We start from the raw sequence: 57,671 nt of genomic DNA on the forward strand, positions 1-57,671 counted from the left end.
CATCCAGGAACCGCGGCCGGCCAAACTGCGTGCGAACCCCGGGTGAGAAGAGCACAGATCCGGGCGCTCCGTCCGTCCCAGCCCAGCGTGCACGTCCGTCCCAGCCCGTCCAGCGCGCCCGGCCCATCCCGCCGCGCGGTTTGCCCGCGATTCCGCGCGCGGCTGCCCAGCGGGGGCGCCGGTCCGCCCCGCCCGAGCCGATTCACCGACCCCGTCCGGGTCCGGTGCCCATGTGCAACTAAACTGGACTGGATCCCGTCGCCGCCCACTGTAAGGACAGATTGCACATGGCCATTTTGAATATCCGCATCATCGGGGATCCTGTGCTGCGCACATTCGCTGATCCCGTGACGGAATTCGGGCCTGAGCTGGCGAAGCTTGTTGCCGACATGACCGAGACCATGGAGGACGTGGACGGTGCCGGACTGGCCGCACCCCAGGTCGGCGTCAGCCAGCGCGTCTTCACTTACCGCATCGGCGGCGTCGAGGGACACATCATCAACCCCGTGCTGGAAAACAGTGACGACTTCCAGCCCGACGAGGTCGAGGGCTGCCTTTCCATCCCCGGCCTCGGTTTCCCGGTCCGCCGTCACCGGCATACCCGCGTCACCGGCGTCGACCAGCACGGCGACCCCGTCACGGTGGAGGGCGAAGGCATGCTGGCCCGGGCCTTCCAGCACGAAACCGACCACCTCGACGGCATCCTCTTCACGGACCGGCTCGAAGGTGAAGACCGGAAGACCGCGCTGCGCGCCATCCGGAACGCCAACTACGACTCCATCACCGAACAGACGACGGCGAAGCGCGCCAGGACGGTCGGCACCAGCTTCGGGTCCGGCAGCGCAGGTCCGGGCAGCTTCGGCTCCTTCGGTACCTCCCCGTGAGGGTTCTCTTCGCCGGGACACCGGCCGTGGCCGTGCCGTCCCTGGATGCCCTCGTCGCGGCGGGGTTCGACGTCGTCGCCGTCCTTACCCGCCCGGACGCGCCGCTCGGACGCAAACGCGTGCTGACGCCGTCGCCAGTTGCTGCCCGTGCCGCGGAACTGGGCATCAGGGTCATCCACGCGGCCAAGGTCGACGCCGCGGTGACGGAGCAGATCGCGGCCGCCGATCCCGACGTCGCCGCCATCGTGGCTTACGGCGGGCTCATTCCCCGGCCGGCCCTCTACCTTCCCCGGCATGGCTGGATCAACCTGCATTTCTCCCTGCTGCCGGCCTGGCGCGGCGCGGCGCCCGTGCAGCGGTCCCTGATCGCCGGCGATGATGTGACCGGGGCCGTTACCTTCCTGCTGGAGGAAGGACTGGACACCGGCCCGGTATTCGGCACCCTGACCGAAGCCGTGCGGCCCGACGACACCGCCGGGGCGCTGCTGGAGCGGCTCTCCCACAGCGGTGCCGTGCTGCTGGCCCAGACGCTCTCAGCCGTCGACGCCGGCCAGGCCGCCGCGGTGCCGCAGCAGGGCGAGGTCAGCCTCGCCCCCAAACTCACCCTCGGGGACGGCCGGCTCGACTGGCAGCAGCCCGCCCTCGCGATCGGACGGCGGGCCCGCGGGGTCACCCCTGAACCCGGCGCGTGGACCACCCTCGGCGGCCAGCGGATCAAGCTGGAACCCGTCATTCTGCGGCCCGGTGAGCCGGCGTTGAAACCCGGACACCTGGCCCTGGAGGGCAAGAGCGTGCTGGTGGGAACCGGCTCACACCCGGTGGAGCTCACCCGGGTCCAGCCTTCGGGGAAGAAAATGATGACCGCCGCCGACTGGGCGCGCGGACAGGCAACACTTGAAAGCGTGGTATTCGAATGAGTGAGTCCGGGACGAGCGGCAGCGGCCGAGGCAACGGCCCCCAGCGCGGCGGATCCGGCGGCCAGCGCGGCGCCGGCCAGGGCGGCCAGGCGGGCCAGGGCGGCCAGGCGGGCCAGGGCGGCCAGGCGGGCCAGGGCGGCCAGGGCGGCCGGAGCCGGGACGGGAGCCAGCGGAACGCACAGGGCCGGGAACGCAACCGCGGACCGCAGCGCGGCTTCACCGAGAACGCCCCGTCCCAGCGCACCCGCCGGGCAGACCCTGCCCGGCTCGTGGCCTTCGAGGTCCTGCGCGCCGTCGCCGCCGAGGACGCCTACGCCAACCTCGTGCTGCCCGCCCGGATCCGGCACCATAACCTGGACAAGCGCGACGCCGGCTTCGCCACGGAGCTGAGCTACGGGGCACTGCGCGGCCAGGGCACCTATGACGCGATCCTGGCCCGCTGCGTGGACCGTCCGCTGGACCAGCTGGACCCGGCCATCCTCGATGCCCTCCGGATCGGCGCCCACCAGCTGCTGGCCATGCGCGTCCCCGCCCACGCCGCCCTGGACCAGACCGTCGGCCTGGCCCGCGCCGTGATCGGCGCCGGGCCGTCGGCGCTCATCAACGCCGTGCTGCGCAAGGTGTCCGCCCGCACGCTCGAGGAGTGGCTGGACCTGCTGCTCAGCGACGAGACGGACGAGACCAAAAAAGCCGCCATCCGCTACGCCCACCCGGAGTGGATTGTCCGGGCCCTCCGGCAGTCCCTGGTGGCCCACGGCCGCCCGGTCAGCGAAATCAGCGACCTCCTCGAGGCCGACAACGCCGCCCCGGTGGTCAACCTCGTGGCACTCCCGGGGCTCGGCAGCCTGGACGAGGCCCTCGACGGCGGCGCCACGCCCGGCGAACTCGTCGAAGGCTCGGCGCTCTCCAGCGGCGGAGACCTCGGCCGGCTCGCCTCCGTCCGCGAAGGCACCACCCGTGTCCAGGACGTCGGCTCCCAGCTCGTGGCCCGCGCCATGGCCGCCGTCGACCTGGGCAGCACCCTGACTGCAGGGGACCGGAGCCCCGGCACGGAACCGTCAGCCGAACGCTGGCTGGACATGTGCGCCGGCCCCGGCGGCAAGGCGGCCCTGCTCGCCGCCCTCGCCCGGGAACGGGGTGCCACCTTGCTGGCCAACGAACCCGCCCCGCACCGCGCCAAACTGGTCCGGCAGGCCCTCGCTGCCGTGCCGCACGAGGTCTGGCATGTGCGGACCGGAGACGGCCGCGACGTGGGCACGGAGATGCCGGAGAGCTTTGACCGGGTGCTCGTCGACGCGCCCTGCACCGGACTCGGCGCCCTGCGGCGCCGCCCGGAATCCCGCTGGCGCCGGACGCCCAAGGACCTGGCGGACCTCGGCCCGCTGCAGCGCGAGCTGCTCAAGTCCGCGCTGGGCGCCGTGAAGCCCGGGGGCGTGGTCGCCTACGTGACCTGCTCACCGCACCCGGCGGAGACAACCGCCGTCGTGAGTGATGTCATGCGCAAACGTGAGGACCTCGAACTGCTCGACGCCGGTGCGGTGCTGGACAGCGTCAGCCTCACGGGCCACCTCGACGCCGGACACGAGCTCACTGCCCAGCTTTGGCCGCATGTTCACCGGACGGACGCCATGTTCCTGGCGCTCATCCACAAAAAGGCCTGATTACAGGGAATACTGGGGCACTGGAGCCCGCGCCCTTGACAGGACACCTCAGCAGAACGACAAGGAATTCCACATGGCCAAGTGCTGTATCAACCCGAGCATTCTCTCCGCCGACTTCGCCAACCTCGAAGCCGAACTGCGCAAAATCAGCACCGCCGATGCAGTGCACGTGGATGTCATGGACAACCACTTTGTCCCCAATCTCTCGCTGGGGTTGCCGGTGGTGGCGCGCCTGCAGGAGATCAGCCCGGTGCCGCTGGATGCCCACCTGATGATCGAGCATGCGGACCGCTGGGCTCCGGCCTACGCCGAGGCCGGCGTCGCATCCGTGACGTTCCACGCCGAGGCCTCGATTGCGCCGATCAAGCTGGCACGGGAGCTTCGGGCCCGCGGGGCGAAGGCAGGGCTCGCGCTCCGGCCGGGCAGCGGGGTGGAACCTTTCCTGGACATGCTCGGTGAGATCGACATGCTGCTGATCATGACGGTGGAACCGGGATTCGGGGGCCAGGAATTCCTGGACCTCACGCTGCCGAAGATCCGCCGGGCCCGCGCCGCGATTGACGCGTCCGGGCTGGACGTGGCGCTGCAGGTCGACGGCGGCATCACCGAAGCCACGATCTGGCGTGCCGCGGACGCCGGCGCCAACGTCTTCGTGGCCGGTTCCGCCGTCTACGGTGCCGATGATCCTGCCAAGGCCATCGAACGGCTCCGCACCGCGGGCCAGCGCTGACTGCCAAGCCGCTTGCCGACCGCACCCCGGGTCAGTCCGCCAGCGTGGACCGCTGGCCGGCGCCCACCGCGCTGGCTGCCAAGCCGCTTGCCGACCGCACCGCTGGCCACCGCCCGCCGCGCCGCCGGCGGCCGGCACGCCGGGGCGAAAATGACGCAAGCCGTAACATCCTGCCGGCGGGAATAGCCGAAGCTACCCGGCGGTTGTGCCAGAATAGCAAGACACATACGTGCTCCGGGGTCGGTGTAAGTCCGAACCGGCGGTTATAGTCCGCGACCCGCGCGCCGGCGCTTCCCCTGGGAAGGCTGCCGGCAGACGGTTGAACCGGTGGAACTCCGGTACCGACAGTTAAAGTCTGGATGAGAGAAGCACGTACAGCTTTTACTGCGGTGCCCTCATGGCGCCGCGGAAGTTCGCTGTCGTATACCCCCGGAGCCATCGCGGCTTTTGAGGGAAGGAACGACAACTACATGAACTCTCTGCGATGGCTCTTCACCACCACTCCGGTTTTCGAAAGCCCGGTGGCAGGCTGATGAGCCTCAGACACCCCACACCCGAGACGGCCGCCGACGCGGGGGCCGTGGCCGGTTTCAGCGCAGCCGAGGTCGCCGCCATGGACGCCGCCCTCGCAGCAGCCCGGCAGGGGCCGCGGGGCGCGAACCCGCTGGTCGGCGCCGTCGTGATCAAGGCTGACGGAACCCGGATTGCCACGGGCCACCACCGCGGGGCCGGCACCGCTCACGCGGAAGCCGACGCGATCGACCAGGCACAGGCCGCCGGCCTGGACCTCAGCGGTGCCACGATGGTGGTCACGCTGGAGCCGTGCAACCACTGCGGACGCACGGGGCCCTGCGCCGAGGCGATCATCGGGGCCGGCATCACGGACGTCGTCTACGCGATCGACGATCCGCACGACCCCGCCGCCGGCGGCGCGGAAACACTGCGCGCCGCGGGGGTCCGCGTCCGCTCCGGACTCGGCGCCGAGGCCGCCCTGGAGCTGAACCGGCGCTGGCTCGACGCCGTTGCGGCCACCCGCCCCTTCGTCACCCTTCACATCGCGCAGACCCTCGACAGCCGGATCGCCGCCAGCGACGGCACCAGCCAGTGGATTTCCTGCCCGGAATCGCTCGCCGACAACCACGCCCTGCGCGGCCGGATCGACGCGATTCTGGTTGGCACCCAGACGGTGCTGGTCGACAACCCGCGCCTCACCGCCCGCGGTGCCGACGGCGAACCGGCCGCCCGCCAGCCGCTGCGCGTGGTGATGGGCTACCGGGGGATTCCCGACGGCGCCGCCATCAACGGCGACGACGGCAAGGTCCTCCACCTGCCCACCCGGAATCCGCGGGAGGCGCTGGACGGGCTGTTTGCCGCCGGGGTCCGCCACCTCATGGTCGAAGGCGGTTCCCGGATCCTCAGTGCCTTCCTCGCGGCCGGGCTCGTCGACGAACTCATCGTCTACCTGGCCCCGACGCTTCTCGGCTCCGGAACCCCGGCACTGGAGGACCTCGGCATCACCACCCTGGCCGAGGCCCAGCAGTGGGAATGGGACCCCGCCTCCGGCGGGGCGGTCCAACAGCTTGGCCGCGACCTGCGGCTGCACCTGCGCCCTGCCCTGACAGCCGGCGCCTCAACAACCAGCGCTGAGACAACCAGCGCTACAACCAGCGCTACAACCAGCCAGACGGCCAGCGCCCAGATAGCCAGCGCGGCTGCCGGCGCCCCGGCACCCGTGCCGGCCGCCACCAAAACTTCAGCCGATTCAACCCCGCTCCGCACAGGTGCGGACACCGCCGCAGGAGGCAACTGATGTTCACCGGAATTATCGCCGAGCAGGGGAAGGTGTTGTCCGTTGACCGCAACGGCGACATCAGCGCCACCGTCCGGCTCCACGCACCCGGCAGCACCGACGGACTCGCGCTCGGCGGCTCCATCTCCGTCAACGGCGTCTGCCTCACGGCCACGGAAATCGACGGCAAGGACTTCAGTGTTGACGTGATGGGCGAAACCCTGACACGCAGCACCATCGGCGAACTCGCCGCAGGCGACCCCGTCAACCTGGAACGCTGCGTCCCGGCCGGCGGCCGGCTCGACGGGCACGTCGTCCAGGGCCACGTCGACGGCGTCGGGCAGCTGCTGGAGCGCGAGGCGCTGGGCAACTGGGACCGGCTCCGCTTCGGCGTTCCCGCCGGACTGGCGCGCTACATCGCCGAGAAGGGGTCCATCGCCGTCGACGGCGTCTCCCTCACGGTGACCGCTGTGAGCCCGGCACCCGAACAGGCGCCGTGGTTCGAAGTCGGGCTGATCCCCACCACGCTGGCGGACACCGGACTGGGCGCGAAAGCCCCCGGCAGCCACGTGAACCTCGAAGTTGACGTCCTGGCGAAGTACACTGAGCGCCTGCTCGCTTTTTCAGGGCCGGCAGCCGGGGGAGCAGCAGAACACGCGAAGGGGGTAACAGCGTGAACACCGTCAAGGACATCCCTGCCCCGCAGCCCCTTCTCGCCGAGCCCGCCGAGTCTGCCCTGCCCGCGGAGCCTGCCGCCCCGGTCATCCCGCCGGCAGGCCTGGACCTCATCGAGGACGCCATCCGTGCCATGGCCGCCGGACGCCCCGTCCTGGTGGTCGACAACGAGGACCGCGAAAACGAAGGCGACATCATCTTCGCCGCCCAGCACGCCACCCCGGCCCTGATGGGCTGGACCATCCGGTACAGCTCCGGCGTGATCTGCGTACCGCTCGACGCCGGCCGGGCCGACGCCCTCGCGCTGCCGCCGATGGTCGAAATCAACGAGGATGCCAAGGGCACCGCCTACACGGTGTCCTGCGACGCCGCGGTGGGCGTCAGCACCGGAATCTCCGCCACGGACCGGGCTCTGACCGCCCGGATCCTGGCCGACCCCGGCAGCCAGCCGGCGGCGCTGACCCGCCCCGGGCACATATTTCCGCTCCGGGCCGTTAAGGGGGGAGTGCGGGAACGCCCCGGCCACACCGAAGCGGCCGTGGATCTGTGCCGGCTGGCCGGACTCGAGACCGTGGGAGTGATTGCTGAAGTGGTGCACGACAACGGGGAAATGATGAGGCTGGACGGACTACGTGGCTTCGCCCGCGAGCACGGCTGCCCGCTGGTCTCGATTGCGGATCTGGTGGCTTACCTTGAGGCCGGTCAGCCTGCCGGCCACACGACGGACACGGTTTAATGGAGGAGAAACGATGACGACGTCGGAAGCACAAGAACAGCGGGCTGCCGGACGCCAGCCGCATCCGGTTAGCGCCGGTCCGGTCGTCCAACTGCCCACAGCCTTCGGTGAATTCGTGGCGCAGGCCTGGACCGACCTGGCCACCGGCGCCGAGCATCTGGCGGTCAGCTCCCCGCTGCCGCCGGTTGACGGGACGGCCCCGCTGGTCCGGCTGCATTCGGAGTGCCTCACCGGCGACGTCTTCGGCTCCTACCGCTGTGACTGCGGGGAGCAGCTGGCCTATGCCCTCGAGATGATCAACGAATTCGGCGGGACCCTGCTCTACCTGCGCGGCCAGGAGGGGCGGGGGATCGGCCTGGCCAACAAAATGAAGGCCTACGCCCTGCAGGAAGCCGGCTTCGACACCGTGGAGGCCAACGAACAGCTGGGCCTGCCGGTGGATGCCCGCTGCTACAAGGCCGCGGCCCAGATCCTCGCGGACATGGGCCTGCATGAGGTGCGGCTGCTGAGCAACAACCCGGACAAGCAGGACCGGCTGGCCCGGGCCGGCGTCCGCGTCGTGGAGATGGTGCCCACCGAAGTCCCCTCCCGGGAGCAGAACATCCGGTACCTGCAGACCAAAAAGGACCGGATGGACCACCGGCTGGTCCTGGACATGGAGCCGGCTGCGCCGGTTGCCGTCCCCCGCAGCTTCGACCAGGACTGACCCCGAACGGATTTCAGCCGGCCCGCCCGGGCCGGCCCGAGGTTTCGGCACGCACACTTTTCGGCATGCACACCACAACTGAGCAGAACAAGGATTCCCAGATGAGCGGACACGGCGCACCACAGATTGACCTCAGCACCTTCAATCCGGAGGAAACCTCCCAGCTGAAACTGGCCATCGTGGCCGCGAGCTGGCACACCCAGATCATGGACGGGCTGCTGGACGGCGCCCTGCGCGCGGCGAAGGACGCCGGCATCAGCGAACCGACCGTGCTTCGGGTCCCCGGCACCTTCGAGCTCCCCGTCGCCGCCGCCCGGCTGGCACCGCACTTCGACGCCGTCGTGGCGCTCGGCGTCGTGATCCGCGGCGGAACCCCGCACTTCGAGTACGTCTGCGAAGCGGCCACGCTGGGCCTGACCGAGGTCTCGGTCCGCACCGGCGTCCCTGTTGGCTTCGGCGTGCTCACCTGCGACACCGAACAGCAGGGCATCGACCGGGCCGGGCTCCCGGGCTCCACCGAAGACAAGGGCCACGAGGCCGTAACCGCCGCCCTCGCTACAGCGGTGACACTCCAGCAGTTCAGCTGAGGCTGCGCACCAGATCCTGCCGGGCCCCGCGCGGGGCCCGGCCGGACCCTGCGTTCTGTGTAATCGCTCACATCCCCGCCGTCATGCAAGGGCCCGGCAGGTGCCCTCCGGCCGCGAGCAAGTAGGCTGGAGGGCGTGAAGAATTTCGAATCGCTGTTCGCAGAACTGAGTGAGAAGGCAGCCGTCCGTCCGGAGGGCTCCCGCACCGTCGCCGAACTGGATTCCGGAGTCCACGGCATCGGCAAGAAAGTCGTGGAGGAAGCAGCCGAGGTCTGGATGGCTGCCGAGTACGAATCCGACGAAGCCGCCGCCGAGGAAATCTCGCAGCTGCTCTATCACCTGCAGGTTCTGATGCTCGCCAAAGGACTCAGCCTGGAAGACGTCTACAAGCATCTCTAGCCACGTCCGTGCCGGAACCGGCCAGGCTCTGACCTGCGGTTCCGTTGTATCGCGTGGCCCGCTGTGCCTGAACCTGACTGACCCCGGACCGGCTGTTCCTGAACGGATGTTCGTGAACAGACTGTTTCTGAATGGACTGTTTTTGAATGGACTTCGTCCCGACCAAGAAAGACTTCCCCCATGCTGAGAGTTGCCGTCCCGAACAAGGGATCCCTGTCCGAAGCCGCCTCCGCCATGCTCGCCGAGGCCGGCTACCGCCAGCGCCGCGACACCCGCGAGCTGGTCATGCTGGACCCGGACAACGACATTGAGTTCTTCTTCCTCCGCCCCCGCGACATCGCCGTCTACGTCGGCCAGGGCACGCTCGACGTCGGCATCACCGGCCGCGACCTGCTCCTGGACGCCGAGGTGGAGGCCGAGGAACTGCTCCCGCTGGGCTTCGCTGCCTCCACCTTCCGCTTCGCCGGCCCGGTCGGCGACTTCGCCACGGTGGAACAGCTCGAAGGAAAGCGCCTGGCCACCAGCTACGACGGGCTGCTCCGCGGCTACCTCGCCGAGCGCGGCATCAAGGCCAAGGTCGTCCGCCTCGACGGAGCCGTCGAATCCTCCGTGCGCCTCGGCGTCGCGGACGCGATCGCCGACGTCGTCGAAACCGGCAACACGCTCAAGGCCGCCGGCATGGAGATCTTCGGGCTGCCCATCCTGCACTCCGAAGCCGTCCTGATCGGCCGCAAGGGCGAGCGGAACCCGGCCGCCGACGTGCTGATCCGCCGGCTCCAGGGCGTCCTCGTGGCGCACCAGTACGTCATGATGGACTACGACATCCGCAAGGAACTCGTGGAAGAAGCCGCGGCCCTCACGCCCGGCCTGGAATCTCCGACGGTCTCGCCGCTGCGCGATTCGGACTGGGTTGCCGTCCGCTCGATGGTGCCGAAGAAGCAGACCAACCGGATCATGGACGAGCTCTACGACCTCGGCGCGCGCGCCATCCTGGTCAGCACGATCCACGCCTGCCGCATCTGACCGGCGCGCGTCAACCTTTTCGTAAGCGAATCCCAGGAGAAGTCATGGCTGTAGCCGTCCGCGTTATCCCGTGCCTGGACGTTGATGCCGGCCGCGTCGTCAAGGGCATCAACTTCGAGGGCCTGCGCGACGCCGGGGACCCGGTGGAACTCGCGCACCGCTACGACAACGGCGGCGCCGACGAGCTGACCTTCCTTGACGTCACGGCGTCCTCGGGCAACCGGGAGACCACCTTCGATGTCGTCCGGCGCACGGCCGAGGAAGTCTTCATCCCGCTGACCGTCGGCGGCGGCGTCCGCGGCGTGGCCGAAGTGGACAAGCTCCTGCGCTTCGGCGCGGACAAAGCGGCGATCAACACCGCAGCCGTCGCCCGGCCCGACGTGATCGACGAGATCACCCGGCACTTCGGGTCCCAGGTGCTGGTGCTGTCGCTCGACGCGCGGCGCACCCGCCCGGGGTCGGAGCCCACCGCCTCCGGCTTCGAGGTCACCACGCACGGCGGCCGCCAGGGCACCGGCATCGATGCCATCGCCTGGGCCCGTGAAGCGGCCGACCGCGGGGTGGGGGAGATCCTGCTGAACTCGATCGACGCCGACGGCACCAAGGACGGCTTCGACCTGGAACTGATCCGCCTCGCACGGGCCGCCGTCAAGGTCCCGCTCATCGCCTCCGGCGGTGCCGGCAAGCCGGAGCACTTCCCGCCGGCCGTGGCGGCCGGCGCCGACGCCGTGCTCGCCGCGTCCGTCTTCCACTTCGGCCCGCTGGACATGATCGCCCAGGTCAAGGCCGCAATCCGGAACGCCGGCTTCGAAGTCCGCTGACCCCACCACCCACCCAGCGGCTTAAAGCAACGCGGGGTCAGGTAACGCCCGTACCGGAGGGGATTTTGGGCGGTAGGTGACCCCGCGTTGCTTTGTGTGGCGGTGTTGGGGACTAGAGCCCGACTTCGGCGGACTGCAGGAGCGCGACGGCGTCCGGCTGGCCTTCGAAGGTCACGAGCGCGTGGCGGGTGCGCCCATGCGCGTGCATCAGGAGTTCGCCCGGCTCACCGACGATCGCCACCGAGACCGGGGCGCGCTTGGCGACGTGCCGGGGGCCGGAGGGGCGCACCAGCACAATACCGAGGTCCACACCGCGGTAAAGGATGGCCGCGCGCTTCACCAGTTCATCCCAAAGGGCGTCCGAGTACTCCTCGTCGAGGGCGCGGGGCGCCCAGCGGTCCACGGCGCGGCGGACGTCCTCGGTGTGGACGAAGTATTCGATCAGGTTGGCGCTTTCGTCCACGGCCTTGATCTTCATTGGCGAGAACGCGGAGGGGCCGGCGCGGAAGGAGTTGACGAGCTTGTTGTACTCCTCCGGCGTCGTGAGCTTGGCGGCCAGTGCGGCCGTGGCCTGGTCCGACGCCCTGGCCAGGCGCTTGATCAGCAGGCCGAGTCCGACGGCGGCTTTCCGCTCGCGCAGGTACAGGTGGGCGGCAAGGTCCCTGGTACGCCAGCCCTTACAGAGCGTGGGGGAGTCAGGACCGGCCGCCAGCAAGGTTTCGGCCAGAACTTCTCGGGAGGGATCGACGAAATACATCACTTGTGAAACTAGCACGAGACGACGGCGCGTGTGCACCTGAACCGCCGTCGTTGTGGCCCCGGGGAAGTGATTTACGCCGTGATGGCGCGGATGTTAAGCGGGGCGCCGGGGAACTGGGCGGCGCCCCGCGCCAAGGCACTAGACTTGAGCTGATGTCTGAGCACCCCGCCCCCGCCCTTATTAATGGAAGCCCCGTTGATGGAAGCCCCGTTGATGGCACCACCGTCACGGGAGAGCCCGTCGGCACCGCCGTTCCCGGCCCGCCCGCGCCCGCAAGCCCGCTCCCGGCGGGCCTCGCTGACGCCCTGAAACGTGACAGCGCCGGCCTGGTCGCAGCGATCGTGCAGCAGTACGACACCAACGAGGTGCTCATGCTGGGCTGGATGGACGACGAGGCCCTGCACCGCACCATGACCAGCGGACGGGTGACGTTCTACTCCCGCTCCCGCCAGGAGTACTGGCGCAAGGGGGACACCTCAGGCCACGTGCAGTGGGTCAAATCCCTCGCGATGGACTGCGACGGCGACGCGCTGCTGGTCCGCGTGGACCAGGTCGGCGCGGCCTGCCACACCGGGACCCGGACCTGCTTCGAGGGCCGCGGTCTCGACGTCGTCACCGGCCACGCCGGCTGACCGGGGACGCCGGCCGGCCCGATAAACCACCGGCCTGGTGAACCGCCGGCGCGGCAATCCACCGGCCGGCCCGGCCGCTGGCGGCGGCGCGCAGCCGCACAACACAGCCGCACGATGGGGACAGCCCCACAACGAGGACAGCCCCATACTCTCAACCTTCAGGACCACTGAAAGAACAGGCGGAAACCACAGCCATGCAGGACCTTGGAATCATCAGCCCGGGCCTGGAGGAGTTCCGTGAACTCGCAGGCCACAGCCGTGTCATCCCCGTCCGGCTGAAGGTGCTGGCTGACGCAGAAACCCCGATCGGGCTGTACCGCAAACTCGCCCAGGGCCAGCCCGGCACGTTCCTGATGGAGTCCGCGGCCGTCGGCGGCTCCTGGTCCCGCTACTCCTTCATCGGCGCCCGCTCCCGGGCCACCCTGACCACCAAGGACGGCCAGGCGCACTGGCTCGGCGAACCGCCCGTCGGCGTTCCGCTGGGCGGCAGCCCGGTGGACGCCATCCGGGACACCGTCGAGGCCCTCCGCACCGACCGTTTCGACGGCCTTCCACCGTTCACCTCCGGCCTGGTCGGCTTCCTCGGCTGGGAAACCGTCCGGCACTGGGAGAGGCTCACCAGCCCGCCCGAGGACGATCTGGAGCTGCCGGAAATGGCGCTGAACCTCGTCACCGACATGGCGGTGCACGACAACATGGACGGCACCGTGCTGCTGATCGCCAATGCGATCAACTTCGACAACAGCACCGAGCGGGTCGACGAGGCCTGGCATGACGCCGTCGCCCGGGTCAAGGCCTTGCTGGCGCAGGTCAGCACCCCCGTCCAGCAGCCCGTCTCCGTGCTGGACGCCGCCGCCCTGGACTTCGCCTCCAGCGTGCAGGAACGCTGGGATGAGACGGACTACCTCGCCGCCCTGGACCGGAGCAAGGAAGCGATCGTCGACGGCGAAGTCTTCCAGGTGGTCATCTCGCGCCGCTTCGAAATGGAATGCGGCGCGGACCCGCTGGATGTCTACCGGGTGCTGCGGAACACCAACCCGAGCCCCTACATGTACATCTTCAGCCTCGAGGACGCCGACGGCCGGCAGTACTCGATCGTGGGGTCCTCCCCGGAAGCGCTCGTGACAGTGACCGGCGAGGAAGTCATCACCCACCCCATCGCCGGTTCCCGGCCGCGCGGCAAGACCGTGGAGGCGGACAAGGCACTGGCCGAGGAGCTCCTCGCGGACGAGAAGGAACGCGCCGAGCACCTGATGCTGGTGGATCTGTCCCGCAACGACCTGTCCAAGGTCTGTGTGGCCGGCTCCGTGGACGTCACCCAGTTCATGGAGGTCGAGCGCTTCAGCCACATCATGCACCTGGTCTCCACCGTGGTCGGCAAGCTGGCGCCCACAGCCAAAGCCTACGACGTGCTGAAAGCGACCTTCCCGGCCGGAACGCTGTCCGGCGCCCCCAAACCCCGCGCGCTGCGCCTGCTCGATGAGCTGGAACCGCACCGCCGCGGGATCTACGGGGGAGTGGTGGGCTACCTGGACTTCGCCGGTGACATGGACATGGCCATCGCCATCCGCTCGGCCCTGCTGCGCGAAGGCCGCGCCTACGTACAGGCCGGCGGCGGCATCGTGGCCGACTCGGTGAACGCCACCGAGGCTCTGGAAACCGTCAACAAGGCCGCCGCCCCGATGCGCGCCGTGCACACGGCCCGGTCGCTGCGCAACATCACGCCGGAGTCCGTTTCCGACGCCGGGACGCAGGCATGAGCGGCACCACGGTCAGGAGCACCAGCCCCGTCGTTCCCAGCTGGGCCCGGAAATCCACCCTCGTGCTGGCCATCGCCGCCCTGGCGCTCGTCGTCTTCGGCACCACCACGCAGACTTGGCTCACCGTCCACCTCGACCCGGCCCAGCTCGGGGCGGCCGTCGATGCCCAGGACGGCCTGCAGGTGCAGGGCAGCAAAGCCGCGACCACGGTGACGGCGCTGGCGCTGGTGGCCCTCGCCGGCGGACTCGCCGTGTCGATTGCCGGCCGGATCGGCCGCTGGGTCATCACGGCGCTCATCCTGCTGGCCGCCGCCGGCATCGTCAGCGCCGCCGCGGTCGTTATTGCGGACCCGCTGGCCGCCGCCCAGGGCTCCATCGCCGCCGCCACCGGGATCACGGGCAGCGACGTGCAGGTGGACGTCACGGTGTTTCCGGCCCTCGCCGTCGTGGCCGGCGCCCTGCTGGGGCTCGGCGCCCTGCTGGTCATCCCGGCGGGCCGGTACTGGAAGGCGCGCACGAAATATGACATCGCAGCCACGGGTGCTGCCGCCGCCGGCGGGTCCGCGGCGCCGGCCGGTCCGGCGGACGAGATCGACAGCTGGGACCGGCTGTCGCGCGGTGACGACCCCACCTGAGCCGGTGCCGCGTGCGCGCCCAGAGCCGGTGCCGCGCGCGCGGCAAGTGGCGCGGCCAGTAACTCGGACAATTGGGCCGCCAATAAATGGCAGAATGTAAGCAGTATTCACCCTGAGGAGATTTCAATGAGCAAAGCATCTGTTTCCGCCCCCAAGCCCGCTGCCGGAACCGGCTACTCCTACGACGACATCGATCACCGCGAACCGACCGGGCACGGCAACAGCCCGGCCGCCTGGACCACGGTATTTGTTATGCTCGTCGGCGCCCTCATCATGTCCATCGCCTTTGTCATCGCCAACACCACGATCTTCATCGCGGGCGGCGTTGTGATGCTGCTTGGCCTGGTCATCGGCTTCGTCATGCGCAAGGCCGGCTACGGCGTGGGCGGCGGCAAGCTGAAGAACTCCGGCCACTAAGGGTGACTGTTCTCGATGACATCAATGCCGGTGTCAGGGAGGATATGGAGGTCCGTCAGCGCCTCGTCACGCTCGCGGAGCTGAAGGAACGCGCCGCCGAGGCCGCCCCGGCACGCGACGCCTGGACCGCCCTGGGCGGGGCCTCGCCGGCGCGCGGGCAGTTGAAGGTCATCGCCGAAATCAAGCGCCGCAGCCCCTCCAAGGGCGATCTCGCCAGCATCGCGGACCCCGCCTCGCTCGCCGTGCAGTACGCCGAGGGCGGCGCCGCCGCGATCAGCGTCCTCACCGAACAGCGCCGCTTCAACGGCTCCCTCGCGGATTTCGACGCCGTCCGGGCCGCCGTGGACACCCCGCTGCTGCGCAAGGACTTCATGATCGATGAGTACCAGATCTGGGAGGCCCGGGCACACGGCGCCGACCTGATCCTGCTGATCGTCGCGTCCCTGTCCGACGCGCAGCTGCGCGAGTTCAGCGCCCTCAGCCGCGAACTCGGCATGAACGTGCTGGTCGAGACACACACCGCCGAGGAAATCGAGCGGGCGGTTGCCGCCGAAGCCCGGATCATCGGTGTCAACGTGCGCAACCTCAAGACGCTCGACGTCGACCGTTCCGTTTTCGCCGAACTCGCCGGAGGCATCCCCGCCGGCGCGCTCATCATCGCGGAATCGGGCGTGCGCGGCGTCGACGACGTGCGGCATTTCGCCGCGAACGGCGCCAACGCGGTACTCGTCGGCGAAGCCCTGGTCAGCGACGCGACCCCGCGGGAGCGGATCGCCGAATTCATGGCCGCCGGAGCCCAAGCAATCGCCGCACGTTCCTGACCCGCGGTTCCTGCCGGGCACCTCCCGGCAGGACGCTGGCAGCACCTCCGTGCGGCACCCAGATCTAATCAACAGTGGAACAGGATGGTGAGACTGATGGTCGATGCGCCAGCAGCCGGCTCAGACGAAAGCGCCGTGGACGCGTTCCTGCAGGGTGGAGAATCCCTGCGGCACGCCCCCGGCCCCTACTTCGGCTCCTACGGCGGCCGATGGATGCCGGAGTCACTCATCGCGGCTCTGGATCAGCTTGAGGACACCTTCGAGAAAGCCAAGGCGGACCCCGAGTTCACCGCGCAGATCGCGGAGCTGAACAAGAACTACGCCGGCCGGCCCTCGCTGCTGACCGAGGCCAAGCGCTTCGCCGAGCACGCCGGGGGAGTCCGGGTCTTCCTCAAGCGCGAGGATCTCAACCACACGGGCTCGCACAAGATCAACAACGTGCTGGGCCAGGCACTGCTGGCCAAGCGGATGGGCAAGACCCGCGTCATCGCCGAAACCGGAGCCGGCCAGCACGGCGTCGCCAGCGCCACCGCCGCGGCCCTGATGGGCCTGGAATGTGTCGTCTACATGGGCGCCGAGGACTGCCGCCGGCAGGCCCTCAACGTGGCCCGGATGGAGCTCCTCGGAGCCACCGTCATCCCGGTGACCAACGGCTCCCAGACCCTGAAGGACGCCATCAACGAGGCCCTCCGCGACTGGGTCGCCAACGTGGACAACACCCACTACCTGCTGGGCACCGCCGCCGGCGCCCACCCGTTCCCGGCCATGGTCCGCTATTTCCACGAGGTTATCGGCGAGGAGGCCCGCGCCCAGATCCTGGAGCAGACCGGCCGGCTGCCCGACGCCGTGTGCGCCTGCATCGGCGGCGGCTCGAACGCGATCGGCATCTTCCACGGCTTCCTGGACGATCCCTCGGTCAAGATCTACGGCTTCGAGGCCGGCGGCGAGGGCGTCGAAACCGGCCGCCACGCCGCCACCATCTCCCTCGGCAAACCCGGCGTGCTGCACGGCGCCCGCTCGTACCTCATGCAGGACGACGACGGCCAGACCATCGAATCGCACTCCATCTCGGCGGGCCTGGACTACCCCGGTGTCGGCCCGGAGCACTCCTACCTCGCGGACATCGGACGCGTCAGCTACGAGCCCATCACCGACAGCGAGGCCATGGACGCGTTCCGGCTGCTCTGCCGCACCGAGGGCATCATCCCGGCCATCGAGTCCGCACACGCACTGGCCGGTGCCATGAAGGTCGGCCAGCGGATCGCTGCCGAAGCCGGAGAGTCAGGCGATGCGTCCGAGAAGATCGTGCTCGTGAACCTCTCCGGCCGCGGCGACAAGGACGTGGCCACCGCCGCGGAATGGTTCGACCTGCTGGACAAGGATTCACCCGAACACGAGATCGCCACGGAGGGGGAGCAGCTGTGAGCACCGTACAGGACCCGGGCGCCGCCCAAAACGCCAGCAAGTCGGCCGCGGCCATCGACCGCGCCAAGGCCCAGGGCCGTGCGGCCCTGATCGGCTACCTGCCCGCCGGCTACCCGAGCGTCGAGGAGACCATCGCGGCCGGCATCGCCCTCGCGGAAAACGGCGCGGACCTGATCGAAATCGGCATCCCGTACTCCGACCCGGTCATGGACGGCCTGGTCATCCAGGCCGCGACCACCCAAGCCCTGGCCAAGGGCTTCCACGTCAAGCAGGTCTTCGACGTCGTCCGCGGGATCACCAGCAAGACTGACGCCGCCGTGCTGGTCATGACCTACTGGAACCCCGTGGTCCGGATGGGCGTGGAGGAATTTTCCCGCCAGCTGGCCGACGCCGGCGGGGCCGGGCTCATCACCCCGGACCTGATCCCGGACGAGGCGTCGGAGTGGATGGCAGCCTCGGATAAGTACGGCCTGGACCGGGTGTTCCTGGTGGCGCCGTCGTCCTCGCCGGAGCGGATGAAGCGCACCGTGGAGGCAAGCCGCGGCTTCGTCTATGCAGTCTCGATCATGGGCGTCACCGGCGCCCGCACCTCGGTCAGCTCCGCGGCCAGGGACGTGGTGGCCGCCGCGCACGCCGCCGGCGCTGAACGCGTCTGCGTCGGGCTCGGAGTGTCCAACGCGGACCAGGTCCGGGAGATCGCCGGATACGCGGACGGCGTGATTGTGGGCACCGCGCTGGTCGTCGCCATCGGCGACGGCGGCGTGGACGCGGTAGCGTCCTTGACGAAAGACCTCAGCACCGGCCTTACCAGGGAAGAAGCCTAAGCAATGCAGTCAGTCCTCCACGCGGCGGCGATGATCCCCGCGAGTATTCCGAGCCCGGACTGGTCCGGTTTCGACATCCCGCTGCCGTGGGGGTCACTGCGCATCCACGCCTACGCCCTGTGCATCCTGCTCGGCATCATCGCCGGGCTCTGGCTCACCTCCGTGCGCTGGACCAAGCGCGGCGCCCCCGAGGGCAGCGTCTGGGACATCGCCATCTGGGCCATCCCGTTCGGCATCATCGGCGGCCGGCTCTACCACGTGGTGTCCTCCCCGGACGCGTACTTCGGCCCCGGCTTCGACGGGACAGGTGACCTGTCCCTGATCCCGCAGCTCCAGCGCGGCGGGCTGGGCATCTGGGGAGCCGTGCTGCTGGGCGCCGTGGGCGCGTGGATCGGCTGCCGCAAGGCCGGCGTCAAGCTGAGCGCTTTCATGGACGCCGCGGCTCCCGGGCTGCTGCTGGCCCAGGCGATCGGCCGCTGGGGCAACTACTTCAACCAGGAACTCTTCGGCGGGCCCACCACCCTGCCGTGGGGCCTGCAGATCGACGCCGAGAACCCGAACTTCCCTCCGGGCATGGCCGCGGACACGCTCTTCCACCCGACCTTCCTCTACGAATCCCTGTGGAACCTCGTCGGCGTCGGCATCCTGCTGCTGCTGGACCGCAAATTCCGGTTCCGCCGCGGCCGCCTGTTCTGCCTGTACGCGGTCTACTACACGCTGGGCCGGGTCTGGATCGAAGCGATGCGGATCGACGACGCCGAGCTGATCAGCCTCTTCGGCATCACCACCCGGCTGAACGTGTGGACCAGCATCTTCGTCCTGCTGGGCGCCCTGGCCGCGTTCATCATCCTGGGCCTGCGCAAGCCCACGGAACCCGACACGGTCTACCTGCCCGGACACGAGCCGTCGGAATCTGACACCCACATGGACACCGATGGCGGCACTGACACCGGCATGGCGCGCTCTGATGGCGGCACCGACGCTGGCGCTCACGGCGGCACTGAAACCGGCACGGCGCGCGCCGACGCCGGCGATGACACGGCGGACAGGGTGCCGGCCACCGTTCCGGCCGGCGCTGTTCCTGCCCGCAGTAATGTCCGCCATTCGGATTCTGCTGTCTCAGATAGTGAATCGCGTGATAATCTCCCTGATAACCAAAGCGGTCCAGGCCACGTTTCCGCCCCAGCTGAAGCGTCAAAGGAATCCTCCGGCGGCACCAAGCCCGCCAACGGAGCACCGGCGGCCGGAGCACCCGGCCACCAGGCCACCGGAACCGCGCCGGAAGCTGAGGGCACCAAGTAGCTCAGCGCCGGCAATCCGGGCCGCGGAGTCACCCCTCGCAGAGCCCGTTTCCACAGCGTCGTGGCAGCAGGGAAGGCAGCGGACTGCAGAGTCTTGCGGTTCGCGCAAACCCGGGCCGGCGGTCGCGTAACTGTTAGTGCAGGAAGCGGCCCTGACCTACAATTCGAATAAGATAATACTCTGTTGTGCCCATCACACCGGCGCACCGATGCGGGCCAATGTTGTCCCTCCCATACGCACGATCAGGAGGAAGGACGTCTTCCATGACCCAAACCCTGCCCAGCCCCGGTTGGTCCGAGCCCCCGCAGCCCGCCATGTCACCTTTTAAGCGCTTTGCGGCGCTTCCCGAGGCGGCGGGGCTCTACAATCCCGAGCAGGAGAAGGACGCCTGCGGCCTCGCCATCATTGCCACACTGCGGGGGGAGCCGGGTTACGACATCGTTGACGCCGCCCTGACTGCCCTGCGCAACCTTGAGCACCGCGGTGCTGTCGGCGCCGACGAGGGCACCGGCGACGGCGCCGGACTGCTGATGCAGATCCCGGACGAATTCTTCCGCGCCGTGACCGACTTCGAACTTCCCGCCCCCGGCCAGTTTGTCGCGGGCACCGCCTTCCTCCCCGCGGAGCAGCGCGAGTCCGACGCCGCCAAGGCCGGCATCGAGGGCCTCGCCGCCGACGAAGGGCTAAAAGTCCTCGGCTGGCGCGAAGTGCCGATCGTCGCCGACCTGGTCGGGTCGATGGCCCGGGCCTGCATGCCCTACTTCTCCCAGCCGTTCTTTGCCTCCAGCACCGGGGAAGTGCTGGAGCGCAACGAACTCGACTCGCGCGCCTGGCGCATCCGGAAGCGGGCGCAGAACAAGTTCGGCGTGTACTTCCCGTCGCTGTCCTCCCGGACCATCGTCTACAAGGGCATGCTGACCACGGCCCAGCTCGAGCCGTTCTACCCGGACCTCTCGGACAAGCGCTTCAAGACCAAGCTCGCGATCGTCCACTCCCGCTTCTCCACCAACACCTTCCCGTCCTGGCCCCTGGCCCAGCCGTTCCGGACCATCGCCCACAACGGCGAAATCAACACGGTCAAGGGAAACCGGAACTGGATGCGCGCCCGCCAGTCGCAGCTGGCCAACCCGCTGCTGGGGGACTCACCGGAAGAGCTGTACCCGATCTGCACCCCGGGGGCCTCCGACTCGGCGTCCTTCGACGAGGTCGCGGAACTGCTCTGGCTCTCCGGCCGGCCGATCACGCACTCGATCATGATGATGATCCCCGAGGCCTGGGAAAACCACGCCACGATGGATCCGGCCCGCCGGGCCTTCTACGAGTACCACTCGCTGCTGATGGAACCGTGGGACGGCCCCGCCGCCGTGTCCTTCACCGACGGCAACCTCGTCGGCGCCACCCTGGACCGCAACGGTCTGCGCCCGGGCCGGTTCTGGATCACCGAGGACGGCCTGATCATCTTCGCCTCCGAGGTCGGCGTGATCGACGTCGAACCCTCCAAGGTGGTCAAGAAGGGCCGCGTCTCACCCGGCAAGATGTTCCTCGTGGACACCGACGCCGGCCGGATCATCAGCGACGCCGAGGTCAAGGCCGAGGTCGCGGCAGCCAACCCCTGGGCCGACTGGGTCAAGGAAAACCTGATCGACCTCAAGGACCTGCCCGAGCGCGAGCATGTGGTGCACACCGCGGCGTCGGTCAACATCCGCCAGCGCACCTTCGGCTACACCACCGAGGAACTGAAGATCCTGCTCGGCCCGATGTCCCGCACCGGCGCCGAGCCGCTCGGCGCGATGGGTTCGGACACCCCCGTGGCCGTGCTCTCGAAGCGGCCCCGGCTGCTGTTCGACTACTTCGTGCAGTCCTTCGCGCAGGTCACGAACCCGCCACTGGACGCCATCCGCGAGGAACTCGTCACCTCGCTGACCTGCGCGATCGGGCCCAACGGCAACCTGCTGGACACCAAGCAGGTCCGCCAGCCGCAGGTTTCGCTGCCGTTCCCGGTGATCAACAACGACCAGCTCGCCAAGATCGCGAACATCGAAAACGCCGACGGCGACAAGGTTGCCATGAAGGTCCGCGGCCTCTACCGCCCCGAAGGCGGCGAGAACGCACTCCGCGCCCGGCTGACCGAAATCTGCGAACAGGTCTCCGGCGCCATTAACCGCGGTGTCCAGTACGTCGTGCTCTCGGACCGTGACTCGAACGCCCAGTGGGCGCCGATCCCGTCGCTGCTGCTGGTCAGCGCCGTGCACCACCACCTGCTGCGCAGCGCCAACCGCACCAAGACCGCCCTGGTGGTCGAGGCCGGCGACGTCCGCGAAACCCACCACGTGGCCGTGCTGATCGGCTACGGCGCGTCCGCCGTGAACCCGTACCTGGCCATGGAATCCGTGGAGCAGCTGATCTCCACCGGCGACGTCCTCGGGGTCACCGCGCAGGACGGCGTCTACAACCTGATCAAGGGCCTCGGCAAGGGCGTCCTGAAGATCATGTCCAAGATGGGCATCTCCACCGTGGCCTCCTACACCGGAGCCCAGACCTTCGAGGCCCTGGGCCTCGGCCAGGACCTGGTGGACGAGTACTTCTCCGGCACGCACTCCCAGCTCGGCGGCGTCGGCCTGGACGTCATCGCCGCGGAGGTCGCGGCACGCCACCGGATGGCGTACCCCGAAAACGGCATCGAGCAGCCCCACCAGGCCCTGATGGGCGGCGGCGAGTACCAGTGGCGCCGCGACGGCGAGCCGCACCTGTTCAACCCGGAGACCGTGTTCCGGCTGCAGCACGCCACCCGTGAGCGCCGGTACGACATCTTCAAGTCCTACACCCGCGGTGTGGACGACCAGTCCGAGAACCTGATGACCCTGCGCGGGCTGCTGAAGTTCAAGGCCGGGCTGCGGACCGCGGTGCCGCTCGGGGAAGTGGAGTCCGTCTCCAGCATCGTCAAGCGGTTCTCCACCGGCGCGATGAGCTACGGCTCGATCTCGCAGGAGGCCCACGAAACCCTCGCGATCGCCATGAACCGGCTGGGCGGCAAGTCCAACACCGGTGAGGGCGGCGAGGACGTGGACCGGCTGCTCGATCCGACCCGCCGCTCGGCGGTCAAGCAGATCGCCTCCGGCCGGTTCGGCGTGACGAGCCTGTACCTGACCAACGCCGATGACATCCAGATCAAGATGGCGCAGGGTGCCAAGCCCGGCGAGGGCGGCCAGCTGATGGCGCAGAAGGTCTACCCCTGGGTGGCCCGGACGCGGCACTCGACGCCCGGCGTCGGGCTCATCTCCCCGCCCCCGCACCACGACATCTACTCGATCGAGGACCTCGCCCAGCTGATCTACGACGCGAAGCGGGCCAACCCCTCGGCGCGCGTGCACGTCAAGCTGGTCTCCGAGGTCGGGATCGGCACGGTGGCCGCCGGCGTCACGAAGGCCAAAGCCGACGTCGTCCTGGTCTCCGGGCACGACGGCGGCACCGGCGCCTCGCCGCTGAACTCGCTCAAGCATGCCGGTGTCCCGTGGGAGCTGGGTCTCGCCGAGACGCAGCAGACCCTGATGCTCAACGGCCTGCGCGACCGCGTGGTGGTGCAGGTGGACGGCCAGCTCAAAACCGGCCGCGACGTGGTGATCGCGGCGCTGCTCGGCGGCGAGGAGTTCGGTTTCGCCACCGCCCCGCTGGTGGTCTCCGGCTGCATCATGATGCGCGTCTGCCACCTCGACACCTGCCCGGTGGGCGTCGCGACGCAGAACCCGGAGCTGCGCTCCCGCTTCAACGGCAAGCCGGAATTCGTGGTCAACTTCTTCGAGTTCCTCGCCGAGGAAGTCCGTGAGATCCTGGCCGAGCTGGGCTTCCGGAGCATCGAGGAAGCCATCGGCCACGCCGAAATGCTCGACACCCGGGAGGCGATCAACCACTGGAAGGCCGAGGGGCTGGACCTGGACCCGATCCTGCACGGTCTCGAGTTCGACGACGACGCCCCGCTGCGCAACCTCACCGGCCAGAACCACGAGCTGGACAAGCACTTTGACCAGCGCCTGTTGGTGATGGCCGCGGAAGCCCTGAGCGACCGCACCCCGGTTAAGATCGCCGTCAACGTCATCAACACGGACCGCTCCGTCGGCACGATGCTGGGCCATGTGGTCACCAAGACCTTCAGCACGGACGTACTGGCGACGGACACCATCGACATCACACTGACCGGTACCGCCGGCCAGTCGCTCGGCGCGTTCCTGCCGGCCGGCATCACGCTGCGGATGTTCGGTGACTCCAACGACTACGTCGGCAAGGGCCTGTCCGGCGGGCGCATCATCGTCCGCCCGGACCGCACCAACGTGTTCCCGGCCGAGCGCAATGTGATCGCGGGCAACGTGATCGGCTACGGCGCCACCAGCGGCGAGATGTTCCTGCGCGGCCAGGTCGGCGAACGCTTTATGGTCCGCAACTCCGGCGCCACCGCGGTGGTCGAGGGAATCGGCGACCATGGCTGCGAGTACATGACCGGAGGCCAGACGCTCATCATCGGGCGCACCGGCCGCAACTTCGGTGCCGGCATGTCCGGCGGCACGGCCTACGTGCTGGACCTGCGGACCGAACGGGTCAACAAGCAGGCCCTCGAAGCCGGCGAGCTGCAGCTGCGCGAACTGGACGCCGAGGACCGAGAAATTGTCCATGGGCTGCTCCTGAAGCACTCCGAGGAGACCGAATCGCTGCTCGCGGCCCGGCTGCTGGAGAACTTCGACGACACCGCAGCCCGTATCACCAAGGTGCTGCCGCGCGACTACGCGGCCGTCCTGCAAACCCGTCTCGACGCCATCGAAGAGGGCCTTGACCCCGACGGCGAAGAAGTTTGGTCTCGAATCCTGGAGGTGACCGGTGGCTGATCCACGCGGATTTCTGAAAGTACGTCAGCGCGAAACCCAGCCCCGCCGTCCCGTTCCGGTCCGCATCATGGACTGGAAGGAAGTCTATGAGGCCCAGGAAAAGGGTGTCCTGAAGGCGCAGGCCGGCCGCTGCATGGACTGCGGCGTGCCGTTCTGCCACCAGGGCTGCCCGCTGGGCAACCTCATTCCGGAGTGGAACGACCTCATCTGGCGGGGCAAGGGCGAGGAAGCGATGGAGCGGCTGCACGCCACCAACAACTTCCCCGAGTTCACCGGCCGGCTCTGCCCTGCGCCCTGCGAGGCGTCCTGCGTGCTGGGCATCAACCAGCCGGCCGTGACCATCAAGCAGGTCGAGGTCTCGATTGTGGACCAGGCCTTCGAGAACGGCTGGGTTAACCCGCTGCCGCCGGCCCGCCTCAGCGGAAAGACGGTCGCCGTCGTCGGCTCCGGCCCTGCCGGCCTCGCCGTCGCGCAGCAGCTGACCCGGGTGGGCCACACCGTCGCCGTCTACGAGCGCGACGACAAGATCGGCGGCCTCCTGCGGTACGGGATCCCTGATTTCAAGATGGAAAAAGAGCACGTGGACCGCCGCCTGGAGCAGATGAAGGCCGAGGGCACCCGCTTCCGGACCGGCGTCGCCGTCGGCACCGACGTGACCTGGGAGCAGCTGCGCCGCCGCTACGACGCGGTCGTGGTCGCCACCGGCGCCACCGTCCCGCGTGACCTGCCGATCCCGGGCCGCGAGCTCGAGGGCGTGCACTTCGCGATGGACTACCTCGTCCCGGCCAACCGTGTGGTGGCGGGGGAGACGGTCGAGAACCAGATCAACGCTGCCGGCAAGCACGTTGTCATCCTCGGCGGCGGCGACACCGGCGCGGACTGCCTCGGCACCGCGCACCGGCACCAGGCCGCGTCCGTCACCACCCTGGCGATCGGCAAGCAGCCGCCGGCAGAGCGCGCCGGCCACCAGCCGTGGCCGACGTTCCCCACCCTGTTCGAAGTTGCCAGCGCCCACGAGGAAGGCGGCGAACGCACCTACCTCGCCTCCACCGTGGAGTTCGTCGGCGAGAACGGCAAACTGACCGGCGTGAAGGTGGCCGAGACCGAATTCGTCGACGGCAGGCGGCTGCCCAAGGCCGGCACCGAGCGGATCATCCCGGCGGACCTGGTCCTCCTGTCCCTGGGCTTCACCGGTCCGGAGCCGGCGGGGATCACCGAGCAGGTCAGCGCCGAGTTCGACGGCCGCGGCAATGTGGCCCGCGACGGTTACTACATGACCAACACGGAAGGCATCTTCGCCGCCGGCGACGCCGGCCGCGGACAGTCGCTCATCGTCTGGGCCATCGCCGAGGGGCGCGCCTGCGCTGCCGCGGTGGACAAGTTCCTGATGGGCAGCACCATCCTTCCGGCTCCCGTGGCGCCGACCGACCGGGCCATGGCCGTCCTGTAGGCCGAAGCCGCCTTCCAGTGGCCGGCGACGGTCACATTCTGCCAACAACTTCATCCAGACAATCGACTACATAGGGTAGGTATATGAGACGCGCTAAAATAGTGGCCACCTTCGGACCGGCAATCGCGAGTTTTGAGAACACTCTCGCTGTGCTGGAAGCCGGCGTCGACGTGGCCCGTATGAACATGAGCCATGGCGACTACGCGGTGCACGACACCACGTACGAAAACGTCCGCAAGGCTGCCGGGCAGCTCGGCAAGCCGGTCGCCATCATGGCCGACCTGCAGGGGCCGAAGATCCGCCTGGGCCGGTTCGTGGACGGGCCGCACCTGCTGGCCGTCGGCGACACCTTCACCATCACCACCGCCGACGTCCCGGGCACCAAGGACATCTGCTCCACCACGCTCAAGAGCCTCACCGAGGACGTCAAGCCCGGCGACGCGCTCCTGATCGACGACGGCAAGGTGGCGCTCCGCGCGATCGACGTCGATGACGTCAAGGTCGTCGCCCAGGTGATCGTCGGCGGTTATGTGTCGAACAACAAGGGCATCAACCTGCCCGGTGTTGCCGTCAATGTGCCGGCGCTCAGCGTCAAGGACGAGGACGATCTCCGCTGGGCCATGCGCCGCGGCGTGGACATGGTGGCCCTCTCCTTCGTCCGGGATGCCTCGGACATCAAGCGGGTCCACGAGATTATGGACGAAGAAGGCCGCCGCGTGCCGGTGATCGCCAAGATCGAGAAGCCGCAGGCTGTGGAGCAGCTCCCCGAGATTATCGACGCCTTCGACGCCATCATGGTGGCCCGTGGCGACCTCGGCGTGGAACTTCCGCTTGAGGAAGTGCCGATCGTGCAGAAGCGCGCTGTTGAACTGGCCCGCCGCTGGGCCAAGCCGGTCATCGTGGCAACCCAGGTGCTGGAATCCATGATCGACAACCCGCGTCCGACCCGTGCCGAGGCCTCCGACTGCGCCAACGCCGTGCTCGACGGCGCCGATGCAGTCATGCTTTCGGGCGAGACCAGCGTGGGCAAGTTCCCGATCGAGACCGTCAAGACCATGGCCCGGATCATCGAATCCACTGAGGTCCACGGCCTGGAGCGTGTCCCCCCGCTGGGCACCAAGCCCAAGACCCGAGGCGGCGCCATCACCCGTGCCGCCGTCGAGATCGCCGACCAGCTGGATGCGAAGTACATCTGCGCGTTCACCCAGTCCGGTGATTCGGCCCGGCGTCTGTCGCGGTTGCGTCCGACTCGCCCGGTCTTCGCCTTCACCCCGGTGGAGCATGTTTGGAACCAGCTGGCGCTGACCTGGGGCATTCAGCCAGTGCTGGTCCCGATGGTGAACCACACCGATGCGATGACGGCCCAGGTTGACCGCAGCCTGCTGAACATGGACGTCGTCGAGGACGGCGACATGGTGGTTATCGCCGCCGGGTCGCCTCCCGGAAAGGCCGGATCCACGAACATGCTCAAGGTCCACAGGGTCGGCGACCTGGCCGACGCCGGTCTCGGCGAAGCCGAGGTAGCCAAGGACAAGCTCGGCCCCTGGCCGGAAAAGAAGAAGCGGAACTCCAAGATCTAGTTCCGCGCTTGAAACAAAAGGGAGGATCCCCGCCATTGGCGGGGACCCTCCCTTTTGGTTTATCGTTGCCGGTTTGTGTTGCCGGCTGTTGTGTTGTCTGGCGGCTAGTTGACCTGGTTGATGATGGTCTCGGCGACCTCGCGCATGCTCAGGCGGCGGTCCATGGACGTTTTCTGGATCCAGCGGAACGCCTCCGGCTCGGTGAGGCCCATCTTGGTGGTCAGGAGGCTCTTGGCGCGCTCCACGAGCTTGCGGGTGGCGAACTGCTCCTGCAGGTCGGTCACTTCACTTTCGAGGGCCTTGATTTCCTCGTGGCGGGAGAGCGCGATTTCCAGGGCGGGGATGAGGTCTGCGGGGGTGAAGGGCTTGACCACGTAGGCCATGGCGCCGGCGTCGCGGGCGCGCTCAACGAGTTCCTTCTGGCTGAACGCTGTCAGCAGGACCACGGGGGCGATCCGGGCCTTGACGATCTTCTCGGCGGCGGTGATGCCGTCCATGATGGGCATCTTGACGTCCATCAGGACCAGGTCCGGCTTCAGTTCTTCGGCGAGCTGGACAGCCTTCTCGCCGTTGTCCGCTTCGCCGACGACGTCGTAGCCCTCGCCCCGCAGGATCTCGATGATGTCGAGCCGGATGAGGGTCTCATCCTCGGCCACGACCACTCGGCGCGCCGGCTTGGACGTGGGGTTTGACTCCGTCTGTTCTGACACGGGAACTCCTTGGAAAGGTACGGCGGGAACTAGACCATCTTAGGTTGTCACCGCTGCTGTACTGGGACCGGGTTGGGTTCGATGCGGCGTCACTGGCGCGATTCTGGAATTCAGCCTATCTGCATGTAGAGTAAATTCGCGCACTGGAAGCGATCGCGTTGCTCACAGCACTGTGGTGGGGCGATTATGACACCGGTGTTCCGCGCCCGAGTGGCGGAATGGCAGACGCGCCGCACTCAAAATGCGGTATCGAAAGGTGTGTGGGTTCGAGTCCCACCTCGGGCACAGTGTTTTCCCTGTTCAGGGGCTTGTGAGCCTCTGAGTGTGCACAAATTGTGAACTTATGGGCCCCTCCGGGGGCCTTTTTTGTTGGCCGGTGCTGTGGCCGGGCGGCTTCTTCTGTGGCTGGGGCAGCGGTGTTGCTGCTCACTCATTCATGGCCAGGTACGCCTGGAACCGCATGACTTGTTGCTAATTGGGGATCAGATCCTCTTGGATATCGCTGTCGGCAGCCGGAACGGGACAATCCGTACGCGCTGGGTGCGCCGGACGATTGTGGGCATCCGGCCTGGCGGTCAGTAGCGTGCAGACTCGTTCAAGTGAGTTGCTGCTTTGCGGGCCCGCGGAACCTGTTTCCCATTTTTGAGCTCGATCCAAACGGAGCAGTCCGGGGACCGTTCGAACATCGTCCGGTGACAAGCTCGGGCTTTAGCCGAGCGTCATGTATTCGGAGTCAGGGGCGGCCATGGTGTTCTTCGGCGCCGGGGGCTGTTTCGTCACGCGCAGCCTATGCCCGGCTCGCTACAACGGCGCAGAACCCGAGCCGCCGTCGTTCTTACGCCGGGACCAGCGCAGCGCCCAGCGGACGATGAGCGTCACGACCACGACGACGATGGCGACCATCACGAGCATCGCCAGGAACACCATGACGTGCCAGCCCTCGAGCCTCACCGATTCCCCTGGATGGCCTGCAGGTCTGCGGCCAGGGCTACCATCGCGGAGGTGGGCGGCTCCGGCTCGCCCGCGGTATCCCCGAAGCTGTTACCGAACCATTTCTGCCAGACGGTAGCCACGACCTCGGGGGTGACGGTCTCGCGGGCGGCAAACAGCGCGGCGAAATCTTCCATCTCCGGGCCGTACTCGTCGGCCGGCGCTCCGAGGTCCAAGACGCCGAGCAGGTCGTGGGCGTTCAGGCGTTCGGTGATGGCGGCGCGCATGCGTGCGTATTCCGGGGTGCTGGTGTCCATGGCGCCATTCTAGGAGCAATCAGAACAGGGATGGTGAAAGACCCGTCTAGGATGACCGGCATGAGGAAGTGGATAGCCGCGCACCGCAAGATGGTTGCCCTGGTGGTTCTCGCAGTTGCGTATGCCGCAGGGGTAGTGCTCCTCGTGAGCCTGGGGCACGAGCTGGAAGAGACGCTCTTCAGCGCGGCGCTGTGGTTCGTCTTCACCGTGGTCGCCTGGTACCTCGATGCACGACGGCAACGCAAGACGGCGGCGAAGCTAGAGGACCAGGGAGGGCTTCTGGTTTACGTCCGCTACCCGGATTCACGTCCCGGATCCCTCAGCGGGATCTGGAACATGGGCGTCGCCACTTTTGACGAGGCCGCGGGAATGAAATTTCAGCCGGCAGTCTACGACAACCTTGAGCCTTCCGGGCGTCCCACTACTTTCAGCGCATTGGCGGCGGTGTCCAGCGAGCCCAGGAAGATTGACCGGAAGGAGCGCAATTACGTGCCCCAGCGAGGGTTCCAGGCCATCCGGCTCACCACCGACAAGGGCGACATTGAAGTGGCCGCCGGGCCGGAGTCACTTCGAAAGATTCTCGACACGTCTCCTGGGCCATCGTAGTGATCTCCTGCCTGTCCTTCAGGCCGCCAGAACATAGGGTGATGTCAGCGGTTCCGGGATCGGTTCGTGTATTTCATCCACATGGGCACAACAATGCTGGAGCCTATTGCCACACATAGGATCTGGGCCCACATGCCCAGTTGAGGAAACAGCCGTCCGAGGAAAATCGATGCAGCGACGGTGAGCACGAGTATGAGGCAGCTGCGGATGACAATCAGCCGAAGACGTGTCTACCTGCCACCTAACCCCTCCTCTAAACGACTCTGATGGTCATTGCTAACCCGACTCTTCCTCAGGGAACTGGTCAATGAGTTCCTGAATCCTCGGCCGGCGCCCGCCGCACAGAGATCGGAAACCAGACGGCCAGGACGAGGAATGTAACGGTGCAGAAAACACCAAACCAGGGGTGCTCCGGGCGATCGAAGATCAGGAAGATTCCTATTGCGGTGAAGAAACCGAACATCAGTGGACCGATCCATCCCATGTGCCGCTCCTGGCGGATGATCTTGCTGAGCTCCGGCACCCACTCTTCTGCGGACGCCCCCCGGAAGCTGCCCGGTCGACATGGCCCTCGTGATGTTCGCTCCGGTGGGTGACCCGGGAGGCAGCTTCCGTTCCTTCGCCTGGATGCGGCCGCTGAACCACAGGGCGAAGGCTGCGACGGCCAACCCGAGGACTCCGGTGACCGCTACTTCCGCGGCTTCGATGTCCTCGCCCTGAAGAAACTCCAGACCCAGAATCATGACAGACCAGGCTACCGCTATCACTAGTCCGACCACCCACCGAGGGGCCCGCCGCAGCATGCCCTGCCAGCCACCCGTCGAGTTCTCAGCCATCGGGTCAGTCACGACATCTGTGATGCGAATATCGTGGATCCCACGATGAACCACATCCCCACAAACGCGAACATCCCGCCAAAGAATCTGACAAACAACGGTTTCGAGAAGATCGACTGGGAGTAGTCGACACCCATCGGTTTGAAGTCCTTCATCATCGCGGCATACGCGCGTGCGGACCCCCGGACGTCGAAGGCCAGCACCAGCCCAAGCACCACAACAGATGCGCCCAGGGCACCCATCGTCCAGGGCGTCACGCGGACGGCTTGTTCCCGTCCGATAAGCGCCGAGAGTGGCACGGACACGAAGACCGCGGCGAACACGATCAGGTAGGCGACGAGACAGCCTTTGACCGGCTGCGGCAAGTTCATCATCGAACGCCAAAACTTCATTGGGCCCCAAATCCAAGAGTTGACTATTGCCGTCACACTAACCGGTCCAGACGCCAGCGCCAAGCAAGGAATAGGCTCATGCCATGCGACGACGCAACCGGAAGCCCCTCAGCAGAGCGGATCTCCGCTATGCGCGCACCTGGGCGGGGAGTGTCTGAATAACGGTGGATCCGTGGTTGGCCTGACACGCCGGGCCGTGCCTGGCGGGGAGGACCGATCATGAGCGAAACACTGGATCCCATGGCGACTGATGTGGATCAGCAAGAGTTGGCGCAGCAGCTCCTGGCGCAGGCCAGAGAACAGGGTATCGACCTTGTGGGCCCGGGCGGGCTGTTGAAACGACTCACGAAGAACGTTTTGGAGACCGCTCTGGAAGCCGAGATGGACGAGCACCTCGGTTACGGAAAACACGAGGTGTCCGGGCGCGGAAGCGGGAACTCCCGTAACGGCATCCGCACGAAGACCGTGCTGACGGAGATCGGGCCGGTGGAGATCGATGTGCCGCGGGACACCGGCTCCACGTTCGACCCGCAGACGGTCAAGAAACGTCAGCGGCGCCTGACGGGCGTGGATGAGATTGTGCTGTCGCTGAGCGCGAAGGGCCTTACGACCGGCGAGATCGCGGCCCATTTCGGGGAGGTGTACGGTGCCAAGGTATCGAAAGACACGATCTCCCGGATCACTGAAAAGGTGATCGGTGAAATGACTGAGTGGCAGAACCGGCCCCTTGACAGGGTGTTCCCGGTGGTGTTTATCGATGCAATCCACGTCAAGGTCCGCGACGGTCAGGTCACGAACCGGCCGGTCTACGTTGCGATCGGCGTCAGCGTCAACGGCGAACGGGACATCCTCGGGCTGTGGGCCGGGGATGGCGGGGAAGGCGCGAAGTTCTGGCTCTCCGTCATGACGGAAATCAAGAACCGCGGCGTGGAGGACGTGTGCATCACCGTCTGCGACGGGCTCAAAGGCCTGCCGGAGGCCATCAACACGGTCTGGGACCGCGCCGTGGTCCTGACCTGCATCGTCCACCTGATCCGGAACACCTTCCGGTTCGCGGCCCGGCAATACTGGGACGAAATGTCCCGTGACCTGCGCCCGGTCTACACCGCTCCGTCCGAGGCTGCGGCGAAGGAATGCTTCGTCGGTTTCTCGGGCAAATGGGGCCAGCGGTATCCGGCCATCACGCGGCTATGGGAGAACGCGTGGAGCGAGTTCGTGCCGTTCCTGGACTACGACGTGGAAATCCGGCGGGTCATCTGCAGTACGAACGCTATTGAATCCGTCAATGCCCGCTACCGGCGCGCGATCTGGGCCCGGGGACATTTCCCCACCGACCAAGCCGCACTGAAATGCCTCTACCTCGCCACTCGGGCACTGGACCCGACCGGCAAAGGCAGGGCACGATGGGCGACGAGGTGGAAGCCGGCCCTGAACGCGTTCGCCATCACCTTCGAAGAAAGAATCAAATAAATGCCAGCCACGGTTCCACCGTTAAACGGACACTCCCCCTGGGCGATCGTCATGGCCATCCTTTGGCTGGCCTCCGCGGCGCTGAGTATCGACGAAGCTGGAAACCGGTCCGGCAAAGCTGCATGGGTTGCGATGGCGACACCGCTTCTCTTCATCGGTGCAGCGGTTTACTACCAGAACCGGCTCGAACGCCTCGGGGAAGACGCCCCGCCGGTCCCAGACGGCGATACCGGGCAGGATTACACGGGCGGCGGTAGGGTCTGATCATGCCGGGCACCGAGGGACGCAAACGACTAGAGCCGCGGATGACTCGCGGCTCCTGGAAATTTACGGCCTGGGCCGCAGGCGCCCAGGTTGTGTCCAGCGCACTGCTCACGCTGAACAACCTCCGGCCGGACGACGGATGGGATGCGGCATCCTTCTGGGTCTTCTTGACATGGTTCGCCATCAGTGCGATCTACTTCCTGTACCTCCTCCGCGTCCGGCAGAACGACGCGCCCTTCTGGGACGAGGAAGAGGCCCGCAGGGCCGACTGGGATCACCGCGGCCGGCAGCTTTAGAGCCGGGTGGACATTCGGCAGCTAACCGAGCAGTGGCCCAGAGAACCGCGACCTTGTAGGACACCCGGACCGTGACGGTAGCCGGGGCGAAGTCGTCAGCGGGGCAACGATTTGAACTGCCGGGCCTGAAACGCCAGCAGCACGGTCCAGGCGATCGGCACCAGCGGGAAGACGAGCTCGCCCAGGAATGCAAGGATGGCAAAAACTACCCAGAGCACACCGGTGATGATGGAGAGTACGGTGAGTGCTTTGCGGGTCATCACGAAGGCGGGCATGTCGACGCCCTCGGCTCGAAGGGCGCGGGTTTCCGTGATTGCTCCCCGGACCAGGGGAACGAAGACTGCCGCCAGGACGGCCGCGAAGATCAAGGACAACCATGGTTCGGGTATGCCCACAGCGTCCAGGGCAAGCCGCAGGACGAAGTTCAGGACCATGAGCCACAGCAGCCCCCAAACGACCAGCCGGCGCCGCTTCAGCGGCATACCCTCCAGGGAGTCAGGTGGCCACGATTGCCACTCGTACTTTTGACCGCCCCCGCCGTTGTCTGAGGTCATGCCCACAGATTACGCGGACTAAACGAAATGAAAGGTGTCCTCGATTTTAGGAGCATCATTGATCGGCTCCCAAACCGGCGTCGCTGCGCGCAGGGAGGAAGCCTCAGAGTCACGCCGCGCCACACATGACTCGGTGGGCACCGCAGAGAAATCATCCGATTCAGTCCCAGCTTTTGCGTTTTCCGATGAAGTATCCGCAGAGCATGAGGCCAACGCCGCCGCAGGCCATAGCCCAAAAGACCCAGACGCTGCTGGTCGAGGAATTCTGAAGGCCGATAACGCCAACGAGGAAGTTCAGAGCCCCCATACAAAGAAGTGCCGTTCCGAGCAATTTAGGGGTCATGGGGCCACCCTAGACCTGCACCACAGACGTACGCCATGACGGGGGACTGCCCCGGGGTGTTGTTGACTCCTGGACCTAGCGAACGGGTGCTCGTTGAAGGATGCTGACCATGCCGACGGCCTATCGGGCGAAGACCCGCAATGTGAGTAGTCGTCGCTGGGCGCGGCGGACTCGACTGCGCCGTTAGTGGTGCGTACTGACTTCCTGGAGGGCCGGCCTGTCGGCAGGTCATGCAGGTTGCTGTCCGCTTCTCCATGAAATGTTCGGAAAGGAGCAACCCGCCGCCATGTTGGTCATCGTTTTCCAGCATGAGGGCAGCCCCGTCGTGCGGTACTTGGTCGGGGCCGGTCCGGTTCCGGAAGCTTTCCCTTCAGATCGGTGCGAAATCGCGAGCAAGACACAACTGCGCCGCCCGGAAGGCCGTCCAAGCAGCCCGGTTTGGGGCCGAACCGGGCAAGAAGGAAAGTGTGCACAATGTGCACACCTTGGGCTTCGGATCGGGTCGTACTGGTGCCGAACCGGGCCGGATTGCAGAGATTCTCGGGGGAGTGGCGGAGATTCAACTGTTGGAACCCGGTTCGAGTCCCACCTCGGGCACAGTGTTTCCGCAGGTCAGGGGCTTTTCTGCTGCTTTTTCGTGTGCACATTGTGCACACTCTTGCCTCTGATCTGATGTTCCGGGTGTGTGGGGTCCCGGATAGACCTATTTGGTTGTTTGGGGGAGCGGTTGACTACGGCGGACCGGGTACCGCCCTGCGGGGCCTCTTCTGGGTGTTCATCCTTCTTATTCCTTCCGTTGGGTTTTCGCGTTCACCTCTTCATGGTGGCTAGCCCCGCGTACAACATGACTTCTTATTTGTTTTGATCGGTCCAGGGTTGCGGCCGGTCCGGATTTTCTGCTGTTATACCTGTTCATGCAGGACTGCAGGACTGCGGGGCGAACGGCATGACATGGCCACTGATCCGGCGCTGATTCATGAGGTCGCTGAGCGTGGCCAGTCGGCGGGCGGGGCCCGGGGCGAGTTGCAGGAACTGGTGGGCTTTGCTGCCTACCCTTCCACCATTTAGCCCGCCGCCGCAGCCACCGTTCCTCCCGTCATCGCCGTGCCCGGCTTTCGGGTATTCGGCCTCGCTGTCCTCGCTGTTTGGCTGCGGGAGCTGGCCATGTTGCCCTGAGTCAGATCCCGACGATGTCGGCCTTCGCCGGCGTGAGCGCATGTCAACTGATCGTGGACAGTTCATGTCTCAGGACTTTGTGGACGGTTGCCTGCCCGGGCCGTTGAGGCCAATGTAGAGGGTTCCTTTGGGCGGGCGCGGGTGGCTGATGATTTCCGTTCCCCGGGCGTCGAAAAACATGATGGTTTCGCCGTCGTAGAGAACGTGGACCTGTTATCCTGCGTGGTTCGTGCCGATGTAGAAGTGCATGCCGATGACGGTGACTTCGCCCTGAAGCCCCACGTTTCGTTACACGCTCTGGCGCGGTGTGGGTTTGCGTGTTGCGGGGGTCGGGGGCTCGGGCGGGCCCTGGGCTTTGCTGCTGAATTCGGACTGGCCCTGTGGCTGCTCATCAGGGGTGTGGGGATCGTCGACGCCGGGGCGAGCTCGTTGACTTCGGGGTGAAGCGGGCGGGCCCGAGGCCGAGGAAACCATGGGCGGAGCAGCAGATTTTAGCGGTCACGAACTTCAGTGAGCCCGGTTTCAAGAAGATAGCCACCAGCCTGGCACTACTTCCGTGCAGGCATCATCCGACTAGCCAGCGTGGCGCCGGTGAACATGGTTGCTGTAACGCCGGGCAGACAGATTACGGAACCGACAACGTCCCACCGGTCGGGTCGGAATCCGTCAAATATCATGCCCATGCCCGGGACGGCGCCACGAACATCACACCCTAGGCCGCCAGAATTTGGCAAGGGTTTTCAGCAGGCAGAAGGGTCGCGATGAACACATAATATTTCCGCTGGTTGCTGTAAGAGATCGCCGGTTCGCGGAAACTTAAGGGGTGTCTGGGAATCGCAACTTCTCAATGAGCGAGGGCAGCGTGATGTTATTGCAGCGGGAAGCCGACTTCATCACCCTTCATATTGCCCAGCACGAGCGCGTCCTGCACTACGTACTCCGCCGCGTTGGCGACCTTGAGGTTGCCCGGGAGCTCACAGCGGACGTCTTCCGCATCGCTTGGCAAAAGTCGGAGGATGAGCCCACCACCGAGGTGGCATGGCTGTTCGGTGTGGCGCGGAATGTCATTGGGAACGAATATCGCGGTAGGCGACGCAGACGCGAGTTGATCCTCAAACTCGTCGAAGGTGTCCGCGCTGCAGCCGAACCCGCCGGAGGCGATGTCGAGGCCGTGGTTGCGGAAACGCTGGGCAAGCTCAAGCCAGGTCACAGGGAGATTCTCATGCTGCATTTCTGGGACAAACTTTCCACCGCTGAGATGGCGGCTTGCCTTCGATGCACCGAAAACAGCGTTGGAGTACGTCTCCATCGGGCCAAGCGCGCGTTCGCTGCGGCTATGCCCGAACAGCTCAAAGCTGGGCACACCGAAAAGGCAGGGGAGCACTTCCATGGACAGGATTGACGAACTGCTGGAATCGGCGAATCCCGTGCGTCCCTTAAACGCTCCGCGGCTGGATGCTCGTGCTGAGTTACGCACGGCACTCGATGGCGCGCCCGCCGTGGACGCTGCAGGGCAGGACTTTGTCGGCGGCAGGGGGAACGGGGTTCCTGGTGGCCGCGGGGCGCGGCGGCCTTGGGTTGTGGCTGTGGCTGTGGCCGTGTTGTCCGCGCTGGTAGTTGGAGCCGTTGTACTGACCCAACTCCTCGCAGCGTTGCAGCCCTCACCGCCCGCCGCCTCGCCGTCCCCGAGCGTCAGCAGCGGTGTCACCGGCACGGACGAGTGGCGGACGGTGCGACTGTCCCCAACGACAGGCGGAGCGGCTGGACCGCAGATCCAGCTTGAATTGGCACCCGGTTTCATTATAAGAAGCGACGTGCCCAACGAAAGCTACGACTCGTTGTCCTTCAGGATCGTGCGGGACTCGGCACCCCAGGGTGTCCTTGCGCAGATCTATTACGGGAAGGTGATGCCGCAGCGCGATCCGACGGCGTGCGTTGCTACGCCGGAGGATTATGTGGAGTTGGACAGCGTCCCGGTTGACCTACCCTTCAACGCCCAAGCCCCGGAGACAACGTCTCCACGCTTCGTCTACCGCGTTGTGACGGGACCGTCGCTGAAGGCTTCCCTTGGGATTACATCGCGGCCGCCTGGATCTTCAGTGGACGGGTGCACCGAATTCCATCACCTTGAATCCCTTCCCGGTGGAACCATGCTAATCGTGTCGGACCACTTCCAGTTCAGCGGAAGCGCCGCCGGCTGGTTGTCGACTTCGACGACTTCGCTGACCCCTACCTTCACATCGCTCGAAGAGGCCCGGGCGTTCATGGCGACGGACGAATACCTGACATACAAACGGATGCTGGCCTCGGTAAGGATCGTCCAGCCGGAGTAGGAAGCGAGCCATGTTCGATCACACCCGTGGCTCTCCAACCGAACTCCACCGACTCGCTCTGTTCTGAGCGCAGGCCCATCCCGGACAAAGCATCGCCCGACTCCTGATGTACGTCACCAAACCCTTCGAAATGGCTGTGCTTCCGGCCCCGCTGCTCCCACCCAGGGGCGAGTTCTTCCAGGTGCGCCCGCCGCTGAGTCAGCGGCAGTGCCCTCGCATCATGTTCGGCCACGGCCAGAACCTCGAAGGCGACCTAACTGGCCGGAGCCGCGCGTGCCGCCGCTCACTACGGTCGGGGACTGCCTATGGCGTCGACTTCGGTGAGATCGTCCGGGGGTAGCAACAGTGTCTTGTGGTGAGGCTGACGCCTTTCTAGCATTGGGATATGGACGCCCGATCCCGGGCCCGAGACCTTGTCGCAACCAGCGAGATGTCTTTAGACGAAATTTGGCTCTCCTATTTTAGCGTCGGCGGTAACGCCGGTCCCTTTGAACTGGAAGCCTTCATCTACGGTGTTGACGAGCTTGGTCAGACCGACCTGATGCTGCTTGAACGCGCACTGACTGCTGCGCTCCCGCCTGACGTCACTGTCTAACTCAAGGGACGTTTCCGGGGCCCTAGGTACGTGTTCAGGCCGTTGTTGAGAAGCCATGCCGGGCCCCCAACGAAGCCGAATTTCGCGGCTCTTTTTTCCTCAGGAGGTGGACGACGGCGCGGACGCGAGCCGGGGCCGTCTGAATCAGAGGTTCCTAGGAGCCGTTGTCCGGGGTACGCCTAGTGCCCGGGCTTGCCGGGTGGGACGATGCATGTATGAGCGAGAACACACATTCCGGCGCGGAACGGATTTCTCCCGGCGGCGAGGAAGACCGTGTCCAGGGTTTGGATAAAGAAAACCCGAAGAGGCCGATCACGCAGCCGATGCGCACCGTGGGCCAGCGTCGCCGAGACTCCGAGAAGAAGCTCGAAAACCACCAGCGCGAATCCCGGACAAAACCGTCACATTGATTGGCAGCTGGGCGCTTATGCGGACTGCGTCCGGCACGGGAGGTAATACCCAGCAGCTGCACCGGTCTGGAAGACGCCGCTGGGGGAACCGCCTTTCGCGAACAACAAACCGGAGGCCAAATCTGGACGGGCGGTGCCGATCATCCGCTCAGGCCGGCGCGATGAGGTCCTTCGGCCCGGTCCTGGTAGCTGTCCTCTCGCGGTGCTGTGACGGGTTCAGGGAGGGTGCTGAAACGTTCGGCTTTGGCTTTCCTGCCCTTGACGATGGTCTGGTCGTCGTCGGAGAGCACCGTCTGTGCGGTCGTGTGGCCCCAGTCGACGCCCGGACGTTTCACGGCCACGATGGCGACACTTCACTTGTCCCGGAGCTCGGGCAGGCCCGGCGGCCGGTCGCGGACGGCGGGCTGGTGGGGATCATGGCGACGTCGTCTTCGAATTCCACTTAGTCAAGAATCGAGCTCAACAGCAGGTGTGCGACGCGCTTGCCCACCCGGACACTGTTTATTAAACCCGGGACGGTCGGAACGATCCTCAACATTCACTGCGTGCTGGCATTGCGCTGGTTCATCCGTCGGCAGACCGTATCAGTGCCCGGCGACAGAAGCACAGACGTCTCTCCGCCGTGGATCAGTTTGTTGAGGTACCCGGTGTCCAGAACCCTCACCTTTTACACTCGCTGTCGATGCGAACGCGGCCTATGGTCGATGCATGACAACACCGCTAGACGCCCTCCCCAAGATCGGAGCACCAGCCATGCGCGCCTTGAAGGGTGTTGGCTATGTATCGCTAAGTGATCTGGCCGGTGTCCCGCGGTCCGAGTTGGCGATGCTGCATGGCGTCGGCCCCAGGGCACTGCAAATGCTCGAACAAGCGCTTGCAGAACACGGGCTCGAACTGGAATAGGAAGCGAGAATCTTCAGAAGATCCAGGCATACTTTGGCTGCTCGCGGGGCCGTGGCGGAGACCTCCTGCGAGGCCTCCGCCGTAGCCCTTCCTGACGACCGCCACGAAGCGGCGTGGCACGTTCGGGAAGAATCAGCCATGGCCAAAGCTTCAGTTCCTACGTCCACGCACCTCCGGAAAGTCCATCGAATCCCGCCCTCTGCAGGGGCGGAGCTCTTAGCCTTGATCCACCGATCGGTCTGGGCTGATGAGTTGAATTCGGTTTCGGCTCGTTGTGCGGGCAGAGGGCATGCTGGGGTGCCGGGCCTTGCTGCCCTTGGGTGTTCCACTGGTGGTTCTGGGTGCGGCGTGCGGCTGGGTTGACGGGGGTTCAGGCGGGTTGCTGTGGCGGGTAGAGGTGGTCGAACAGGGCCTGCCATGGTGTTTGCCGGGGCCAGGATTCGGGCAGATGAAGACGGATGCGCCGGGCGCTGGTGGCGATCCGGGCCGGGGCCGCGGTGTTCAGGGCTTGGCCATCTTCGAGGTGATCTCTTCCAGATCGCCGGGCTTCCCGTGGTCGGGCCACGGCAGCCGCCGCACACCCAGCTCCCCGCCGTCAGACCGGGGGATACAATCACGAGCCGCGTCAATTGCCGAAGCCTGAGTGTCGTGCACGCAGGGAGCCAGCTGGTCGTACTCGGCGGGTTAGGGGAGGCGCAGCTCATTGGCGCCACTATGCTGAGCAAACCATTAGGTCCTGACAGCTGGCCGCGAGTCCCCCCATTCGGCCTGCTCGCCACGGGCTGAGAATGATCAAGTTCCCTTTGAGGCCATGCTGACGCCGATTGCAGTCCAGGCCAGCCTTTCATGAACTGCGGCTGAGTCCCCGATCGCGCGAGATCCATGGGTTTTGGTTGCGGGTTTGAGCGTTTCTGGCCCGATTGATGGTGTGTTCTGTCCATTTCCAGACCTGGGGGCCGGACACCAGGCACCCGGAGTAAGTTCCGATGGAAGTGCAGGCGGGTTCCGGGCCCACCTCCCAGTTTTGGAACGTGGCCATATAGTGCACGGAATTGCCCGCACGGTATACACCCATGGTGCTTATCGTCTGGATGACACCGGTGCGACCGGCGGACTCTGCTAACCCGGCCCAGATTTCCTCGGGGCCGGGTTCCGGGTTTGAATAGCCGTCGCCGAGCCGTACCTGGACGCCTCGGGTGAGTTCTGCGAAAAGGTGTCGATCGCAGGTCGATACGGCAAACGAGATGCCCGTCAGCAGGTTCTCGATGTGGTGTCTGGCATCCGTGCGGGTATCCATTCCTTGCCGGACCGGAGCCAATACGAGCTCGGCAATTCGGTTTGTTGGGCGGGTTCGTTTTTGTTCGGTTGGCAGAGGCTGCACGTGATCACCAGACCCTTTCTATGAGGTGGGCTTGCGCCAGCTGCCCGCCAAACCGGCGCCCCGCGCCTTGGCCGGGCGAAGCGGGGCGAACCTGGCCTCCTGCTACTCCTTGACTGCTCCGGCTGTGGCGTTCATGATCCGTTTCTGGAAGATGAAGAAGACGATGGCGACGGGGATGGTCATGATCGCTGCGGCGGCGAGCTTGAGCGGGTACTGCGTTCCGGCGCTGAGTTGGCCGGAGGAGAGCTGGGCGACGCCCTTGGTCAGGGTGGTCAGTGCCGGGTCCTGGGTGGAGACGATGAAGTGGCTGAGTTCATTCCAGGATCCCTGGAAGGACAGGATGACGATCGTCATGACCGCGGGAACGGACATGGGCAGAACGATGGACCAGAACGTACGGAAGGTCCCGGCGCCGTCGACCTTGGCTTGTTCCTCCACGCTGACGGGGATTGACTCGAAGAAGTTCTTCATGATGAAAACGCCGGCGGCATCGGCCAGCAGCGGGATGATCATGCCGAAGTAGGAGTCGTAGATTCCGAGCTGGTTAATGACGAGGAACTTGGGGATCAGGAGAACGACGCCGGGGACAGCCATTACGGCGATGAGCGCCGCGAAGACCGCGGACCGTCCGCGGAAACGCAGGCGCGCCAGGGCATAGCCGGCGAGCAGGTCAAAGAACACGCGTCCGGCAGTGACGAAGACCGTGACGACGATCGAGTTCTTGAACCAGACCGGGAAGTCCGAGTTCAGGAACAGCCGCTCATAGGCCGCGGCGGTCCACGTCGCCGGCACGAGGGACAGTGGATCGGCGGCGGCATCGGGTTCGGTCTTGAACGACGTCGCGATGTTGACCAGGAAGGGAAAGATGTAGGCGATCGCCAGCATGATCAGGACTACGTAGACCACCCAGCCCCAGGTTGCCGGTTTCCGCGCCCGGGCCCCTGGGGGTGCCGGCCGCTGCGTAGAGGTCCGCGGCGGAGAGGCCGGGATTTCGGCATCCATGAGGGGCGGGCTGATGGGGGATATGGTCATTTGGTTCCTCCCTTGGGCGGCGGCGGGTTGAACCGCTTGCGGCGCGGGACAGTGGTGCGTTCGCGCAGGATCAGCCGTTGGATGATGGCGAAGAAGATGATGATGGCGAACAGCAGGAAACCGATGGCGGCTCCTTGCCCCCATTGCTGGTTGTTGAAAGCTGTGCTGAACGACAGGTAGGCGGGAGTCAGCGTGGTCTTGGCGGGACCGCCCTGTGTTCCGGTGTAGATCTGGTCGAATACTTGCCAGGTGCCGATCAGGCCCAGGGTGATGACGGTGAAGAGGGTGGGCCGCAGCATGGGCAGGGTGACGTACCAGAAGCGCTGCCAGCCGCTGGCGCCGTCGAGCATGGCTGCTTCCTCGAGTTCTCCCCGGAGGTTCTGCAGGGCTGCGATGAAGAGCAGCATGAAGGTGCCCGAGGTGGTAAAGACAGCCATCAGGATAAAGGCGGACATCGCCACCGACGGTCCGGACAGCCATTCCCACCAGCTCACGCCGAGCAGCGTGTTGCTGGCCAGGGTTGCCGGCGGCGTGGTGACGCCGAGGCTGCCGGCAATCAGGTGCAGCACGCCGTTGGGGTCCTGGAACCAGTTGGGCCCGGCGACGCCGACGAGGGCCAGGAGCTTGTTGACGACGCCGCTGGCGCTAAAGAGGAACAGCCACAGCACGGTGATGGCCACCGAACTGGTCACTGACGGGAAGTAGAACGCTGTGCGGAAGAAGCCGCGGCCCTTCAGGATGCGCCGGTTCACCAGCACTGCCAGCAGCAGAGACAGTGCTGTCTGCAGCGGGACGGTGAGGATGACGTAGTAGAAGTTGTTCCGAAGGGCGGTGCCGAAGTCCCGCTCGGCCAGGCCTCCTCCGGAGAGGATGGCGCTGTAGTTTTCAGTGCCGACGAAGTTGGTGGCTGCCGAGAAGGGGCTACCGCGGCCGGTCCAGTCGGAGACGCTGACCCAGGCGGCCATGGCTACCGGCAGCGCGAGGAACAGCCCGAGGATGATCACCACGGGGGCGATGAATAGCCACCCGGTGGCGTTTTGGCGTCCATGGATGCCTGAACGCCGCCGGATGAGCAGTTGTAAGGCGGTGGTCATTTGGCCAGGACCGCGGTCATTTCAGTCTGGACGGCGTCCAGAATGGTTTTCGGATCGGAAGTCTTGAGCGTGGCGAGCTTGGCGTTCAGGTCTTTGATGACGTCGGCTGCTCCCGGCTGTGAGGGCAGGGTCTGTGCGTATTCGGCGCCCGCCAGAGATGCGGCCTGGGCGGGGAATTCGGACTTGAACTCCGCCGCTGCGGACTGGACGGACGGCATGACGCCGAAGGCTTTGGCGAAACCGATCTGGCTCTGCGTGCTGGTCAGTTGTTCCACCAGCTTCTTCGCGGCGGGCTTGTTCTTGCTGTCCGCGGCGATGCCCCAGCAGTTGGTGAACTGCAGGGTCCCCTTGCCCTGTGGCCCGGCGGGGAGCTCCACGGTGCGGTACTTCACGTCCGGGAAGTCCTTGGACAACGCGCCGCCGATCCAGTTCCCTTCGATGGTCATCGCGGAGAGTCCCTTGCCGAAGGCCTCGCCGCCCCAGCCCGCGCCGAGGTCGGAGGAGTACTTAGCGGTTCCGTCGGTGAGCAGGGACTTCACGAAGCCCAGGGCTTCGACGTTTTCGGGGCTGTTAAGGGTGGCCGTTTTTCCGTCTTCACTGACAAAGGAGCCGCCGGCCTGCGGGAAGAAGGCTCCGATCCGGGCGATTTCCGGGCTGAAGGCGAGCCCGGTTGTCGGACCATCGGTAAGTTTCTTGGCCGCTGATGCCAGGCCGTCCCAATCGGTGGGGACGTCGGCGTCGGTGAGCCCGGCCGCCGCCCACTTGTCCGTGTTGATCACCAGGGAGAGGGTCGAGAAATCCTTGGGGGCGCAGTAGAGCTTGCCGTCGTAGTTGAATGCCTTGGCCAGCCCCGGGTAGAAGTCATCCTTGTTTGCCAGGGAGTCGCCGTAGGGCTCGAGCGACCCGTTGGCTGCGAAGCCTGAAAACTGGTCGGTGGAGACGTAGAAGACGTCGGCCGGTTTGCCGGAGGCGAAGCCCTGGCTGAGCTGCTGCACCATATCGGAGGCCACAGCCACGGAGGCCTCGGTACCGGAGGTTTTGGACCAGTCGGCGACAGCGGACTTGACCGCAGTCGTCTCGGCCTCGCCGGAGCTGCCGATCAGGACGCTGATCGGCCCGGAGCCGGCCGCGTCGGCCGATCCGCTGGTGGCCGGGCTGCTAAATCCTGAGCCGCAGGCACTGAGGGCCAGTGCGCCGACGACGGCCGCGGCGCCTGTGATCATTTTGAGTGTTCGGGTTCTTGCCATGGGTCAATCTCCGTTTCATTTAGGACGCGCCCATCGTTGGACGCGCAGCACAGCATGGATTGTCGGTACGTTGGTGTGGTTGGGCCGGGAGGGTCAGGAAGAGAGCGGGCTGGCGAGCGGTCCGCCGCCGTCGCGCAGGACCAGCCGGGGCTTGAGCAGCCGGTGCGTGACGGGGACTTGTTCGTCCGGTGCGCCGTCGAGGACGTGGCGCATGATGTCGACGATTTCTTTGGCGGCCTGCTCCACGGGCTGGGCGACGCTGCTGAGCCCCATCGCGGCGGCTACGGGTGTGTCATCGAAGCCGATGACTGCAGCCGGGTTTCCCGGTGTCGCGGCCCGGAACTGTTCGGACGCGCCAAGGGCGAGCGAGTCACTGGCGCAGACGACGGCGGTGGCCCCGCGCTCGAGGAGCAGCCGTGCCCCTTCGGCCCCTTGCCGGGTACCGTCGGGGACACCGACTGACAAAGCATCCAAGTCCGCGGGGGTCAGGGCTTCGTCGAGGGCGGATGCCCACCCTGCCCGACGGTCGTCACCCACGCCCGAGCCCGCCGGCCACCCGAGGAATCCGATCCGGCGGTGGCCCCGGCCCAGCAGGTAGTTTGTGGCCTCCGCGGTGCCGGCGCGGCCGTCGACGTCCACCCAGGAGTGGGCGCAGTCCTTGTCATCGCCGGAGACGTTCCATGGGCGGCCGAAGGTCACGAAGGGTACGCTTCTGGCCAGCAGCCAGTCACTGCGCGCATCGCCATGGTGGGTGCCCGCCAGAACGAAACCGTCCAGGTCGGACGTTTCCAGGAGCTCGTCGTAGGACCGGATTTCCGCTTCGTCGTCGCGTGCGGCAAACAAGGTCACCCGGTATCCGTGCTCCTGGAGGTTCTCGGTCAGCGAGTGCAGGAACCTGTCCAGAATTGCACCGTTGATGCCGTCCTCCACGGGCATGAGGCGGAAGCCCAGGTTCCGGGACCTGCGGGTGCGCAATTGCCGGGCCGCGGCGTTGGGCCGGTAGCCCGTGGCGGCGATCGTGTCATTGACCCGGCGCAGCGTTTCCGGCTTGACGCGCTCGGGGGCGTTAATGGCATTCGAGACTGTCTGCCGGGACAGTCCCAGCTGCTCAGCCAGACTGGCCAGGGTGGGCCTCGACGTCATTGTTCCTCCGGGTGTGTCAGCTGCGATGGTGTTTTGGATCGTTCAAATTTAGGATACAACTGTATTTGAACGATCAAAAGAGATAGCCTCATCATGGATTGTGGCCTAGGTCACTGTCAACTAGCCGCGGCAAACCCCCCCAAATTCACACTGCTTCGAGGCCTTCACCGCCTCACAGGAGGAACTTCATGACCCAACGCCAGCCGTTTCTGCACGACCTGAACGTTCTGCTCGCCGCACCTATGCAGGCGTGGAGCGGCCACGAAGGGCAAATTCGGCCCGGCGGGGCCCAAGGGATCTACTGCGCAGACACCCGTGTGATCGACGAGGCCATCCTGCTGGTGAGCGGGGAAGAGCCCGAAATGGTCGGAAGCAGTCTGGCCGAAGGCGGCACGGCATCATTCCAGGCCCTGGTCCGGACGGTCGGCGGCGAAGGAAGCGACCCGCTGGTCCGGCTCACCAGAACGCGCACCGTGACTACCGAAAATGTCTCTGAAGTCATTCAGCTCAGCTCCGACCTTTCCCGGGACACGGTTGCTGTCGTCGAGATGGTGCTCGGAACAGACTTCTCACCGATGGAGACGGTGAAGTCCGGCGCAGCAGCCCACCCGGTCCAGCCCGTGGAACGCGAAAATGTTTGGCACGCCGCCGCCGGGGGAGTCACGTCGTCGCTCACTGCGCCCGGCGCCACCATCGCCACGGATGGCCACAGGCTCCGGCTGCGCTGGGAGCTCACGGTCGCTGCCCACGGCACAGCGACGGCGGGCTGGTCTGTCTGCGCCGCGGACAGCGAAGCTCCCGTGATCGCAGCCCGGCGCGCCGCCCCCGCGGGGCTGAGCGTCCATGCCGGCGACCGGCGGCTGACGGCTCTGGTTCAGCGGGCCATGGCCGATCTCGGCGGCCTGCGCATGGCCACCGCCCAAACCCCCGACGACACTTTCCTGGCCGCCGGCGCGCCCTGGTTCTTCACCCTGTTCGGCCGTGACTCACTCATAGCGGCCCGAATGCTGCTGCCCGTTGATCCCGAACTGGCCGCGGGAACCCTGCGGACCCTCGCCGCCCGGCAGGGAACGCGGAGCGTCGCCGAGACAGCCGAGCAGCCGGGCAAAATCCTCCACGAGGTGCGCCGTGGTGAACTTCGCTTTCCCGAGGGCAGCGACCATGCAGGGCTGGCCCTGCCGCCCATCTACTTCGGCACTGTTGACGCGACCCTGCTCTGGGTTTCCCTGCTCCATGACGCCTGGAAGTGGGGCATGCCCGACGCGGAAGTCGAGGCGCTGCTGGGGAATCTGGACCGCGCCCTGGTGTGGCTGAGAGACTGGGCCGACGCTGACGGTGACGGATTCCTGGAATATATCGACGAAACCGGTCACGGCCTGGCCAACCAGGGCTGGAAGGACTCGGGCGACTCCATCCGCTGGAACGACGGCTCCCTCGCCACCGGACCCATCGCCCTGGCAGAGGTCCAGGGCTATGCCTATGAAGCTGCCGTCAATGCTGCTGACATCCTCGATGCCTTTGACCGGCCCGGCGCGGCCGCGTGGCGGGACTATGCCGAGGACCTGGCCGGAAAGTTCCGTGCGTCCTTCTGGTGCTCCGACCGGCTCGGCCCCTACCCGGCCATCGCCCTGGACGCTGACAAGTGCGCCGTCGACGGGGTGGCCAGCAACATGGGCCATCTGCTGGGCACCGGCATCCTCAACGCGGAGGAGACCGCGGTAGTGGTGCAGCGCCTGATGCACCCGAGCATGTTCTCCGGCTTCGGCATCCGCACCCTGGATACGGGAAACGCCGGCTACTGGCCGCTGCGCTACCACGCCGGGTCCGTCTGGTCCCACGACACCGCCGTGATCCTGCAGGGCATGGCCAAAGCCGGTCACACAGGCGAAGCCGCGCAGGTCGCCGCGGCGCTGCTGGACGCCGCGGAAGCCTTCAATTTCCGTCTTCCCGAGCTGTTCTCCGGCGATACCCCGGACCAGGGCGGTCCGCTGCCGTACCCGGCCTCATGCCGTCCCCAGGCCTGGGCAGCGGCATCCGTCATCCCAATGATGCTCGCCACTCTAAACCTGACCCCCCAGGGATCCGGGGTGCTGCCCACGAGCACAGCCACCAGCCCGACGCCATTCGGCGCCCTGCGCATCGATGGCCTCAGGGCCTCCGCCGCCGGATTCGGAGTGGATGTTGACCCCGGGGGCCGTGTCACCGTGGTCCCGGGAGACGCCGCGGCCTAGCCGACCGAACACCGGTCGCTAGCGACAAGCATTCAACTCTCACCCTGCGAAGTCGGAGGGCAAGGGCGGCAAGTCCCGTCCTTGCCCTCTCGCTGAAGGCTCTTCACCGCCTTTTTGGCATCTACGGGAGGGGCGACGACGTCAGTTCCACCGTTGCCAGGACCGGGAAGCCGGGCCGGCGGCCGGCGTGGGACTCAGCGAAACGACGCCAGCCGCTGGTCGGAAGCCTGGAAGGCAAGGTTAAGGGGAAGCTGTAAGCCCACGATTCCACCGTCCTCGACGCGTAAGCCTTGTCACTATCTTTCAACGCTACGGGAGCTGCTCAACCCACCTCCTGTGGCCGGTGCTAGGCTCATTTCAAAAGCGGCACCCGGCGTCATACGGGCAATGAGGAAGGCGGCAGCCATGTCCGGCACCCCCGCCCTATCCAGGTCCAGCCTTGAGAATCGCGTGCTCTACGTGGCGATCGTCGCGTCCTTCATCGCCTTCCTGGACGGCTCTGTGGTTAACCTTGCGCTTCCGGCCATCAGCAGGGAACTCGGCGGCGGCCTGGTGCTCCAGCAATGGGTGGTGGATGCCTACCTACTGGCGCTGGGCGCACTGATCCTCGTGGCCGGGTCACTTTCGGACCAGTTCGGCCGGGTGCGGGTCCTGCAGTGGGGTCTTGCCGGGTTCACCGTCACCTCGGTGCTCTGCGGGCTTGCCTGGAACGGCGAGTCGCTCATCGTGGCCCGGGGCCTGCAAGGCGTTGCAGGTGCGCTGCTGGTGCCCAGCTCGCTGGCCCTGATCGTGACTGTTTTCAGCGGCCGGGCGCAATCAGCTGCGATCGGCAAGTGGTCCGCCTGGACCTCCGGAGCCATCGTCGCGGCGCCCCTGCTCGGAGGGGTTTCCGTGGACGTATTCACATGGCGGATGATCTTCTTCCTCAACATCATCCCAGCAGTTGCGCTGTGGCCGGCTCTGCGCCGGTTGCGTGAACAAGACCTTGGGCGCCCGCCCGGCAGTGCCATTGACGTCAACGGAACCGTCCTGGCGGTCTTCGGGCTCGGCGGTGTCGTCTATGCCTTCATCGAGAGCGGCACCTCCGGCTGGAGCTCCCCGCAGGTTTGGTTGCCCCTGGGCCTTGGCATTGTCTGCCTTGCCGCGTTTCTGTTCCACGAAGGGCGCATCCCGGCGCCGATGATGCCGCTGCGGCTCTTCACCATCCGCAATTTTGGCTGGGGCAATACCGCCACAGTGCTGATCTACGGGGCGCTGAACCTCGGTTTCTTCGTCCTGGGGCTCTTCCTGCAGCAGGTCGCCGGCCTCGGTGCCACCGCGGCCGGCATAGCTCTACTGCCCCCCACCCTGATCCTGCTTGCAATCTCTGCACGAGTCGGGGCCCTCTCCGGCCGCTTCGGTCCGCGTTGGTTCATGATCGTGGGACCGCTGGTGTGCGCGGCGGGCTTCCTGATGCTGCTGGGCGTGGGCCTTCCGCTGGATTACTTCGCCCAGGTCTTCCCGGGGATCGTGGTCTTCGGGATCGGTTTGGCCGTTACCGTTGCACCGTTGACCTCGGCCATCCTCGGGGCGGTAGACCCAGGAGAGGCAGGTATCGGATCGGCCGTGAACAACGCGGTCGCTCGCATTGCAGGTCTGGTGACTATCGCGTTCGCCGGGCTCATCACGGGCCCGGCGATCACTACTGCCGGACTGCACGGCACGGCGGCCGTTACGGCGGCTCTCTTCATCGCCGGTGCAGCGGTGTCCGCCCTAGGGATAAGGAACCCGCAGCGGGCCGGTGAGCGAACCAAAGCATGATCAGAGTCACAAGCCATAGTCCACAGTTCAGTGGTGACCGACCAATTCTCCCGAGCTGGGTCTGCCAAATGGCCCGTTGGCTCGAGCGGCCTTGAGGGCTCGGCCGAACGATGCAAAGTGGCGCCAAAGACACGGCGCTGCCCGAACCTATCGTGCTTCCTTAGAGCAGCCGAAAGTGCTGTTGATCCGAAAGCAGCTGCGGCCGATTTTCGAGGCCGTTCTCCGCAGCTTCTACGCAAAAGGAAACTGACGAGCGGCTCAGATCTGATGAGATACGCAGAGCGCAAGCGGGAATAGCGTGCTCTATCAGTTAACTGCTGCCCAGCTAGTCGAGCACCACTTGGCGGGCGAAAAGTCGGATGCCGGGGTCGTCTCCGCTGCGCCGTTGGTGGTCCGTGATCACTTCATTGAGGCCGACCCGTCGGTTGGTCATGCAGGTCGCTGTCCGCGTCTCCATGAGACGGTCGGAGGAGGGAGCCGTCACCATGATGTTCGTCGATTTCAGCAGGAGGACCGTTCCCGTAGCGCGGTGCCTATTCGGCGCCGGTCCGATTCCGGAGGCCTACTGTTCATTTCGCAGCGAAATCGCCCCCGCCCGGGCAGCCGTTCAGCAGCCCAATTGGGGGCGCCGCGGTGGGCGAGAAAGAGGGTGTGCACAATGTGCACACCCTGGGCTTCGGACCGGGTCGTACTGGTGCCGGACTGGGCCGGATTGAGGAGGTTTGCGGGGGAGCGGCGGAAATTCAAGGGCTGGAGTCCGGTTCGAGTCCCACCTCGGGCACGGTGTTTCCGCAGGTCAGCAGGGCCTTTCCTGGTGTTTTTTCGTGTGGACAGTGTCCACACTCTCGCCTCTGATCTGTTGTTCCGGGTGTGGGGGGTCCCGGACAGGCCTGTTTGTTTGTGTGGGGGAGCGGCTGACTACGGCGGACCGGGTACCGCCCTGCGGGATCTCTTCTGGGTGTTCATCCTCCTTCGTCCTTCCGTTGGGTTTTCGCGTTCACTACTTCATGATGGCAAGGGCCGCGTACAACATGACGTGCTGATTATTCTTTAGATCGACCTGGGGTAGCGGCCGGTCCGGAGTTTTCGTTCTGATGCCTGTTCATGCAGGAATGCGGGGAGACGGCATGACATGGCAATTGATCCGGAGCAGATCATTTGGTCGCTGAGCCTGGGCAGGTGGTAGCCGGGGTCGGCCTCGAGGGCGATTAGCAGGAACCGGGGGGCTTTGCTGCCATCGCCTTCCCAAAGGTTGGCCCGCCGCCGCAGCCATCATTTTTCCCGCCATCGCCGCATCCGGCTTTTGGGTATCCGGCGTCGCTGTCCTCGCTGTCCTCGCTGTTTTGGGCGGTGTGAGCTGGCCACGTTACCCTTGATCAGCCCCGGACGATCTCTGCCTCCGCCGGCGTCAACGCATGCTGGACGAGCAGTGCGGCGACGACCCAGAGTCAGGCTCCAAAAACGAGGACACCGGCACTGACTGCATCGCCTCTGCGTCCCATTCGCGGGCAGCCCCGTTTAACCTGCTCGTGCCGCCCTTACCGGCAGCTTCCTGGGCTTGTCCGTGCTAAGCCCTCGACATCGCGGCGCCTGCCCGGGGGGCGATGTCTCGGTCGCGGCCCAATGCCAAGGAGTCGCGGAGCCAGGTCTCACTCCTCTTGGAGGAGCCATTTGATCGATCGACGTGTGACGACCATGAGGCGAGGAGCGTCCCGGCATATTCCCCGGCGACCTCTGCCTCCAGCGCGTTTGCACGCTATAATAACTCCACAACCCGGAGAGAGGCCATCGGTGACTAATGCGCGCGCGGACAAAGGCACGCTGGACAAAAACGTCCACCCGATCGAGAAAATTCTGCTGCTGCATCCGGTGATCGCGAGCATCAAAGACGAAGACGGGTTACGGGCGGTGTTGCGCACGCATTGCCCCGTCGTGTTCGTGCTGTTCGGTTCGGTGCTGACCATTGCCGAAATTGTAAAGACTTTGAAGGATGACGGGCGCATCGTGTTCGTCGACGTCGACCTGGTCGACGGGTTCTCGACCAAGCCTGTCGTCATCGATTTCTTGACGCAGCACACGCAGGCCGATGGCGTGCTCAGCTCGAAGTCTCTGATGGTCAAGCGCGCGAAGGCAGTGGGACTCCTCGCCATCCACCGGCTCTTCCTTGTAGACTCGTTCAGCTATAACAATGTCCCGAAGCAAGTCGCAATCTCTGGTGCCGACGCCATCGAGATACTGCCGGGCTGCATGCCGCGCGTCATCTCGTGGGTGCGCGAAGACACAGATCTGCCGCTCATCGCGGGAGGTTTGGTGTGCGACAAACAGGACGTCATCAGCGCGCTGGGCGCCGGTGCGATGGCCATCGCGTCGTCGAACCGCGACGTGTGGCAGATGTGATTCGGCGGAAGCGACAAACGTTCGCTGTCACCTGATGTGAAACCAAGGTGATGGAGGTTCCGTCATGACGGTGCATCCGAGCCCGGAGAGCTCGCCGATGAGGCCAATGGCGCGGCGCTGTCGTAGTCGCCATGCCAGCTGGCCCGCTCGACCAGCTCGCTCAGGAAACCGCGATTTCCCTGCACGAGCGGCGCTGGTGCAGGCGAGTGCTTTCTTCTTCGTCACCATTTACCGCAGGCCCATTGTTAGCTCCATGAAAGGGCCACCCGCCGGCCGGCCCGAAAACTCGCCGCTACGCGAAGATCTACTGAGGAAGCGAATGCGGATACGGGAGGTTTCCTATGATTCAACGCGGATCGCTAGACGGGTCTCGTGACGTGTGCTAGCGTTTAGCGAAACTTCATACACATTCCGTATCACTCGGAATGGTTGCTAAAACCTAGAGAACAGCAACCTCCTTTTCCTCAGGAGGTTGCTGTTCTTTTTTGTCTCTTCTCCCTACGAGGCCGGCTCCGCCGGACCTCCCTACGAAAAGGAACCCGACTCCTTGTCTGTCACCCTTACTGACCAGCTCACACGCGAAGAAATCGTCGCCGCCTACACGGAGATGCTCGGCTCTGACCGCGTCATCACTGACGAGCAGGTGCTGAAAGAGAATAGCGTCGACCGTTACTACAAGGTCGAGAACATCTTTGGCGTCTACTCGCTCCCCCTGCCTGCCGCGGTCTTGAAGCCGGCGAGCACGGAAGATGTCGCAAAGATCCTCTCGTTCGCGAATGAGCACCTCATCAACGTCGTTCCGAAGACCGGCGGTAGCGCCACCGAGGGCGGTCTTGAGACTGTCATTGAGAACTCGGTCGTGGTCGACGGCTCCACGATGAACAAAATCATCGATATCAATATTGAAGACATGCTCGCCACCGTGCAGTGCGGCGTCGGCCTGGAGCAGCTCGAGAAGGAGCTGCGGGAGATCGGATATACAACCGGGCACTCGCCGCAGTCCAAGCCGCTGGCCCAGTTTGGCGGACTCGTCGCGACCCGCTCGATCGGTCAGTTCTCGACCCTTTACGGCGGCATCGAAGACATGGTCGTGGGCCTCGAGACGGTCTTCCCAAACGGCGAGATTTGCCGCATCAAGAACGTGCCGCGCCGCGCGGCCGGGCCCGACATCCGACACATCGTTATCGGCAATGAAGGTGCACTGACTTACATCACCGAGGTGACCGTCAAGATTTTCCGGTACTACCCGGAGAACAACAAGTTTTACGGGTACCTGCTTAACGACATCAAGACCGGTCTGCAGATCCTTCGAGAGGTTGTTACGCAGGGCTACCGCCCGTCGGTCGCTCGTCTGTATGACAAAGAAGATGGTCTGTACCACTTCAAGCACTTCTCCGATGGCCGGTGCGTGCTGATTTTTGTGGCCGAAGGCCCCGAGCGCATCGCCCAGGCAACCGGCACAGCGATCGAAGAGATCGTCGCCTCGTTCGATGGAGTTGAGCGGGTGGATGGAGCGCTGATCGAGGATTGGTTCAACCACCTCAATTGGGACGTGTCCAAGCTCGAGGAAGAGCGGATCGAGATCCGCGAGACGCTCGTCAACGGGTTCACGACCGAGATCTCGGGCAACTGGAGCGTGATCGGCGATATCTACGAAAACGCGCTTACCCGCATCCGTGCGGAGATCCCTGCGCAGTTCACGATGCTGGGTGGGCACTCCAGTCACAGTTACCTCAACGGCACGAACATGTACTTTGTGTACTACTACAAGATCGACGTCGACCCCACCGATGAGCGCACGACCTATCACGACCCGATTCAGAACATCATCGTCGAAGAAACGCTCAAGCTCGGCGGATCGATGTGTCACCACCACGGCGTCGGCAAGCACCGTACTCACTTCCTCGCGGAAGAGTACGGTTCGTCGCTGTACATGCTCGAGACGTTGAAGTCGGCGTTCGACCCCAACGGAATTATGAACCGCGGGACGATTTTCCCGCTCGAGAAGTAGCGGGACTGCACGGGTACGGCGAGGCAACCCCGCCGTTCCCGACCGCTCTCCGTCACGGCCACTCCCTACTCCTCCTAATTGACAGGCACTCATGAACGACATGAATATCGCCGACTTTGGCGCGGACTTTTTCTCCCTTGAGGGGAAGAACGCGATCGTCACCGGCGGCAACACCGGGCTGGGCCAGGCGTTCAGCCTGGCGCTGGCGAAGATGGGCGCGAACGTGCTTGCGGCCAGCATCATGCCCGATGACGGGGCCACGGGCGCACTCGTGGAGGCCGCGGGGGCCCGGTACTCCTACCTGCGCTCCGACATCACGGCCGAGGGAAACCCAAAGCGCGTGGTGGACGCGTGCGTCGAAGAGTTCGGCAGCGTCGACATACTCATCAACTGCGCTGGCCGGGGCATCAACGAACCCGACGTGCTGAAGTTTACGCGCGCGCAGTGGGACCCGATGGTTGCCCTTAACCTCACCGCGGCGTTCGAGATGTCGCACGAGGTGGCGCAGCACATGGTGCCTCAGCGCAGCGGCAAGATCATCAACATCTGCTCGGTTTTCTCATTCCTCGGCGGTCAGTGGTCGCCGGCATATGCGGCAACCAAGCACGGTATTGCCGGGCTGACAAAGGCATACTGCGACGAACTGGCTCCGTTCGGCATCCAAGTTAATGGGATCGCGCCTGGCTATTACGCAACCGCCCTTACAACTGAGACGCGGGCAAACCCCGAGGCGAACCAGCGAGTCATGGATCACGTGCCAGCGGGGCGTTGGGGGCAGACTCAGGACCTTATGGGTGCGACGGCATTTTTGGCCAGCCGCGCCTCGGACTACGTCAACGGTCATATTTTGAGCGTTGACGGTGGATACCTGGTGCGCTGAGCGCCGGAAGATTGCGACTAACAGATGACAACGAAGTACATCGTGGGTATCGACGGGGGCTCGCAGAGCTCGAAGGTCGTCATTTTCGACACGGAGGGGCGGATCGTATGCGAGGCGTCTGAAGCGTTGGCGCCGATGCACACTCCCAAGCCCGGCACGGCCGAACACCCCGACGACGACCTGTATGACACGATCGTCGCTGCTGCGCGCCGGACACTCGCCGCTTTCACCGGCAACGTAGCCGACATCGTCGGGGTAGGGTTGTGCACGATTCGATGCTGCCGCGCTTTGGTGCGTGCAGACGGCACGCTCGCGGAGCCGGTGCAGAGCTGGATGGATCATCGTCTGTCACGCCCCTATGAGCACACGAACGATGAAGTCGCGTACGTGACGACCACGTCGGGCTATCTGATGGGACGGCTAACCGGCAGCCGCACTGACACCGCGGCGAACTACATCGGTCCGTGGCCGATGGATGTGAACACATGGGACTGGTTCGCCAACCAGGAGACATTCGATTCATTCAACGTGCCGCTCGACATGCTCTACAAATTGCAGATGCCGGGGGAGATCGGCGGGTACGTGACAGACGCGTTCGCCGCAGAGACCGGCATCCCGGCTGGCCTTCCTGTCGTGCACACCGCAAACGATAAGGCCACCGAGGCGCTCGGTGCGGGGCTGCGCGACGAGAGCATCGGGCTGATTTCGCTCGGCACATATATCGCTGGCATGGTCGTCGGAGAAGACTTCGTGGCGGAGCCTCGGAGCTATTTCACAAACTTCGCGTCAGAACCGAAGCGCTACATCTACGAAAGTGCCGGCATCCGGCGGGGGATGTGGACCGTGACGTGGTTGCGCAACCTCGTCGGCACCGAGATCGCGCAGGCAGCGTCGGACGCGGGGGTGACCCCTGAGCAGCATCTAAACGCGCTTGCCGCTCACGTTCCGGCCGGGTGCGACGGCCTTATGTGCGTGCTCGACTGGCTGGCCTCGCCTACGCAACCGCACAAAAAGGGCATGTTCATCGGCTTCGACGAGCGCCACGGGTACGCGCATATGTACCGCGCGATTCTGGAGGGTATTTCGTTCCGGATGAAACAGAACGTGGCGGACATGGAAACCGAGCTCGGCATCCGGCTCGAAAAGCTCGTCATCTCCGGTGGTGGATCGAACAGCGATGTGGGGATGCAAATCTTCGCCGATATGTTCGATCTGCCCGTTGTGCGCAACGAGGTGCGCAACGCGGCGGGGTTGGGGGCGGCGATTTGTGTAGCCGTAGCGTGCGGCATCTACCGCGACATCGATGAGGCCACCTCACGAATGGTGCACGAAGCTGACGGGTTCACGCCCGACGCGGCCCGCGCGCAGCTATACCGCAAGCTCGGCGCGGTTTATTCGGATATCTCTGCGGAGACCGACGCCATCCTCGAACGCACTTACAACATTCTGTCCGAACAATAGGAGTATGACGACATGCCCAAGCTCGCCCAATCAAGGAAGATTTTCGAGCTAGTCCTTCTGATCCTCGCCGCAGGATCAATCTATCCGCTGGTCTATTTGCGCCAGAACTTCGAAAAGACCATCCTCATCGCATTCGACATGAACCAGTCGGAGCTGGCCAACCTGTATACGATGATCGGCATCATTTTCGTCATCGGGTATCTACCTAGTGGATGGTTGGCCGACCGGTTCCCGGTCAAATTCCTCATCATCTTCTCGTTGCTGCTGACGGCCGGCGCAGGCCTGTGGTACGCACAGGTACCTGACAAGTCATCGTTGGTGTACATCTACCTCATCTGGGGTTTCGCGACGGTCTTCACGTTCTGGAGCGCGATTCTGAAGACAGTGAATTTACTCGCAGATGCGAAAGAAGAAGGCCGCTATTTCGGCGCGCTCGACGGCGGGCGCGGCCTGGTAGAAGCGATCCTGGCAAGTGCCGCAGTCGCGGTCTTCGCGTTTGCTGCCGGTCCGGGTGAGGCCGACGGGGCGGCAACGCGCGCCGGCTTTCAGGCGGTCGTCTACATGTACTGCATTGCGATCATCGTGATCGCCGTAGGGTTGTTCTTCCTCATGCCAAGTGGCCATGATAAGGAGATTAAGGCGGACGAGCAGAGCAAGGGAGATGTCAAGTCGACATTTGCCGCGATTGTGCGGATCTTGAGGATTCGCGAGGTGTGGGTGATGATCGTCATCCTCTTCTGCGGGTACACGCTGTTCTGGGGTCACTACTACTTCTCGGGGTTTTTGAACGTAAACCACGGCGTGTCACAGGTGAGCGCGGGCGTCGTAACAGTGATCGTGTTGTGGATGCGACCGATCGGCGGCTTCGGCGGCGGATTCCTCGCCGACAAGTTCGGTCGATCAAGGGTGCTGGCAATTTCGATGACGCTCACTGCGGTACTACTGATAACGCTCGCGGTGCTGCCGGGCGGTTCACCGATTGGTCTCATATACGTGCTGATTGTGGCAGCCGGCCTGGTGATGTACGTGATTCGCGGTGTGTACTGGTCCATTCTCGATGAGTGCCGTGTTCCGGTGGCGGTGACGGGTATTGCGATCGGGATCATCTCCTTCTTCGGCTACTTGCCTGACATCTTCCTCCCGCAGATCAGCAGCGCGATCTACACGAACTTCGGCGACAACGTCGGGGGCGCAAACAACGTCTACTTCGTGGTGACCGCGGTGATCGGTCTGATTGGTGCCGGTGCAGCGATGTACTTCACGCTGCTGTTGAAGCGACGTACCGCTGCCGAGGCACTTGAGGCAAAAGCCGCACCTGAGTCGGTGACGGGAGCCTAGAGACAGACGATACTGAACGCCCCGCTCCCACACCGGCAGCGGGGCGTTCTGTGTATGGTCGGTCAGGTGCGGGTAGTGCCCATTAGCCTGGTGTAACGGCCTTGCTCTCCGGC

Annotated in this window: 52 protein-coding genes, 1 tRNA gene, 1 pseudogene and 1 riboswitch; of the genes and pseudogenes, 40 read left to right on the forward strand and 14 right to left on the reverse strand. The window is 65.6% G+C overall.

Features of this window, described 5'->3' with window-relative positions; all coding sequences use genetic code 11:
* The first annotated feature begins 287 nt into the window (after positions 1 to 287).
* The 12 genes from def to hisF all read left to right on the forward strand — a co-directional run bounded on the left by def (position 288) and on the right by hisF (position 10,928).
* Positions 288 to 884, forward strand: a complete 597-nt coding sequence (gene def, locus QK291_RS16085; RefSeq protein ID WP_282383685.1) for a peptide deformylase — start codon at positions 288 to 290, stop codon at positions 882 to 884.
* The gene (gene fmt, locus QK291_RS16090; protein WP_282383686.1) at positions 881 to 1,801 is read left to right on the forward strand and encodes a methionyl-tRNA formyltransferase; all 921 of its coding nucleotides are present in this window, start codon (positions 881 to 883) and stop codon (positions 1,799 to 1,801) included. The genes def and fmt overlap by 4 nt, the downstream gene beginning before the upstream one ends.
* On the forward strand, positions 1,798 to 3,462 hold the full coding sequence (locus QK291_RS16095; protein ID WP_282383688.1) for a transcription antitermination factor NusB: 1,665 nt from the start codon (positions 1,798 to 1,800) through the stop codon (positions 3,460 to 3,462). Before fmt ends, QK291_RS16095 begins: the two co-directional genes overlap by 4 nt.
* A 73-nt stretch (positions 3,463 to 3,535) precedes the next feature.
* Positions 3,536 to 4,192, forward strand: a complete 657-nt coding sequence (rpe, locus tag QK291_RS16100; RefSeq protein WP_282383690.1) for a ribulose-phosphate 3-epimerase — start codon at positions 3,536 to 3,538, stop codon at positions 4,190 to 4,192.
* Positions 4,193 to 4,417: 225 nt separating this feature from the next.
* A riboswitch (FMN riboswitch) is annotated at positions 4,418 to 4,568 on the forward strand.
* Between the two features lie 156 nt (positions 4,569 to 4,724).
* On the forward strand, positions 4,725 to 6,002 hold the full coding sequence (gene ribD / locus QK291_RS16105; RefSeq protein ID WP_282383692.1) for a bifunctional diaminohydroxyphosphoribosylaminopyrimidine deaminase/5-amino-6-(5-phosphoribosylamino)uracil reductase RibD: 1,278 nt from the start codon (positions 4,725 to 4,727) through the stop codon (positions 6,000 to 6,002).
* Entirely contained in the window at positions 6,002 to 6,658 is a 657-nt protein-coding gene (locus tag QK291_RS16110) for a riboflavin synthase (RefSeq protein ID WP_282383694.1), read from the forward strand. Before ribD ends, QK291_RS16110 begins: the two co-directional genes overlap by 1 nt.
* 131 nt (positions 6,659 to 6,789) lie before the next feature.
* The gene (gene ribB, locus QK291_RS16115; protein ID WP_282383780.1) at positions 6,790 to 7,392 is read left to right on the forward strand and encodes a 3,4-dihydroxy-2-butanone-4-phosphate synthase; all 603 of its coding nucleotides are present in this window, start codon (positions 6,790 to 6,792) and stop codon (positions 7,390 to 7,392) included.
* A 13-nt stretch (positions 7,393 to 7,405) separates the two neighbouring features.
* The gene (gene ribA / locus QK291_RS16120) at positions 7,406 to 8,098 is read left to right on the forward strand and encodes a GTP cyclohydrolase II (RefSeq protein WP_282383695.1); all 693 of its coding nucleotides are present in this window, start codon (positions 7,406 to 7,408) and stop codon (positions 8,096 to 8,098) included.
* Between the two features lie 101 nt (positions 8,099 to 8,199).
* Complete coding sequence (ribH, locus tag QK291_RS16125) at positions 8,200 to 8,685, forward strand: 6,7-dimethyl-8-ribityllumazine synthase (RefSeq protein ID WP_282383781.1); 486 nt, start codon at positions 8,200 to 8,202, stop codon at positions 8,683 to 8,685.
* A gap of 135 nt (positions 8,686 to 8,820) precedes the next feature.
* A complete protein-coding gene (locus tag QK291_RS16130) occupies positions 8,821 to 9,084 on the forward strand; it encodes a phosphoribosyl-ATP diphosphatase (RefSeq protein WP_024367461.1) in 264 nt (87 codons plus the stop codon).
* 180 nt (positions 9,085 to 9,264) lie between these two features.
* Entirely contained in the window at positions 9,265 to 10,107 is an 843-nt protein-coding gene (gene hisG, locus QK291_RS16135) for an ATP phosphoribosyltransferase (protein WP_282383696.1), read from the forward strand.
* A gap of 44 nt (positions 10,108 to 10,151) precedes the next feature.
* Positions 10,152 to 10,928 carry an imidazole glycerol phosphate synthase subunit HisF gene (hisF, locus tag QK291_RS16140; protein ID WP_282383698.1) on the forward strand — a complete coding sequence of 259 codons (777 nt, stop codon included), beginning with the start codon at positions 10,152 to 10,154 and terminating at the stop codon, positions 10,926 to 10,928.
* Positions 10,929 to 11,040: 112 nt separating this feature from the next.
* Here hisF and QK291_RS16145 read toward each other — a convergent pair whose 3' ends face one another.
* Positions 11,041 to 11,685 (reverse strand): TIGR03085 family metal-binding protein, encoded by a 645-nt coding sequence (locus tag QK291_RS16145; RefSeq protein ID WP_282383700.1) that lies wholly within the window; start codon positions 11,683 to 11,685, stop codon positions 11,041 to 11,043.
* Positions 11,686 to 11,840: 155 nt separating this feature from the next.
* On the opposite strand from QK291_RS16145, the gene hisI reads away from it, so the two are divergent.
* The 11 genes from hisI (at position 11,841) to pyk (ending at position 27,408) form a co-directional block, all read left to right on the forward strand.
* Positions 11,841 to 12,320, forward strand: coding sequence for a phosphoribosyl-AMP cyclohydrolase (gene hisI / locus QK291_RS16150; protein ID WP_282383701.1), 480 nt, complete (start codon positions 11,841 to 11,843; stop codon positions 12,318 to 12,320).
* Between the two features lie 194 nt (positions 12,321 to 12,514).
* Entirely contained in the window at positions 12,515 to 14,080 is a 1,566-nt protein-coding gene (locus QK291_RS16155) for an anthranilate synthase component I (RefSeq protein WP_282383703.1), read from the forward strand.
* The gene (locus tag QK291_RS16160; protein WP_282383705.1) at positions 14,077 to 14,715 is read left to right on the forward strand and encodes a Trp biosynthesis-associated membrane protein; all 639 of its coding nucleotides are present in this window, start codon (positions 14,077 to 14,079) and stop codon (positions 14,713 to 14,715) included. The genes QK291_RS16155 and QK291_RS16160 overlap by 4 nt, the downstream gene beginning before the upstream one ends.
* Positions 14,716 to 14,841: 126 nt before the next feature.
* On the forward strand, positions 14,842 to 15,132 hold the full coding sequence (locus tag QK291_RS16165) for an HGxxPAAW family protein (protein ID WP_282383706.1): 291 nt from the start codon (positions 14,842 to 14,844) through the stop codon (positions 15,130 to 15,132).
* Between the two features lie 2 nt (positions 15,133 to 15,134).
* On the forward strand, positions 15,135 to 15,953 hold the full coding sequence (gene trpC, locus QK291_RS16170) for an indole-3-glycerol phosphate synthase TrpC (protein ID WP_282383707.1): 819 nt from the start codon (positions 15,135 to 15,137) through the stop codon (positions 15,951 to 15,953).
* Positions 15,954 to 16,049: 96 nt separating this feature from the next.
* Positions 16,050 to 17,378, forward strand: coding sequence for a tryptophan synthase subunit beta (gene trpB, locus QK291_RS16175; protein ID WP_282383708.1), 1,329 nt, complete (start codon positions 16,050 to 16,052; stop codon positions 17,376 to 17,378).
* Complete coding sequence (gene trpA, locus QK291_RS16180; protein WP_282383710.1) at positions 17,375 to 18,202, forward strand: tryptophan synthase subunit alpha; 828 nt, start codon at positions 17,375 to 17,377, stop codon at positions 18,200 to 18,202. The genes trpB and trpA overlap by 4 nt, the downstream gene beginning before the upstream one ends.
* A 3-nt stretch (positions 18,203 to 18,205) precedes the next feature.
* Positions 18,206 to 19,504: a prolipoprotein diacylglyceryl transferase gene (lgt, locus tag QK291_RS16185; protein ID WP_282383711.1), complete on the forward strand. Its 1,299-nt coding sequence runs from the start codon at positions 18,206 to 18,208 to the stop codon at positions 19,502 to 19,504.
* A gap of 263 nt (positions 19,505 to 19,767) precedes the next feature.
* On the forward strand, positions 19,768 to 24,378 hold the full coding sequence (gene gltB, locus QK291_RS16190; protein ID WP_282383713.1) for a glutamate synthase large subunit: 4,611 nt from the start codon (positions 19,768 to 19,770) through the stop codon (positions 24,376 to 24,378).
* Positions 24,371 to 25,828, forward strand: coding sequence for a glutamate synthase subunit beta (locus tag QK291_RS16195; RefSeq protein WP_282383714.1), 1,458 nt, complete (start codon positions 24,371 to 24,373; stop codon positions 25,826 to 25,828). Before gltB ends, QK291_RS16195 begins: the two co-directional genes overlap by 8 nt.
* 83 nt (positions 25,829 to 25,911) lie before the next feature.
* Positions 25,912 to 27,408, forward strand: a complete 1,497-nt coding sequence (pyk, locus tag QK291_RS16200) for a pyruvate kinase (protein WP_282383715.1) — start codon at positions 25,912 to 25,914, stop codon at positions 27,406 to 27,408.
* A 104-nt stretch (positions 27,409 to 27,512) separates the two neighbouring features.
* Here pyk and QK291_RS16205 read toward each other — a convergent pair whose 3' ends face one another.
* Entirely contained in the window at positions 27,513 to 28,118 is a 606-nt protein-coding gene (locus QK291_RS16205; protein WP_226758986.1) for a response regulator, read from the reverse strand.
* Between the two features lie 204 nt (positions 28,119 to 28,322).
* Between QK291_RS16205 and QK291_RS16210 the strand changes: the two genes are divergently transcribed.
* Positions 28,323 to 28,403: transfer RNA gene (locus tag QK291_RS16210), tRNA-Leu, on the forward strand.
* Positions 28,404 to 28,919: 516 nt separating this feature from the next.
* Here the strand turns inward: QK291_RS16210 and QK291_RS16215 are convergent.
* Both QK291_RS16215 and QK291_RS16220 read right to left on the reverse strand, forming a co-directional pair.
* A complete protein-coding gene (locus tag QK291_RS16215) occupies positions 28,920 to 29,069 on the reverse strand; it encodes a hypothetical protein (RefSeq protein WP_282383719.1) in 150 nt (49 codons plus the stop codon).
* Positions 29,066 to 29,365: a hypothetical protein gene (locus QK291_RS16220; protein ID WP_282383720.1), complete on the reverse strand. Its 300-nt coding sequence runs from the start codon at positions 29,363 to 29,365 to the stop codon at positions 29,066 to 29,068. Before QK291_RS16220 ends, QK291_RS16215 begins: the two co-directional genes overlap by 4 nt.
* Before the next feature lie 60 nt (positions 29,366 to 29,425).
* Here QK291_RS16220 and QK291_RS16225 point away from each other — a divergent pair, with 60 nt between their 5' ends.
* Positions 29,426 to 29,971 (forward strand): hypothetical protein, encoded by a 546-nt coding sequence (locus QK291_RS16225; RefSeq protein ID WP_282383721.1) that lies wholly within the window; start codon positions 29,426 to 29,428, stop codon positions 29,969 to 29,971.
* A gap of 304 nt (positions 29,972 to 30,275) precedes the next feature.
* Here the strand turns inward: QK291_RS16225 and QK291_RS16230 are convergent, their stop codons facing one another.
* Both QK291_RS16230 and QK291_RS16235 read right to left on the reverse strand, forming a co-directional pair.
* Positions 30,276 to 30,494 (reverse strand): hypothetical protein, encoded by a 219-nt coding sequence (locus QK291_RS16230; protein WP_282383722.1) that lies wholly within the window; start codon positions 30,492 to 30,494, stop codon positions 30,276 to 30,278.
* Positions 30,495 to 30,815: 321 nt separating this feature from the next.
* Positions 30,816 to 31,199 (reverse strand): hypothetical protein, encoded by a 384-nt coding sequence (locus tag QK291_RS16235; protein ID WP_282383723.1) that lies wholly within the window; start codon positions 31,197 to 31,199, stop codon positions 30,816 to 30,818.
* Positions 31,200 to 31,418: 219 nt separating this feature from the next.
* Here QK291_RS16235 and QK291_RS16240 point away from each other — a divergent pair, with 219 nt between their 5' ends.
* From QK291_RS16240 to QK291_RS16250, 3 genes are all read left to right on the forward strand, one after another.
* Entirely contained in the window at positions 31,419 to 32,669 is a 1,251-nt protein-coding gene (locus QK291_RS16240; protein WP_282383724.1) for an IS256 family transposase, read from the forward strand.
* Complete coding sequence (locus QK291_RS16245; protein ID WP_282383725.1) at positions 32,670 to 32,933, forward strand: hypothetical protein; 264 nt, start codon at positions 32,670 to 32,672, stop codon at positions 32,931 to 32,933.
* 92 nt (positions 32,934 to 33,025) lie between these two features.
* Complete coding sequence (locus QK291_RS16250; RefSeq protein WP_282383727.1) at positions 33,026 to 33,229, forward strand: hypothetical protein; 204 nt, start codon at positions 33,026 to 33,028, stop codon at positions 33,227 to 33,229.
* A gap of 95 nt (positions 33,230 to 33,324) precedes the next feature.
* On the opposite strand, the gene QK291_RS16255 is transcribed toward QK291_RS16250, so the two are convergent.
* From QK291_RS16255 to QK291_RS16265, 3 genes and pseudogenes are all read right to left on the reverse strand, one after another.
* A complete protein-coding gene (locus QK291_RS16255; protein ID WP_282383729.1) occupies positions 33,325 to 33,783 on the reverse strand; it encodes a hypothetical protein in 459 nt (152 codons plus the stop codon).
* Between the two features lie 160 nt (positions 33,784 to 33,943).
* Complete coding sequence (locus QK291_RS16260) at positions 33,944 to 34,126, reverse strand: hypothetical protein (RefSeq protein WP_282383730.1); 183 nt, start codon at positions 34,124 to 34,126, stop codon at positions 33,944 to 33,946.
* Positions 34,127 to 35,850: 1,724 nt separating this feature from the next.
* Positions 35,851 to 36,074, reverse strand: a pseudogene (locus QK291_RS16265) (hypothetical protein); the annotation flags it as partial.
* A gap of 93 nt (positions 36,075 to 36,167) precedes the next feature.
* Between QK291_RS16265 and QK291_RS16270 the strand changes: the two are divergent.
* The 4 genes from QK291_RS16270 (at position 36,168) to QK291_RS16285 (ending at position 38,640) form a co-directional block, all read left to right on the forward strand.
* Positions 36,168 to 36,704, forward strand: coding sequence for a sigma-70 family RNA polymerase sigma factor (locus QK291_RS16270; protein ID WP_282383782.1), 537 nt, complete (start codon positions 36,168 to 36,170; stop codon positions 36,702 to 36,704).
* Positions 36,705 to 37,116: 412 nt separating this feature from the next.
* Entirely contained in the window at positions 37,117 to 37,635 is a 519-nt protein-coding gene (locus QK291_RS16275) for a hypothetical protein (RefSeq protein WP_282383731.1), read from the forward strand.
* 385 nt (positions 37,636 to 38,020) lie between these two features.
* Positions 38,021 to 38,230: a hypothetical protein gene (locus tag QK291_RS16280; protein ID WP_282383732.1), complete on the forward strand. Its 210-nt coding sequence runs from the start codon at positions 38,021 to 38,023 to the stop codon at positions 38,228 to 38,230.
* A 215-nt stretch (positions 38,231 to 38,445) separates the two neighbouring features.
* Entirely contained in the window at positions 38,446 to 38,640 is a 195-nt protein-coding gene (locus QK291_RS16285) for a hypothetical protein (RefSeq protein WP_282383733.1), read from the forward strand.
* Positions 38,641 to 38,780: 140 nt separating this feature from the next.
* On the opposite strand, the gene QK291_RS16290 is transcribed toward QK291_RS16285, so the two are convergent.
* Entirely contained in the window at positions 38,781 to 38,981 is a 201-nt protein-coding gene (locus tag QK291_RS16290) for a hypothetical protein (protein ID WP_282383734.1), read from the reverse strand.
* A 367-nt stretch (positions 38,982 to 39,348) separates the two neighbouring features.
* On the opposite strand from QK291_RS16290, the gene QK291_RS16295 reads away from it, so the two are divergent.
* Complete coding sequence (locus tag QK291_RS16295; protein WP_282383736.1) at positions 39,349 to 39,543, forward strand: DNA-binding protein; 195 nt, start codon at positions 39,349 to 39,351, stop codon at positions 39,541 to 39,543.
* 1,483 nt (positions 39,544 to 41,026) lie between these two features.
* On the opposite strand, the gene QK291_RS16300 is transcribed toward QK291_RS16295, so the two are convergent.
* The 4 genes from QK291_RS16300 to QK291_RS16315 all read right to left on the reverse strand — a co-directional run bounded on the left by QK291_RS16300 (position 41,027) and on the right by QK291_RS16315 (position 45,440).
* Positions 41,027 to 41,809: a carbohydrate ABC transporter permease gene (locus QK291_RS16300; protein ID WP_282383784.1), complete on the reverse strand. Its 783-nt coding sequence runs from the start codon at positions 41,807 to 41,809 to the stop codon at positions 41,027 to 41,029.
* 143 nt (positions 41,810 to 41,952) lie between these two features.
* Positions 41,953 to 43,050 carry a sugar ABC transporter permease gene (locus QK291_RS16305; protein WP_282383737.1) on the reverse strand — a complete coding sequence of 366 codons (1,098 nt, stop codon included), beginning with the start codon at positions 43,048 to 43,050 and terminating at the stop codon, positions 41,953 to 41,955.
* A complete protein-coding gene (locus tag QK291_RS16310) occupies positions 43,047 to 44,297 on the reverse strand; it encodes an extracellular solute-binding protein (protein WP_282383738.1) in 1,251 nt (416 codons plus the stop codon). The genes QK291_RS16305 and QK291_RS16310 overlap by 4 nt, the downstream gene beginning before the upstream one ends.
* A 93-nt stretch (positions 44,298 to 44,390) precedes the next feature.
* Complete coding sequence (locus tag QK291_RS16315) at positions 44,391 to 45,440, reverse strand: LacI family DNA-binding transcriptional regulator (RefSeq protein ID WP_282383739.1); 1,050 nt, start codon at positions 45,438 to 45,440, stop codon at positions 44,391 to 44,393.
* A gap of 188 nt (positions 45,441 to 45,628) precedes the next feature.
* On the opposite strand from QK291_RS16315, the gene QK291_RS16320 reads away from it, so the two are divergent.
* From QK291_RS16320 to QK291_RS16350, 7 genes are all read left to right on the forward strand, one after another.
* Positions 45,629 to 47,671 carry a glycogen debranching N-terminal domain-containing protein gene (locus QK291_RS16320; RefSeq protein WP_282383740.1) on the forward strand — a complete coding sequence of 681 codons (2,043 nt, stop codon included), beginning with the start codon at positions 45,629 to 45,631 and terminating at the stop codon, positions 47,669 to 47,671.
* A gap of 405 nt (positions 47,672 to 48,076) precedes the next feature.
* The gene (locus QK291_RS16325) at positions 48,077 to 49,471 is read left to right on the forward strand and encodes an MFS transporter (protein WP_282383742.1); all 1,395 of its coding nucleotides are present in this window, start codon (positions 48,077 to 48,079) and stop codon (positions 49,469 to 49,471) included.
* Positions 49,472 to 51,262: 1,791 nt separating this feature from the next.
* Positions 51,263 to 51,868 carry a glycerol-3-phosphate responsive antiterminator gene (locus QK291_RS16330; RefSeq protein WP_282383743.1) on the forward strand — a complete coding sequence of 202 codons (606 nt, stop codon included), beginning with the start codon at positions 51,263 to 51,265 and terminating at the stop codon, positions 51,866 to 51,868.
* 547 nt (positions 51,869 to 52,415) lie between these two features.
* The gene (locus QK291_RS16335; protein ID WP_282383744.1) at positions 52,416 to 53,879 is read left to right on the forward strand and encodes an FAD-binding oxidoreductase; all 1,464 of its coding nucleotides are present in this window, start codon (positions 52,416 to 52,418) and stop codon (positions 53,877 to 53,879) included.
* Between the two features lie 91 nt (positions 53,880 to 53,970).
* Entirely contained in the window at positions 53,971 to 54,759 is a 789-nt protein-coding gene (locus tag QK291_RS16340; protein ID WP_282383745.1) for an SDR family NAD(P)-dependent oxidoreductase, read from the forward strand.
* Positions 54,760 to 54,783: 24 nt separating this feature from the next.
* Positions 54,784 to 56,220 carry an FGGY-family carbohydrate kinase gene (locus tag QK291_RS16345; protein ID WP_282383746.1) on the forward strand — a complete coding sequence of 479 codons (1,437 nt, stop codon included), beginning with the start codon at positions 54,784 to 54,786 and terminating at the stop codon, positions 56,218 to 56,220.
* 12 nt (positions 56,221 to 56,232) lie between these two features.
* A complete protein-coding gene (locus QK291_RS16350; protein ID WP_282383747.1) occupies positions 56,233 to 57,558 on the forward strand; it encodes an MFS transporter in 1,326 nt (441 codons plus the stop codon).
* Positions 57,559 to 57,671: the final 113 nt, after the last annotated feature.

It is taken from the genome of Arthrobacter sp. AL12, assembly GCF_029960645.1.
Classification (GTDB): Bacteria; Actinomycetota; Actinomycetes; order Actinomycetales; family Micrococcaceae; genus Arthrobacter.

Bases quoted from the DNA above. Each gene is read 5' to 3' on its own strand.
- def (WP_282383685.1), top strand. From the start codon at position 288: ATGGCCATTTTGAATATCCGCATCATCGGGGATCCTGTGCTGCGCACA.
- QK291_RS16095 (WP_282383688.1), top strand. From the start codon at position 1,798: ATGAGTGAGTCCGGGACGAGCGGCAGCGGCCGAGGCAACGGCCCCCAG.
- rpe (WP_282383690.1), top strand. From the start codon at position 3,536: ATGGCCAAGTGCTGTATCAACCCGAGCATTCTCTCCGCCGACTTCGCC.
- ribD (WP_282383692.1), top strand. From the start codon at position 4,725: ATGAGCCTCAGACACCCCACACCCGAGACGGCCGCCGACGCGGGGGCC.
- QK291_RS16110 (WP_282383694.1), top strand. From the start codon at position 6,002: ATGTTCACCGGAATTATCGCCGAGCAGGGGAAGGTGTTGTCCGTTGAC.
- ribB (WP_282383780.1), top strand. From the start codon at position 6,790: ATGGCCGCCGGACGCCCCGTCCTGGTGGTCGACAACGAGGACCGCGAA.
- ribA (WP_282383695.1), top strand. From the start codon at position 7,406: ATGACGACGTCGGAAGCACAAGAACAGCGGGCTGCCGGACGCCAGCCG.
- ribH (WP_282383781.1), top strand. From the start codon at position 8,200: ATGAGCGGACACGGCGCACCACAGATTGACCTCAGCACCTTCAATCCG.
- hisG (WP_282383696.1), top strand. From the start codon at position 9,265: ATGCTGAGAGTTGCCGTCCCGAACAAGGGATCCCTGTCCGAAGCCGCC.
- hisF (WP_282383698.1), top strand. From the start codon at position 10,152: ATGGCTGTAGCCGTCCGCGTTATCCCGTGCCTGGACGTTGATGCCGGC.
- QK291_RS16145 (WP_282383700.1), bottom strand. From the start codon at position 11,685: ATGTATTTCGTCGATCCCTCCCGAGAAGTTCTGGCCGAAACCTTGCTG.
- hisI (WP_282383701.1), top strand. From the start codon at position 11,841: ATGTCTGAGCACCCCGCCCCCGCCCTTATTAATGGAAGCCCCGTTGAT.
- QK291_RS16155 (WP_282383703.1), top strand. From the start codon at position 12,515: ATGCAGGACCTTGGAATCATCAGCCCGGGCCTGGAGGAGTTCCGTGAA.
- QK291_RS16160 (WP_282383705.1), top strand. From the start codon at position 14,077: ATGAGCGGCACCACGGTCAGGAGCACCAGCCCCGTCGTTCCCAGCTGG.
- QK291_RS16165 (WP_282383706.1), top strand. From the start codon at position 14,842: ATGAGCAAAGCATCTGTTTCCGCCCCCAAGCCCGCTGCCGGAACCGGC.
- trpB (WP_282383708.1), top strand. From the start codon at position 16,050: ATGGTCGATGCGCCAGCAGCCGGCTCAGACGAAAGCGCCGTGGACGCG.
- lgt (WP_282383711.1), top strand. From the start codon at position 18,206: ATGCAGTCAGTCCTCCACGCGGCGGCGATGATCCCCGCGAGTATTCCG.
- gltB (WP_282383713.1), top strand. From the start codon at position 19,768: ATGACCCAAACCCTGCCCAGCCCCGGTTGGTCCGAGCCCCCGCAGCCC.
- pyk (WP_282383715.1), top strand. From the start codon at position 25,912: ATGAGACGCGCTAAAATAGTGGCCACCTTCGGACCGGCAATCGCGAGT.
- QK291_RS16220 (WP_282383720.1), bottom strand. From the start codon at position 29,365: ATGGACACCAGCACCCCGGAATACGCACGCATGCGCGCCGCCATCACC.
- QK291_RS16225 (WP_282383721.1), top strand. From the start codon at position 29,426: ATGAGGAAGTGGATAGCCGCGCACCGCAAGATGGTTGCCCTGGTGGTT.
- QK291_RS16235 (WP_282383723.1), bottom strand. From the start codon at position 31,199: ATGAAGTTTTGGCGTTCGATGATGAACTTGCCGCAGCCGGTCAAAGGC.
- QK291_RS16240 (WP_282383724.1), top strand. From the start codon at position 31,419: ATGAGCGAAACACTGGATCCCATGGCGACTGATGTGGATCAGCAAGAG.
- QK291_RS16245 (WP_282383725.1), top strand. From the start codon at position 32,670: ATGCCAGCCACGGTTCCACCGTTAAACGGACACTCCCCCTGGGCGATC.
- QK291_RS16255 (WP_282383729.1), bottom strand. From the start codon at position 33,783: ATGACCTCAGACAACGGCGGGGGCGGTCAAAAGTACGAGTGGCAATCG.
- QK291_RS16260 (WP_282383730.1), bottom strand. From the start codon at position 34,126: ATGACCCCTAAATTGCTCGGAACGGCACTTCTTTGTATGGGGGCTCTG.
- QK291_RS16270 (WP_282383782.1), top strand. From the start codon at position 36,168: ATGTTATTGCAGCGGGAAGCCGACTTCATCACCCTTCATATTGCCCAG.
- QK291_RS16280 (WP_282383732.1), top strand. From the start codon at position 38,021: ATGGACGCCCGATCCCGGGCCCGAGACCTTGTCGCAACCAGCGAGATG.
- QK291_RS16285 (WP_282383733.1), top strand. From the start codon at position 38,446: ATGAGCGAGAACACACATTCCGGCGCGGAACGGATTTCTCCCGGCGGC.
- QK291_RS16295 (WP_282383736.1), top strand. From the start codon at position 39,349: ATGACAACACCGCTAGACGCCCTCCCCAAGATCGGAGCACCAGCCATG.
- QK291_RS16300 (WP_282383784.1), bottom strand. From the start codon at position 41,809: ATGCTGGCGATCGCCTACATCTTTCCCTTCCTGGTCAACATCGCGACG.
- QK291_RS16305 (WP_282383737.1), bottom strand. From the start codon at position 43,050: ATGACCACCGCCTTACAACTGCTCATCCGGCGGCGTTCAGGCATCCAT.
- QK291_RS16310 (WP_282383738.1), bottom strand. From the start codon at position 44,297: ATGGCAAGAACCCGAACACTCAAAATGATCACAGGCGCCGCGGCCGTC.
- QK291_RS16315 (WP_282383739.1), bottom strand. From the start codon at position 45,440: ATGACGTCGAGGCCCACCCTGGCCAGTCTGGCTGAGCAGCTGGGACTG.
- QK291_RS16320 (WP_282383740.1), top strand. From the start codon at position 45,629: ATGACCCAACGCCAGCCGTTTCTGCACGACCTGAACGTTCTGCTCGCC.
- QK291_RS16325 (WP_282383742.1), top strand. From the start codon at position 48,077: ATGTCCGGCACCCCCGCCCTATCCAGGTCCAGCCTTGAGAATCGCGTG.
- QK291_RS16340 (WP_282383745.1), top strand. From the start codon at position 53,971: ATGAACGACATGAATATCGCCGACTTTGGCGCGGACTTTTTCTCCCTT.
- QK291_RS16345 (WP_282383746.1), top strand. From the start codon at position 54,784: ATGACAACGAAGTACATCGTGGGTATCGACGGGGGCTCGCAGAGCTCG.
- QK291_RS16350 (WP_282383747.1), top strand. From the start codon at position 56,233: ATGCCCAAGCTCGCCCAATCAAGGAAGATTTTCGAGCTAGTCCTTCTG.